Raw genomic sequence first — 57034 nt, forward strand, 5'->3', positions numbered from 1 at the left:
TCTCAACAAGGAGATCTCCCGTTATATCTCCCACCTCATCGCCATCGAGACCAACGAGCGGGGCTCCAAGGTGGTCAGCTGTCTCTTCGCCATCTCGGGCAACATCGAACGGATCGGCGATCATGCAGACAATCTGGCCGGTTACACCAAAATGCTGGTGAGTCAGGACATCGCCTTCTCCAAATCGGCCCTGGAAGAGGTGCGGCAGATGCGGGACCTCTCCCTGCGGGCGGTATCCGCTCTGTTTTCCGCCGAGGCTGGCCAGCAGGAGTGGCTGACTCAGGTGGCCCAGGTGGAGCAGAAGATCGACGATATGACCGCCAGCTTCCGCCGGGACCAGCTGGTCCGGATGCGGGACGGCACCTGCTCCGACGAGGCGTGTATCCTCTACTCCGAGCTGCTCACCGACTTCGAACGGATTGGCGACCACGTCCTCAATATCGCTCAGGAGCTGTCAAAAGCGCAAACCACCCTGTAATAGAGAAAGCCTCCGCTCTCTGTCTCGCGGCAGAAGCGGAGGCTTTGTTGTACTTTGCCCAAAATACTCTGGGTCCTGGCCGCATCTACCAAACGCCTACCAAAACCGCCCCCAATCTCCTGCGCCGCAGGAGGTTGGGGGCGGTCTGCGTTTCCGGACGTCTACCAGATATCTACCGTCCAAACTTTTTTACATCGAAACCGCTTGTTTCTTTGGATTGCCTCCTGTTTTTACAACGAAAAATCGCCTGTAAGTGGCGTGACACGGCGGTGGCCGGAGGGAAACGTCGAAAAACCTCGAAAATTTTGGGCAAAACGCAGAATATTCGGAATCTTTGCTCAGACTTACGGGGTCTACCAAGTATCCGAAGCAGGACGCGTCCAGCCCAAGATCCGGCCCCTCTCAGGCCGAACAAAATTAAAGGAGGAAATCCGAATGAGAAACCTGAAGCGGGCCCTCAGCCTGACTCTGGCCTCTGTCATGCTCCTGGGCATGATGGTGGTTGGTTCCAGCGCTGCGGGCTACCCCGATGTTGCCGAAGACGACAACGTCGAGGCCATTGAGGTTGTGCAGTCGGTCGGCGTAATGGTCGGCGACGAGAACGGCAACTTCCGTCCCGGCGACTCCGTAAGCCGCGCCGAGATGGCTGTCGTTATGGGCAAGCTGCTCAACCTGGACTACAACTACTATGAAGCGGTCTGCCCCTTCACCGACGTCGCCGGCGTCTATGACTGGGCCCGGGGCTGGGTCGGGGCTGCTGCCGCCAACGGCATCGTGTCCGGCCGCGGCGACGGCATCTACGATCCCGCCGCCACCGTCACTGCTGTTGAGGCTGCATCCATGATGATGCGCGCTCTGGGTTACTTCAAGTACCAGAACGACTACGCCGACGGCTTTGAAGTCTCCACCGTCCGTCTGGGCACCACCATCGGCATCTTTGACGGCGTCGGTTCCAGCGCCACCGAGCCCATGACCCGTAATCAGGTGGCTCAGATGGTGCTGAACGCTCTGCAGTCCGCGGTTGTGGAGCCTGACGGCAACACCATCAACCTGACCACCCCCGACGGCACTGTGTACACTGGCAAGGTCAACTACGTCAGCGTTACCAGCGCCAAGTCCTTCGCCACCGCCATCAGCCGCACTCAGGCCACCTCCGTTGGCTCTCAGAACGACGGCTGGATCGTGGAGCTGGGCGAGCGGCTGTACGACGGCAAGCTGAAGCTGGACGACAGCGCGCTGGATCCCTTTGGCCGTCCTTCCCGCAAGTGGGAGTATGACGGCAAGGCCATCGGCACCTACGCCAAGAAGGAACTCATGGTCTTCGACAACGTGGGCAAAGTGGTCGGCACCGACCTGTACAACCTGCTGGGCGCCACCACCCTGAAGGACTATGACCTGCGGGTGGCCGTGGACGGCATCGCCGACCTCGGCGTGTACAACAAGATTGCCAACTCTGTGCGCGACAACTCCAACACCGGTGTTGTGTTCAACAAGACCGACCTGAACCGCAACAACAAGGCCAAGATCGGCGCCACCGGCACCGGCGTTCTGACTCAGGTGTTTGTGGACCACGAGACCGACGACATCTATGTCGCCATCATCAACACCTACCTGGCCATCGCCGACAAGGGCTATGACGAGAAGAAGGAAGAGGCCTCCATCGAGGTCTTCGACATCGACAAGGACCTGTCTGCCGACGAGTACGCCAAGACCGCTCAGCGTCCCGATGCGGAGCAGTCTGAGAAGTTCAAGCTGGGCAACGAGGACTTCGACCTGGTGAAGGACATCGCTAAGGACGACGCCTATCTGGTCACCGTGGCCGAGGGCGAGATCCAGACCATCGTGCCCGCCGAGGTCCTGTCCGAGGTCGGCATCACCTCCTTCAAGCGGAACGACTTTGTGGTGTCCGGCGGGTCCACCTATAACTACACCACCACCGCTGGCTATAACTATAAGGACCTGGAGATCTACACCAGCGAGAACGGCTCCACCGAGAACCTGAAGGACCGTACCTACAACATCTATCTGGATGCTTACGGCAACCTGATCGGCCTGAAGGAAGTGGAGGCCACCAAGAACTACGTGTTCGTCTCCAGCATCGACCGCAACGGCAGCTACATTGCCAACAGGACCGCCAATGCCAATGTCGTCTTCCTGGATGGCACCTCTGACGTCATCAGCATTGACATGATCAAGAGCGAGTGGCGGAACAACCGCGCCAACGGCAGCAGCCTGACCAGCGCCTTTGTCAACGGCGACAACGACGACGGCGGTTCCTCTCTGCTGAACACCTGGTGTACCTACACCAAGAACGGCGACGTGTACACCGTGCGCGAGGTCTATAACGTGATCGACGCCACCACTACCGACAAGACCCGCGGCGGCCTGCCTGTGAGCAACGGCGACGCTGTTGCGGCCCGCGCCCCCGAAGGAACTACCAATGGTACCACCCTGGCTCAGTTCCACGATGTGGAGCGCACCAGCGAGATCACCCTGAAGAATGGCCTGCGCCTGAACGGCGGCTTTACCACCGGCAACGCCTACAGCAACATTTATGGCGATTCTGACTCCGTCTACCTGACCGCTGAGCTGGGCACCGTGCGCGCCACCGACGGCAACGTCTACGGCATCATCAAGGGCGCTGACACCGTCTACACCGGCATCGACGGCACCAGCATCTCCATCTGGAGCAAGCTGGCCGCTCAGAAGGAGGCCAACAAGGAGAAGAACAGCGCCAAGCTCGATCTGGACGTTGTGAATGCCAACGGCAACACCACCACTTACGGCGGCGACAACGCCTTCGGCGTGTACACCCTGTTCAACGATGAGGGCATCATCATCGCCTCCATGATCGTGGGCGAGGGCTCCTCCTCCAAGGATCTGGTCTACGTCACCTCCGGTGACGCCAAGCTGGAGACCTACAACGGCGACAGCGACGGTCTGTGGACCTGGGAGCGCGAGGTCGTCCGCAACGGCGAGAAGGTTACCCTCACTGAGGTTGGCGACAACGTGGACGCCCTGAGCAAGGACAACATGAAGAACCACCACTGGTATGAGGTGAAGACCGACGGCAAGGGCAACGTCACCAAGGCCGAGCCCGCTTATGCCGCTCTGGATACCTGGACCGGCAATCCCAACAACAGCCGCAGCGTGTTCGTTGGCGATTACAAGAACATCAACAACGCCATTGAGAACGAGGCCACCGACACTGTGCTGTTCCATCAGGACAACGGCAGCAGCGAAGAGGTCAACCGTGACGGTTACACTTACACGCACGCCGGCTTTAACGCTACTCAGGACCTGGCGATCCAGGGCAAGAACCTTCTGGCCGTGACCAACACCCAGGGTTCCGGCATCTACTTCCGCAATGACGTGCATGTCGTGCTGGAGTACTGGAACCGCAATGTTGACGGCATCGACGTGATGGTCGGCGACGGCGTGGACGACCTGAAGGATATGGTCGACTTCGTCAACGAGAACAACGACGCCGCTATCGCGCGGCAGGGCGGCCGTCTCACCAACGAGACCTACTACGTCAGCGCCCTGATCGAGGATGGCGCCGCGACCACCATCGTCATCTACGACCGCTTCAACAACTACAACCGGCCCGGCACTGGCGAGCAGACCAAGGGCAACGTCACCGCTGCCAAGGACCTGCCCATCCTGCCCAACGACGGTACCTACGGCGATATGAGCGTCAGCCGTCTGGGTAAGGTTGACCTGACTGTGACCTTCAAGGCTCCCGATTGGGCTGCTGTGAACACTGCTGATGCCGATGTGACCAGCTTCAATGTCGTCATCAGCGACGACCAGGGTACGGTTATGGCCCTGACCAAGGGCGACTTCACCTACAAGGCCGGTAGCAGCTTCACTTATACTGGCAACAACGGCCGTAACTCCTCGCTCGAGAAGCTGGAGACCGCCATTGCCGACGGTAAGATCGACGGCAGCAAGCTCAAGGCTGAGATCACTAGCATCACCTGGAAGTATGCTGGCGTGAAGTATGTCCTGACTGGCGGCGTTGCACTCACTACTGACAACGGTCTGACTGCTGGTTACACCAACAAGCTGCAGATTGGCAACGGCAGCCCTGCGGCCCTCGGGTTCACCTACACCCTGCCCAGCGGCAGTGTTGCTGCTGAGGCTGGCATTAAGTACGAGGTCAGCAATGCCAGAACTAGCGCTTCTGCAGACGCCCCGAAGGGCAACATCACCAGCGGCAGTGCTGTCAGCGTTGCTAGCGCTTACGCCGACAACAACGGTTGGGTGACTGTCACTATCAGCGGCGTTGAGAAGGATACCACCGTTGTGCCTCCCACTACGAAATACACTGTTGAGTCCAAGGCTGCTGACGCTATCGAGTTCGCTATGGTGGACGCCAAGCCCGCCGCAGCCGCCAACCTCCCCGCTGACGGTGACTGGAAGACCAAGCTGCCTGAAGCTGAGGCTGGTAAGATCATCCTGGTCCGCTCCGCCACTGGAGACGCTCTGGCTAGTACCAACGGCCTCCAGGCTTCCAATGTCTATGACATGGATAAGTTCCCGCAGGTTGCCGCTGGTGTGACTGTCGCGAACGACATTAGCGGAGCTTCTGAAGTGTACTGCTTCACTATGCCCGCCTGCAATGTTGGTATCAAGGCTGTCAAGACTACCAAGATTGTGGTTGAGCACGGTTATGTTGCCAAGGACGGTTCCGTGGTGAACCTCCAGACCGCTGAGGCCCCCACCGCCCTCGACACCAACGCCAAGAAGGTGAAGTTTGCGGCTGACTGGATCAACGCCAATGTGTCTGGTATGACTGCGAGACCTGATACCAATTTCGCCGGAAATGATATCCTGGTTCTGACTAAGGGCGGCAAGGATGTGGAAGTTGCCGCTGGTGCTGTAACTGTCAACAACAACCTGTTCTGGGTCACCGTTGACGATGATGACTATGTCGCCGCTGACGCCGCTACAGTCGGGATGGACGATGTTCTGGGTAAGCTTAAGACCAGCGATGAAGTGACCGCCCTTGGTTCCTATTACACCAAGGTCACCGCAGCTGCAGACAGCAGCGTGACCGCTGTGGCGGCAAATGACGCCAGCGACCTGACCAAGGGTGACGTGATCGACACCAATAATGGCGAGGGTTACATCAAGCTGACGAGTGCCGCCGGCAAGGTAACCGTCACGGTAGATGTCGCTGGTATTGATAGTGCCTTGACAGGAACCCCGACAGGTGAGCTGAAGGCGGTCACGAGTGCGAGTGGCTTTGTGGTCGGAACCGACACGAGTGCTGAGACCTATGTAAAGCCCGGCGCAGACCTGACTGCCACGATCAAGAACAGCAAGGACGAAAAGGTTGCGGCCGGTAAGGATGTACAGGCTAAGATTGCATTGACCACGTCTGCTGACGCGACTGTTGGCGGGGCGTATCAAGCGGCTACGACCATCTTGACTGATGAGGCCGACTTTAATCAGACCCCTGGCATCGACCTGACCTTTACCCTGACACCCACAAAGGCCGATATGAGTGCAATCAATGTCATTTTGACTGGCATTGCTACTCCGGTCACCCCCTAAGAGAAGAATTTTTTCCTGGTGAGATTGCCAGAAGGGACCCCGGGCGTTTGCCCGGGGTCTTCTATGTTTACTTCACCCCCCAAAGCACCGCCCTGTCACCGGGGATAAACCCCTTTTGATTACGCGAGACTCGGATTTGTTTGCATTGATTGAAACGATATGATCCGGCCCCGCCGGTAAAATGAGAGAGGACGTCTAGATTGTTCTGCCCAAAGGTGATAGAAAGCCCTGATTCTCTGTGGCTGCCGTCATAGAAGACGGGAATAAGGACGCTCATGTAGGCTGCGTCTCCAACATCAACAAGCGAATGATTGTAGTAGACATTTTGAGATAGTGAATGCATGTACGCACATCGTTCGCTGCTGCCCATGGAAACGCGAAAGCCGTTGTATTCTCCGGTGTCCGCAATCAGTGCCAATGCCATATACCGGCTCCAGTCCACCTGGGAGATGTCCAGTTCCAGCTGCGTGGTTTCCTCCTCCACCGTCACGGAGCAGATCAGCTCCGCCGAGGGGTGGAAGGCCAGGGCGGCATCAATTTTGGCGTTATCGGCGTTGAAGTCGTCCATCAGGACCTTGTCGGAGCGTTCCCACTGGTTCAGGCGGTAGTTGGATGTGTAGTTGGTTGGCATGTTTTGACCTCCTAGAATGTAATGAAGCCCCTGAAGCGTTGCGAGGGGAGGCTTTCAGGGCTCTATAAAACAAGGAAAAACGCCCCAAAGTGGGACGTTTACATACATTTAATGGAAAAAAGGGCGCAGTGCGCCCTTTTTTATGTTACAATTTTGAAAGGTCCATCCCAAACTTGGCGGCATGCTCCTTGATACGGGCATAGGTCTCCTCGCTCAGGTCGTGCTCCATCTTGCAGGCGTCGGCGGCGGCTGTCTCCTCGCTGACGCCCAACAGAATCAGGAACTGCGTCAGCAGCTTGTGCCGGCCGTAGATGCGCTGAGCGATCTCCTCCCCCGGCGGGAGCAGAGTGATATAGCCGTCCGCGTCCATCTCGATGTAGCCGTTCTCCCGAAACCGCTTCATGGCCACGCTGACACTGGGCTTGGTCAGCTCCAGCTGGTGGACCACGTCGATGGAGCGCACCATGCCCTGGCGCTCCCGCAGGATCAGGATGGCCTCCAGATAGTCCTCGGCGGATTCGTAAATATTCATCAGGACCCACCTCCTTTGTTTTTTCAGGTTATCACAAACAGACAAAAAAATCAAGATGATGGAAAAGGGACTTGACAGACGAGGTTAGCTATAGTAAACTATGGATCGAAGAGGGGTTAGCAGCTGCTAACCCGCAAAGGAGGTACCCTATGATGCCGCTGACAATGGCAAAGGCAGGGGAAACTGTCACCATCCGCAGGATCACTGGCAAGGACGAGGTGCGCCAGCACTTGGCCGAGCTTGGCTTTGTGGTCGACAGCGATGTAACGGTGGTCAACCAGATCGCGGGCAATCTGATCGTCCAGGTCAAGGACAGCCGGGTGGCGCTGAATCAGGGGATGGCCAACCGTATCATGGTGTAAAGGAGAGGAACGTATGAAAACGCTGAAAGACGTCAAGGTAGGCGAGACCGCCACGGTGGTCAAGCTCCACGGCGAGGGTCCGGTGAAGCGCCGCATCATGGACATGGGCATCACCAAGGGCGTGGAGATTTTTGTCCGCAAGGTGGCCCCTCTGGGCGACCCGATGGAGCTCAACGTCCGGGGCTATGAGCTGTCCGTTCGCAAGGGGGACGCCGAGATGATCGAGGTCAACTGACCTGGCTATGTTATGGCTGTGGGTTAGCCGCAGCTAATTTGAGAGGAGAGAAGCAGCATGAGCATCAAGATCGCGTTAGCGGGCAATCCCAACTGCGGGAAAACTACGCTGTTCAACGCACTGACCGGGTCCAGCCAGTATGTGGGCAACTGGCCCGGTGTTACCGTGGAAAAAAAGGAGGGCAAGCTGAAGGGCAGCAAGGATGTAGTAATCCAGGACCTGCCCGGCATCTACTCCCTGTCCCCCTACACACTGGAGGAGGTCGTCGCCCGGAACTATCTGGTGAAGGAACAGCCTGACGCCATCCTGAACATCGTGGACGGAACCAACATTGAGCGCAACCTGTACTTAACCACCCAGCTCATTGAGCTTGGCCTGCCCGTGGTGGTGGCCGTGAACATGATCGACCTGGTCCGCAAAAACGGCGACCAAATCGACCTGAAGAAGCTGGGGAACGCGCTGGGCTGTCAGGTGGTGGAGATGTCCGCCCTGAAGAACGAGGGCGGCCTGGAAGCCGCCCATGCAGCGGTGGAGCTGGCCCAGCAGCACCAGCAGAAGGAGCTGCCCCATGTCTTTACCGGCAGCGTGGAGCACGCCATCGCCCACATTGAGGAGTCCATCGAGGGCAGGGTGGACGACCGCTATCTCCGGTGGTACGCCATCAAGCTCTTTGAGCGGGATGAGAAGGTGCTGGAGGAGCTGTCGCTGGGCGAGGACCTGCAGGCCCATCTGGCCCAGCACATTGCCGACTGTGAACAGGAGCTGGATGACGACGCGGAGTCCATCATCACCAACCAGCGTTACGCCTACATCAGCAGCGCGGCTGGCAGGGCGGTGAAGAAGAAGGCCGCCAAGGGCAGTCTGTCGGTCTCCGACAAGATCGACCAGATTGTCACCAACCGGATTCTGGCCCTGCCCATCTTTGCGGTGGTTATGTTTCTGATCTATTCCATCGCCATGGGCGCCTCCCCGGCGGGCCTGTTCGAGGGCGAGGAGTGGGGCGTGGGCATTGGCACCTGGGGCACCGACTGGGCCAACGACACCCTGTTCGGCGAGCTGGTACCCGGCCTGTTCGACTCCATCCTGGGCGCTCTGGGCGTGGCCGAGGGCGGCTGGCTGTACGGCTTGATTCAGGACGGCATCGTGGCCGGCGTGGGCGCGGTGCTGGGCTTTGTGCCCCAAATGCTGGTGCTGTTCCTGCTGCTGGCCATCCTGGAGGACGTGGGCTATATGGCCCGTGTGGCTTTCATCATGGACCGCATTTTCCGCCGCTTCGGCCTGTCCGGCAAGAGCTTCATCCCCATGCTGGTGGCCACCGGCTGCGGCGTCCCCGGCATCATGGCCTCCCGGACCATCGAACAAGACCGGGACCGGAAGATGACCATCATGACCACCGGCTTCATCCCCTGCGGGGCGAAAATGCCCATCATCGGTTTGTTCGCGGGCGCAGTGTTCGGCGGTGCGGCTTGGGTGGCGACCTCTGCGTTCTTTATCGGCATCGCTGCCGTGGTCATTTCCGGCATCATGCTGAAGAAATTCAAGGCTTTCGCTGGGGAACCCGCCCCCTTCGTTATGGAGCTGCCCGCCTACCACGCCCCTTCCGCCTCTAACGTCCTGCGGGCCACCTGGGAGCGGGGCTGGTCCTTCATCAAGCGGGCGGGAACCATCATCCTGCTCAGCTCCATCGTCCTCTGGTTCCTCCAGGGCTATGGCTTTGAAAACGGCGTATTCCAGGCCGTGGAGGACAACAACAGCTCCCTTCTGGCCTCCATCGGTAGCGGTGTTGCCATCATCTTCGCACCCCTGGGTTGGGTGGGCGATATGGCCTGGAAAGCCACCGTGGCCACGGTCACCGGCCTGATTGCCAAGGAGGAAGTGGTCAACACCTTTGGTGTACTCTATCAGTACGCCGGAGAGGCAGACCTGCTGGAAGACGCCTCCGACATCTACGCCGCCGTGGGTGCGGATTTCGGCGCTATGGCCGCCTACTCCTTCATGATTTTCAACCTCCTGTGCGCCCCCTGCTTCGCCGCCATGGGCGCCATCAAGCGGGAGATGAACAACGCCAAGTGGACCCTGGGCGCCATCGGGTACATGTGCGGCTTTGCCTACGTGGTGAGCCTGATCGTGTTCCAGCTGGGTGGTCTGGCCACCGGCGAGGCCTCCTTCGGTCTGGGCACCGTCGTGGCGGTGGCCCTGCTGGCCGGGATTGTCTACCTGCTGTTCCGCAAGGGCTACCAGGGGGAGGAGCATGCCCGCAATCTGACCTCTGTGGCCGCCATCGCGGCCAAGTAAGCCTTCCGTTTGGAAAGGAGAATCTGATATGCCCCCTGGTGAGTTCGTCGTCATTCTTGTCCTGGCCTGCGTTGTGGGTCTGGCAGTCCGCTCCCTGTGGAAGAGCCGCAGGGCGGGCGGAAGTTGTAACGGTGATTGCAGTCAATGCAGCGGCTGTCATCATAAATAGGCCATAGAGGACCGGCTCCCTGATCGCGCAGGGAGCCGGTTTCCTTTTTTTGACCATTTTGGAAAAAATCCTTTCCTTATCGGAAAAAATATGCTACAATAGGTCTGGGAAATTCTTGAGAGAGCCGAGCGCATCCTGCTCAAGAAAAAATCGAAAGAAAAGAGGCACAAATATGAAAAAGGCAAGAAAGCTCCTGAGCATCCTGCTGGCCGCCGCCCTGATGTGCGGACTGACCTGCACCGCTGCCCTCGCAGACGATGCTTTGGACACCGCCGCCCCCGGAACCACCGCCGCCCCTGAGAATACTGACCCCGCCGAGGGTACCGATCCCGCCGAGGGTACCGACCCTGCCGAGGGCACCGATCCCGCCGAGGGTACCGACCCTGCTGAGGGCACCGATCCTGCCGAGGGCACCGATCCCGCCGAGGGTACCGACCCTGCTGAGGGCACCGATCCCGCCGAGGGTACCGACCCTGCTGAGGGCACTGATCCCGCCGAGGGCACCGACCCTGCTGAGGGCGCCGATCCTGTTGTGACCGTGGAGGACATCCCCGCTGAGGGCACCGCCATCGCCTCCACCCAGAACATCACCATCGACGGCACCGCCGTGGAGTTTGCCGCCTACGCCCTGAAGGACGAGAACGGCAACCTGACCAACTACGTCAAGCTGCGTGACATCGCCGTGGCCATCAACGGCACCGACGCCCAGTTTGAGGTGGGCTTCGACGGCTCCATCCTCCTCACCACCAAGACCGCTTACACTGGCGGCAGCGACATGGGCACCCCCTTCTCCGGCGACCGGGAGTACAAGGGCGGCGCTCAGACCGTGAAGGTGGACGGCACTGACGTTCCCATGACCGCCATCACCCTCACCGACGACGACGGCGGCGCTTACAATTACTTCAAGCTCCGCGACCTGGGCGCTGTTCTGGGCTTCACCGTGGGCTACAGCAACGAGACCGGCATCTCCATCACCACCACCACCGCTGAGTGATCAAAGCCGCACATCCAGCCGGCTCCCCCTTTTATGGGGAGCCGGTTTTTTATGCATAAAAACCGGTCTGCCGCGAAAAACCAGCCAGAGAAGCAGAAAAAGGGTTGACAGCGGGAATATTTTCCTATATAAACTAAAATGGGGTAATTTAGGATCATCACATACGCCCCATCAAATCACTTTTACAGAAAGGATACAACATGAACGTATTGGAATTCTTGGGCGTCTTTGGCGGGCTGGCCCTCTTCCTCCACGGGATGCAGATGATGAGCTCCGGCCTGGAGGCCGCGGCGGGCGGAAGGATGAAGGCCATCCTGGAGCGGCTGACCGCCAACCGCTTCCTGGGCGTGCTGGTGGGCGCGCTGATCACTGCCGCCGTCCAGTCCTCCTCTGCCACCACCGTGATGGTGGTGGGCTTCGTCAACGCCGGGATCATGACCCTGAACCAGGCGGTCTGGCTCATCATGGGGGCCAACGTGGGCACCACCATCACCGGCCTGCTCATCGCGCTGGACGTGGGGGCGCTGGCCCCGGTGGCCGCCTTTGCCGGTGTGTTCCTCATGGTCTTTGTGAAGGAGGCGAAGCTCCAGCACATCGGCCAGATCCTGGCCGGGCTGGGCATCCTGTTCACCGGCATGGACGCTATGAGCGCCGCCATGGCCCCGCTGCGGGAGGTTCCGGCCTTCCTGCGCCTCATGTCCACCCTGTCCAACCCCCTGCTGGGCATCCTGTTCGGCGCGGCCTTCACCGCCCTGATCCAGTCCTCTTCCGCCTCGGTGGGCATTCTGCAGAGCCTGGCCGCCGGGGGAATCGTCCCCTTCTCCGGCGCGGTGTATGTGCTCTTCGGCCAGAACATCGGTACCTGCATCACCTCCGTCCTAGCCTCCCTTGGGACCAGCCGGAGCGCCAAGCGGGCCACCTGCATCCATCTGCTCTTCAACGTCATCGGCACTGTGGTCTTCACCGTTCTGGTGATGGTCTTCCCCATCACCCAGCTCATCGAGGCCGCCGTCCCCAGCCCCAAGGCGGAGATTGCGGTCATGCATGTCATCTTCAATCTGGCCACCACCGCCATGCTCCTTCCGCTGGGGAACAACCTGGCCCGGCTGGCCACTCTCCTCCTGCCCGACCAGGAGGAGGCCCAGCCCGCCGGGGAGCTGCGCCTGGCCTACCTAACCCCCATCACCGCCGGCGGCAAGGAGGGCGGTTTGGGCGTATCCGCCATTGTGGTGGATCAGCTGCGCAACGAGCTGCACCGCATGCTGGAGATGGCGCGACAGAATGTGGACACCAGCTTCAAGGCTGTGCTGGACCGGGACGCCGCCCCCCTGGACCGGGTGGAGCAGCGGGAGGCGTATATCGACTTTTTGAACCAGGAAATTTCCCGCTATGTCTCCCGGCTGATCGCCATCGAAACCAACGAGCAGGGCTCCCAGACGGTCAGCAGCTTTTTCACCATTGCGGGCAACATTGAGCGGATCGCGGACCACGCCGACAATCTGGCAGGCTACACCCGGCTGCTGGTGGGCAAGGAGATCACCTTCTCCCCGCCGGCCCGGGAGGAGATCGGCCAGATGCGGGACGTCACCCTCCGGGCGGTGTCCGCCCTTCTGTCCGGCGAGGGCGGAACGGCGGAGTGGCTGTCCCAGGTGGCCCAGCTGGAGCAGCGCATCGACGACATGACCCGGAGCTTCCGCCGGAACCAGCTGGACCGGATGCAGGCGGGGGCTTGCTCCGCCGAGGCCTGCATCCTGTACTCCGAGCTGCTCACCGACTTCGAGCGCATTGGCGACCATGTGCTCAACATTGCCGAGGAGCTGGCCAAGGCCCGCACCACCCTATAAAACAGGACCCGGCGTCTGGAAATCCAGACGCCGGGCTTCTGTTCCATATCAGTAGGCCACGCCCCACAGGATGGAGTGCCTGGCGGGCTTGCCGCAGCAGACGCACACATCGGAGACATGCTCCTGCTCCAGGGGCATGCACCGGGAGGTGACCCCGGCCTGCTCCTTCATAGCCAGCTCGCAGTCCAGCTCGCCGCACCACATGGTCTTGGCGAAGCCGCCCTCGGTCTCCATGAACGCCTTGACCTCCTCCAGGGTCATGCAAACCCGGGTGTGGTCCTCCAGGTTCTGCTTGGCCCGGTTGTACAGGCTCTCGTGGACCTCGTCCAGCAGGCGCTTGGCGGTCTCCTCCAGCTCGCTCAGGGGGACAAAGACCTTTTCTCCGGAGTCCCGGCGGCAGATGCAGCACTGGTCCTGCTCCATGTCCTTGGGGCCGATCTCCACCCGGAGGGGCACCCCCTTCATCTCGTACTCCGCGGCCTTCCAGCCCATGGTCTGGTCGGAGGCGTCCATCTTTGCCCGGATACCGGCCTGCTTCAGCCGGTCCAGCAGGGCGGAGGCGGCGTCCAGAACACCCTCCTTGTGCTGGGCTACCGGGATGACCATGACCTGGATGGGGGCAATGCGGGGGGGCAGCACCAGGCCGTTGTTGTCGCCGTGGGTCATGATAAGCCCGCCGATGGTGCGGGTGGACAGGCCCCAGCTGGTCTGATGGGGGTAGTGGAGCTGGTTGTCCTTCCCGGTGTAGGTGATGCCGAAGGCACGGGCGAAGCCGTCGCCAAAGTAGTGGCTGGTGCCGCTCTGGAGGGCCTTCCGGTCGTGCATCATGCACTCCACGGTGTAGGTCTCCTCGGCGCCGTTGAACTTTTCCTTGTCGGTCTTCTGGCCCTTCACCACCGGCATGGCCAGCACGTTTTCCAGAAAATCAGCGTAGACGTTGAGCATCTGCTGTGTCTCCTGGACGGCCTCCTCAGCGGTGGCGTGCATGGTGTGGCCCTCCTGCCACAGGAACTCCCGGTGGCGCAGGAAGGGCCGGGAGGTCTTCTCCCAGCGCAGGACGGAGCACCACTGGTTGTACAGCTTGGGCAGGTCCCGGTGGGAGTGGATCACGTTCTTGTAGTGCTCGCAGAACAGAGTCTCGGAGGTGGGACGGATGCAGTATTTTTCCTCCAGCTTCTCGCTGCCCCCCAAGGTCACCCAGGCGCACTCGGGGGCAAAGCCCTCCACGTGGTCCTTCTCCTTCTGGAGCAGGCTCTCGGGGATGAGCATGGGCAGGTACACGTTTTCGTGACCCAGCTCCTTAAACCGTTTGTCCAGCTCATTCTGGATGTTCTCCCAGATGGCGTAGCCATAGGGGCGGTAGATGAACATGCCCTTGATGGAGGAGTAGTCAATGAGCTCCGCCTTTTTGCACACGTCGGTGTACCACTGGGCAAAGTCCACCTCCATGTCGGTGATCTGCTCCACCTGCTTCTTGTTTTCTTTGGCCATATCGTCTCAGTCCTTCATATCAAAATAGGGTTACGTCTCAATCGTTTATAAGCCTCTCTATTCTATAAATTTACAGGGCGAAAGTCAAGAGAAAACAGCGCGTCCCCGCCGTTTCCGGCGGGGACGCACCATGTCAGTCGGCATAAGCGCCGTAATAGTCGATCATGACCTCGTCGATCTTCTGCAGGCCGGTCTCCACCGGAGCGTAGTAGCCCTCATCGTCCAGCTTCATCTGGACCATGATGATCTGGTCCTTGCCGTAGGTGATGTCATCCAGCCGGTCCTCCAGCAGGTCCAGTATCAGCGGCCCGTAGATGGCGTCCACCGCAGCATACTCCTCCTCGGTCTCCGCGTCGTCGTAGCCGGCCTCTTCCAGGGCGTCAAAGTAGTCGTCATCCGTCAGAAGGTCGTACAGGCTCAGGGGGGAGACGGTCACCTCCACCACAAAGTCCCCGTCCTTGGTCTTGCTCCCGGTGCCCACTGTGTACTTGGACTTGGCGTAGATCTGCTCCATCACGTCCGCAGCCTGCTCTATGATCTCGTCCGTCGGGTAATAGATCTCCAAAAAGTCCAGCAGGTAGTATTCCGCCTCCCCGGACACATTGTCCTCATGCATCTCTCTGGCGTCGCTCTCGGTCATGTCCTCCACCAGCTCGATGTACGCCTTGTCGTAGACGCCAAGATAGGCGGCGTCCAGGTGGCCCTTGACGTAGGTCTCGGCGTCCTTTTCGGTCAGCCCCTTGCCGCAGGCGGACAGGGTGGCCAGCAGACAGGCGGCCATCGCTCCGGCAGCCAGCCCTTTCCAAACGGTTTTGTTCATCCCATCGTTCTCCTTTTCCTTAATCTGGCAGCCTCCGCACTCCGGCAGAAGGTGCTGCTATTCAAAATAATACACGATATACTGGAAAAGTCAAGCTTGCTCTAAACAATTGGTTGTGCTACACTAAGGACCAGATAGCACCACACAGCGGGGAGGGATTCGATGGACAGTGAAGCGCGCCGGAGGGCGCTGGCAGAGCGGCTGAGCGCAGCGAACGGACCGCTGAGCGCCGCCTCGCTGGCCCGGGAGCTGTCGGTGAGCCGGCAGATCATCGTGGGCGACGTGGCCCTGCTCCGGGCCGGGGGACTGGACATCACCGCCACCCCCCGGGGCTACCTCCTGCCCCGTCCCCCCGCCGGGGAGAAGTACACCTTCGCCTGCCGCCACCGGGCGGACCAGATGGCGGAGGAACTCAATGCCATGGTGGACCAGGGCTGCACTGTGCTGGACGTCATTGTGGAGCACCCCATCTACGGCCAGCTCACCGGGCCGCTGCGGCTGTCCAGCCGGTATGACGTGGCCCAGTTTGTGGCCCGCTGCGAGGAGGAGGACGCCGCACCCCTGTCCCAGCTCACCGAGGGGGTCCACCTGCACACCGTCCTCTGCCCCGACCAGCGGGCTGCAGAGCGGGTACGGGAGGCGTTAGCAAAGCTGGATCTTCTGTATCGATAAGGGAGGCCCCTGCGATGTTCGGAAAAGCAAAGACGCCCAGCGGCAAGCTGGGCATTTACATCCACATCCCCTTCTGCCGCAGCAAGTGCGACTACTGCGACTTCTACTCTCTGGCGGGGCAGGAAGCCCAAATGGCGCCCTATCAGAAGGCCCTGCTGGCCCACCTGAAGGAGAGCGCCCTGGCGGCCAAGAGCTTTTCGGTGGACACCATCTACTTTGGCGGCGGCACCCCCAGCTTTTATGGGGAAAAGCGGCTGCGGGAGCTGCTGGCGGTCATCAAAAAGCACTACAAGGTGGAAAAGCAGGCGGAAATTTCCTTCGAGGCCAACCCGGACAGCGCGGACCTCTCCACGCTGCGCGCCCTGCGCAAGGCAGGATTCAACCGGATCTCCCTGGGGCTCCAGTCCGCCTTTCCGGCGGAGCTGGCGGCGGTCCACCGCCCCCATACCGTGGAGCAGGGGGACGAGGCGGTGGCCGCCGCCCGGAAGGCCGGCTTCACCAACCTCTCCCTGGATCTGATCTACGGCCTGCCCGCCCAGACCGTCTCCACCTGGCGGAAGACGGTGGAGCACGCCCTGTCCCTGGCTCCGGAGCACCTGTCCTGCTACGGGCTGAAGGTGGAGGAGGGCACCCCTCTGGCCGCCAAGGTCGCCGCCGGAACGGAGCGGCTGCTCAGCGACGACACCCAAGCCGACCTCTACCTGTGGACGGTGGAGCGGCTGACCCAGGCGGGCTACCGCCAGTATGAGATCTCCAACTTTTCCAAGCCGGGCTTCACCTCCCGGCACAATCTGCGCTACTGGCTGACCCAGCCCTATATCGGCTTCGGCCCCGGAGCCCACTCCGACTTCGGCGGCCGGCGGTACGCCTGGCTCCGGGACCTGGAGGGCTACATCAAGGGGGTGCTGGAGGGGGGCGCGCTGCTGGACAGCGAGGACCTGATCCCCCAGGAGGAACGGGGCAGCGAATACCTGATGCTCCGTCTGCGCACCGCTCTGGGCATTGAGGAGTGGGAGTACCGGGGGACCTACTTCATGGACTTTGCCCCCATCGAGGAACGGCTGCAGCAATTCGCAGCCCAGGGCTGGGCGGAAAAGACGCCGGAGGGCCGCTGGCGTCTCACCCCCAAGGGCTTTCTGGTGTCCAACCAGCTGATCGGCGACCTGCTGGAGCGGCAGGAGCGGGCCTGTCTGTCCGACCTGCTGCCCCGGGTTCAGGCCCGGTTCCAGGGGCGGAACTGAATGACAGATTTTGACAGAAAAATTCTGAGGATCGGACAGCGGAGGGAGTATTTTCCCTCCACTGTCCGTCTTTTTTAACAATCTGTTCATACCTCCGCAATTTTTGTTGCAAGCCGGACATAATAGTGCTATAATGTATCCGGTTTGTTACGCCCTGCCGCTGGCAGCGGCAGGTTGATATTCGTTGATATTACATATGGCGCACGCGCCGTATATGCTTATAGATTCCAAGACATGGAAAAGAGGGTGCAGGTTTTTGACCAAGTATCTGATTCACGGGGGAAATCCCCTCCACGGAACCATCCACATCAGCGGAGCAAAAAACGCCGCGGTGGCCATCATTCCCGCCGCTCTGCTGGTGGATGGCGTCTGCCGCATCGAAAACGTTCCTCAGATCAGCGACGTCACGCTGATCCTTCAAATCCTTCGCGAGCTGGGCGCCGATGTGCGCATGATCAACCGCACCACCCTAGAGGTGGACTGCTCTCATATCCGCAACCGTCAGGTCCCCTATGAGCTGGCCCGGAAGATTCGCGCCAGCTACTATCTGGTGGGCGCGCTGCTCAGCCGGTTCGGCTGGGCGGAGGTCCCCCTGCCCGGCGGCTGCGACCTGGGCGGACGGCCCGTAGACCAGCATATCAAGGGCTTTGTGGCCATGGGCGCTGAGGTGGAGGTCCGCAACGGCCTGATCTACGCCCGGGTGCCCAACGGCGCCCGCCTGTCCGGGGGGCAGGTTTATCTGGATATCGTATCGGTAGGGGCCACCATGAACATCATGCTGGCCGCCACCTTGGCCCAGGGCCGGACCGTCATTGAAAACGCCGCCAAGGAGCCCCATATCGTGGATCTGGCCAACTTTTTGAACTCCATGGGGGCGGACATCCGGGGGGCCGGCACCGACGTCATCAAGATCCGGGGGGTAAACCGGCTGCAGGGCGGCTCCTACTCCATCATCCCCGACCAGATTGAGGCGGGCACCTATATGGCCGCCGTGGCTGCAGCCGGAGGAGACGTGCTCATCCAGAATGTGATTCCCAAACACCTGGACTGCATCACCGCCAAGCTGGTGGAGATGGGGGTGGACGTGGAGGAGCTGGACGACGCCGTCCGTCTGCGCCGCACCGGTCCCATGGGCCGGGTGAATGTGAAGACCATGCCCTACCCCGGCTTCCCCACCGACATGCAGCCTCAGATTGCCGCCGCCCTGTGCGTGTCTCAGGGCACCAGCGTCCTTACCGAGGGAGTGTGGGACAACCGCTACCGCTATGTGGACGAGTTCCGCCGCATGGGGGCCCGCATCCAGGTGGACGGCAAGGTGGCCGTCATCGAGGGGGTGGACCACCTGACCGGCGCGCCGGTCCACGCCTGCGACCTGCGGGCCGGGGCCGCCATGATCATTGCCGGCCTGGCCGCCCAGGGGGTCACCGAGATCGATGGCATCCACCACATTGAGCGGGGCTACGAGACCATCGTGGAAAAGCTGGCCGCCGTGGGGGCAGACATCCGGATCGTTCATGTCCCCGGCGAGGAGGGGCAGTCCCAGGTGGGATAAACCAAAGCGACAGATGGACGGGCGGCCTCTGGCCGCTCGTTTTCCGCTTGAGAGGAGAGACTGATTTGCTGACCTTTACCACCCTTGCCAGCAGCTCCACCGGCAACGCCGCTCTGGTGTCCTGCGGGGACACCCACATCCTGCTGGACGCGGGGATCTCAGCCAAGCAGATCACCGCCGGACTGAACGCGCTGGGGACGGCTCCCCACCAGCTGTCCGCCATCCTGCTCACCCACGAACACAGCGACCACGTGTCCGGCCTGCGGGTACTGTCCAAAAAGGCAGGCGTGCCCATCTACGCCACCAGCGCCACCTGCCAGGAGTGGTACCGCAGGAACCAGTGCGATCCGGTCCGGGAACAGATGCGGGAGCAGGAGGCGGGGACCGGGATGCAGATCGGCTCCCTGTGGGTGGAGTCCTTCCCCACCCCCCACGACGCGGCGGACAGCGTGGGCTACTCCATCGCCGGGGACGGCGTGCGCATGGTGCTGTGCACCGACCTGGGCCATGTCACCGAGGAGGTCCGCCGGGCGGTGGAGGGCTGCGACCTGCTGGTGTGTGAGGCCAACCACGATGAGGACTGGGTCCGCTCCGGGCCCTACCCCTACTACTTAAAGCGGCGCATTTTGGGGGACTGCGGCCATCTGTCCAACGAGGCGGGGGCGGAGCTGGCCGCCTTTGCCGTGGAGACGGGCGCCAAACAGGTGATCCTGGCCCATCTGTCCCAGACCAACAACACCCCCGTCCGGGCCTATAAGGCGGCGGCCCTGCGGCTGATGGCCATGGGCTGCGATCCGGAGCGGGACATCGCCCTGTCCACAGCCCCCGCCAGCCGCCTGGGCCCCACCGTCTCCCTGGGAAAGGCGGCGGCGGTATGCTGAGCGTCTATCTGATCTGCGTGGGCAAGCTGAAGGAACCATTCTACAAGGACGCCTGCGCCGAGTACATCAAGCGGCTGTCCGCCTACTGCAAATTGACCCTGGTCGAGATCCCGGAGGTCAAGCTGTCCAAGGACCCCACTCTGGGGGAGATCACCAACGCCCTGGCCAAGGAGGGAGACGCCATCCGGCAAAAAATTCCGCCCAGCGCCCGGGTCGCCGCCCTGTGCGTGGAGGGCCGGATGCGCTCCAGCGAGGAGATGGCCCGGATGATCCCCGCCCAGGGGAGCCAGGACAAGCACCTGGTCTTTCTCATCGGCGGCAGCTACGGCCTGCACCCCTCCATCAAGGCGGAGGCCAGCGTCCAGCTGTCCATGTCCCCCATGACGTTCCCCCACCACCTGGCCCGGGTCATGCTGCTGGAGCAGATTTACCGGGCCTTCAAAATCAACGAGGGGTCGTCCTACCACAAATAAATGTTCAGGAGGATCGCTGACGTATCGAGGCGCTGGGTGTACTGGCTCATATAAGGAAAAAGCCTGACGCGGCTGCGTCAGGCTTTTTTTATTTTGTCAGCTTCCGGTTCATGTACTTGGGATTGATAGTGACGATGTAGACAAACACTGTGACCATCATCAGTATCGCCCCGATCAGGCCAATTCCAGGATAGATAATGAGATAGGCGATGCCCAGCTGCACCAGGCAGTACAGCAATTCGATCTTCGTATTTTTCTTCCGCTGCTGCATGTCCGGTTCAAACCGATGATTGGAGGCCATCCATATGGAGCACAGAACCAGGCAGACACCGGAAAAAACGGTTGGCGCCATAATGTCCGAACGATAGAAAACCCGCCTTGCCATCCAGAGATGCCGCGCGGTAGCATACCCAAAGGCGGCATGGAGCGTGATCGCGATCCTTGTCAGGTTAGTCCGCAAAATGGGGTTGGGCTTTTTCCCCTGGGGCGCTTGGCTGGAGGCCGTCTCATTTCCGATCAGCTCGTCCAGGGAGATATGAAACAGCTTGGCCAGGGCAATGAGCTTTTCCGAGCTGGGGGCGGACTGGCCCGCCTCCCACTTCGTGACGGCCTGCCGGCTGACTCCCATCGCCTCTGCCAGCGTCTCCTGGGACAATCCATGTGCGGTCCGCTGTTCTTTGATTGTTTCGCCTAATGTCATATGAATCACCTCTGAGGTCAGTATACCGAATCTTGAGCAAAAATCTACCAACTATCCGGCAACTATTGGTTGCATCCCGACATTTTCCTCAAATTCCTGTCAGATCGAAGGGCGGGGTGTACTCCTCCTTCGCGCTGGTTCGCTCCTGGGTGAAGCCGGCCAGGCCCAGGTTCTGCATGTACTCCTGGGCGGCGCGGATCTCACCGGGACGCAGGCGGCGGTCCAGCTCCGGGAGCGCGGACAGGTCCCCCCAGGGGGTGTACTGGCTCATGAGGGAGAACAGCACCGTCCCCGGCGCAAACTCCCCGGACACCCAGTCCATCACGGCCTTAGCCTGTCCCACCTGGCCAGGGAGGATCAAATGGCGTATGATCGTCCCCTTTAATAACAGGCCGTTTTCATCCCATTGGCAGGGACCGGTCTGGCGGACCATCTCCCGGATGGCAGCCACAGCCGCCTCCGGATAGTCGGGCGCGGCGGAACAGCGCCGGGCGGCGGCGGGGTCCAGATACTTCAGGTCGGGGAGGTAGATGTCCACCTTCCCCTCCAGCCCCCGGAGGGTATCCACCCTGTCATATCCCCCGGTGTTGAATACAACGGGGACAGGGGGCCTCCACCCCTCCAGCAGGGCGGACAGCACATGGGCGTAGTGGGTGGGGTTTACGAAGTTGAGGTTATGGGCCCCCTGGGTGATCAGCTCCTCACAGATGGTGCGCAGCCGCTCCATGGAAACCGCTTTTCCAAAATCCTGATGGCTGATCCTCTCATTCTGGCAGAAGACGCAGCCCAGGGAACAGCCGGAAAAGAAGATGGTCCCCGACCCTTGGGCGCCGGAGATGGGCGGCTCCTCCCAGTGGTGCAGGGCCGCCCGGGCCAGGACGGGGACGGCAGGCATGCGGCAGTACCCATTCCCCTCGGACCCGGTGCGCAAAGCTCCGCAGCGCCGCGGGCACAGACGGCAGATCATAGCGCGCCCCCCTCAGAAGTGCCCCAGCCGGTCCGCCACCAGCCGGGCAAAGCTCTGGAAGGCATTCGGGACGGCATACACATCCCGCAGAGCGGTCCGGTCCGCCCACACCCAACCGTCGGGGAGGTCCGGGCGGTCCAGCTCCCCGGCCAGCGCAGTCATGTGCCACTCCACATGAGAAAAGATGTGCTTTCCGGTCCCCACCTTCGTCAGCGGCGGAGCAGACAGCCCCCATTGGGCCAGCCAGTCTGTGCCGCCGTCCAGCTCATTGGGGTACTCCCACAGTCCCGCCAGCAGCCCCCGGTCCGGGCGGCGGCGCAGAGCCACGCAGTCCCGGTAAAAGAGGAGGTAGACGATGCGCATCTCCACCCGCCGGGCTTTTTTGGCCGCCTTGACCGGCAGCTCCCCGGTCCGGCCCTCCTGGAAGGCGCGGCAGAACCCCGCCGCCGGACACCGCTCGCACAGGGGCGCCCCGTTGGGCAGGCAGACGGTGGCCCCCAGCTCCATCATGGCCTGGTTGAAGTCCCCCGGAGCCTCCAGCGGGATGACCTCCGCCAGGGCCTGGGTCACCTTTTTCTTCATGGCGGGGGTGGCGATGTCGCCGCTGTCGCCGGTGATCCGGGCGGTCACCCGGAGGACATTGCCGTCCACCGCCGGGACGGGCAGGCCAAAGGCGATGGAACCGACGGCTCCGGCGGTATAATCCCCCACCCCGGCCAGAGCCCGGATCTCCTCATAAGTATTTGGGAATACTCCGCCGTGATCATTCATGATCTGTTCTGCCGCTTTTTGCAGATTTCTGGCCCGGCTGTAGTAGCCCAGCCCCTGCCAGAGCTTCATCAGCTGATCCTGGGACAGGGCGGCCAGGGCGGCCACATCGGGGGCCGCCTCCAAAAAGCGGCGGTAATAGTCCAGCACCGCCGCTACCCGGGTCTGCTGGAGCATGATCTCCGATACCCACACGTGATAGGGGGTTGGGTCGCTGCGCCAGGGGAGCACTCTGGCCTTCTCCCGGTACCAGACCAGCAGCGGGATGGGGAGCTGATGCAGTTCGTCCAAAAAAACGGCTCCTTTCTCTGGGGGCTTTGATCAAATCCCACAACGGTCCAGCCCTGCGTTTCTTTGATCGGTAATCGCCCGAAAGAATAACTAAATGCTAATGTGTTATATAATGGATTTGGGGATGGCAATTCTTCAAGCAGAGTGGTAAAGTCTTGGACAGAGCAGGGGCTTAAAATCCCGCGAGACGCCGGCTGCCGCTCTTGCCGGCGGTCCCAACCAGTTTTTGGCCTTTGACTCCATCATTCCTTTTTCATCCATCCTTCCAGATCACCAAACAGGGACACCCCGCAGGGGTGTCCCTGTTTGGTGCTGCTCAGTCCAGCGCCTCCACCATCTCGAAGACCAGGCCGTCACAGTGCTCTTTTCTGGGGATGCCCGCCTCGTGGGACTTTTTCAGCAGGGCGGCGCAGTTGATCTCCCCGTGGTCGGCCAGGAACTTTTTCCGGAGGGCGTCCGCCTGCTCCGGGGGATAGTTGGTCATGCCCAATACCATCAGGGCCCCGGTGAGCGCGCCGCAGACCGCGCCGCAGCGCATCCCGGAGCCGAAGTTGGCCCCCAGGTTATACGCCTGCTCCTCGGTGAGGCCCATGTCCTCCGCGAAGGCCGCCAGAACGGACTGGCAGCAGTTGAAATGTACGTCGGTACGCGCCCGGAGCGCCCGGGCCTTTTCCATGTGATTCATGTGTGTTCTCCTCTTTAATTAAAAATGTCCGGGGTGTCGGCAAAGAGCTGCCGCACCCGCTCCCATACGGGCCGGTTTTCCGGCGAGGCGAGCTGCGGGTCCCGGTCCAGCAGGCTCTGGGCGGCCTCCTGGGCCTCGCTGAGCAGGCGCATGTCTCCGGCCAGATCGGCCAGCTTCATCTGGGGCAGGCCGTGCTGGCGGTTTCCAAAAAAGTCGCCGGGACCCCTGGCCTTCAGGTCCTCCTCCGAGATCTTGAAGCCGTCGGTGGTGGAGGCCAGGGTGCGCAGCCGCTCCATCGCCACCGGATTCCAGGTGGCTGTGATGAGGACGCAGCAGGATGGATGCTCCCCCCGGCCCACCCGGCCCCGGAGCTGGTGGAGCTGGCTGAGGCCAAAGCGGTCCGCATTCTCCACGATGATGAGGGAGGCGTTGGGGACGTCCACCCCCACCTCCACCACGGTGGTGGCCACCAGCACCTGAGTCTCCCCGGCGGCAAAGGCGGCCATGGCGGCCTCCTTCTCCTTGGGCTTCATCTTTCCATGGAGAATACCCAGCCGCAGCTCGGGAAAGACCTCCTTTTGCAGCTTACCGGCGTAGGTCTTCACCGCCTTCAGGTTCAGGGCGGGGGACTCCTCCCCAGGGAGGGCGGCGTCCGGGTTCTCCTCCACGGCGGGGCAGATGATATACACCTGCCGCCCCTCCCCCACCTGCTTGCGGACGTAGCCATACATCCGCTGCCGCTTGTCCTCATGGACCACATAGGTCTCAATAGGGGTGCGCCCCGGGGGAAGCTGGTCGATCACCGAGACGTCCAGGTCCCCGTAAATAATGAGGGCCAGCGTACGGGGGATGGGCGTGGCGGACATGACCAGCACATGGGGGGCGGTGTCCTCCCCGCTCTTGGCCGCCAAGGCGGCCCGCTGGGCCACGCCGAAACGGTGCTGCTCGTCGGCCACGATCAGGGCCAGGCGGCGGAAGGCCACCCCCTCCGAAATGAGGGCGTGGGTCCCCACCACAAAATCGATCTCTCCCTCTGCCAGGGCGGCCCGGGCCTTCTTTTTCTCCGCCGCCGTCATGGAGCCGGTGAGCAGTCCCACCCGCACCCCGGCGGGGGCCAGAAGCTGGGACAGGGACCGAAAGTGCTGCTCGGCCAGCACCTCGGTGGGCGCCATGAGCGCCGCCTGACAGCCGCCCTTGGCGCACAGCCACCCCGCGTAGGCGGCCACAGCGGTCTTGCCCGACCCCACGTCCCCCTGGACCAGCCGGTTCATGGGCCGGTTCCCGGTCATATCGACCGCCACCTCCTCCATCACCCGGCTTTGAGCGCCGGTAGGGACAAAGGGGAGCAGGGAGAGGAATTCCTCTTTGGGGCGGGCGGGGAGGGAAATGCCCTCCCCGCCCTGATCCCGGCGTTTTTTGAGAAAGCGCAGGCCCACCGCCAGATAGAACAGCTCCTCAAAGGCCAGCCGCCGCCGGGCCAGAGCCAGAGCCTCCTCATCCTCCGGGAAGTGGATGTTTTTGATGGCGAACTCCACCGCCGCCAGCCCGTGGGCCTGACGGACGGACTGGGGCAGGGTTTCGGGCAGGCTCCCGGCGCAGTCCAGGGCCTGCTGGGTCAGGGAGGCCAGCAGGTGGTTGCTGATCCCCGCCGTCAGCCGGTAGACCGGCATGATGCGGCCGGTGAAGCCCTGTTTTCCCACCCGCTCGAAGATGGGGTTGACCATAGTGCGGCGGCGGCCCTGGACCTCCACCGTCCCATAAAAGACATACTCCTCCCCCGCCCGGATCGCCCGCTCCACATAGCCCTGGTTGAAGAAGGTGAGGTGAAGGGCGGCGGTGTGGTCCACCACCTTCACCTGGACCAGCTCCAGCCCCTTCCGGACGCGGGTCAGCCGGGGGTGCTCCGCGGCCATGGCGTTCACGCATACCCGGCCCTCCAGCGGGGCGTCTCGGATGGTGTACAGCTGCCGCCTGTCCTCGTAGTCCCTGGGGTACCAGGCCAGCAGATCGCCGGCGGTGGACAGTCCCAGCTTTTCCAGCTTCTTGGCCCGGACCTCTCCCACCCCCGGAAACGTGTGCACCGGCGTGCTCCGCGTAACGGCCATAGCGGCGCCCCCCTTCCAGATCAACAGATATTTCTATTGTACCACAGCTTTTTGGGGGAGTAAAGGCGAAGAATGGTCTCTCCCTTTTCAGATTGGTGTTGCAGGAAGCCGCTTCGCCAAACCGTTCGTCAAAATATCAAAATCGGGCAGCCACCTGTTGATGGATGACTGCCCGACAAACTGGAAGTTATAAGTCTGGCGGAAAAATTTTTGTCAGTCTGGCTCTATGTCAATCCAATACCTGCGAATTGGTTCATCATCATTTTCTATATGTACAACATTTTCCATAACTCCTCCGCATTTCTCAACTGTTTTCCATGAACCAATATTACCATCATGAACACCAACCAATACCTTATATATTCCCTTTTTCTTCGCCTGCTCCAGCATCATTTTTAACATCTGAACAGCATAGCCTTTTTGGCGTTCAGTAGGACGAACACCATATCCAATATGCCCCCAAGAAAGAAATCCTTCAACTGTAAGATAATGGCGCAGACTGGTAGCACCTATTAATCTGTCGTTTTCATCCATTACAAAATATGATGATGTAGCACTAAAATTTTTATCAACAATTCCATGTTCACAATCGTCTAACATCCTAACGAACTGAGCAAACTCATCTATAGACATGATTGTACTATCCAAGAACCATGGAGCTATTTGTGTTTTGCTTGCACACCATTCGGACATCATGTCATTATATTTTTCATAATAAATCAAATCAGGCTTGACCAAATGCAGCTTCATATACACACCCCCAATACTTAAGCAAATTCCGATTTGTTGACCGGATTATAGCACAGCGTCCTTGCTATATCAATACGCTTATGTAGAAATCGCCAAAGTCATATCCCGGCAACACTTTTCTGAAAAGGGACAATGGTCTTGTCAGGGAAAAGAAAAACCGATATAATGGAGAAACAACAACTGAGAAGGAGTGCCGCCCATGTCTGAAACAATCCTGAACCTCCTCCCCCTCCATGAGGGAGAGCGGGAGGAATTTGAAGCCATCGCCCCCGACGCGGCCCATGTCTACGCCCGCAGCAGCACCGTTACCCCGGAACAGCTGGCCGCCGCAACCGTCATATTCGGCTGGCCCCGGGCCGAGTCCATGAAGCAGGCCGTCAGCCTGAAGTGGTTCCAAACCATGTGGGCCGGTACCGAGGAGTATGCCGACTTCCTTCCGGAGGGGATTCTGTTCACCTCCTCCAGCGGTTCCAACAGCCGCAGTGTGGCCGAGCACATGCTCACCGGCCTGATGGCCGTCTGCCGCCGCCTGCCCGCCTATCTGGACAGCCAGCGGGCCCATGTCTGGAAGGATGAAGGGCCCATGAAGACCGTCCTCGGCGGAACGGTCCTGGTCCTGGGGGCGGGCAACGTGGGGTCCACCTTTGCCGGGCTGTGTCAGGGGCTGGGGGCAAAAACCATCGGTCTGAAGCGCAGCGTGACCGGCCCGGTGGCCGGCTTTGACGAGGTGCGCCCCATGGACGAGCTGGACGCCCTGCTGCCCCAGGCCGATGTGGTGGCCCTGACCCTGCCCCACTCCCCCCAGACGGCCGGGCTGATGAATACGGACCGCATCGCCCGGATGAAGGACGACGCCATCCTCATCAGCGCCGGGCGGGGATCTGTGCTGGACCAGGACGCCCTAGTGCGGGCCATGACGGCCGGCAAGCTGTGGGGCGCGGCCCTGGACGTCACCGATCCGGAGCCTCTGCCGGACAACAGCCCCCTGTGGGATGTACCCAACCTGCTCCTCACCCCCCACGTGGCCGGGGGCCTGCGGCTGGAGATCACCCGCCGGAAGTGTGTGGAGATGGCCCAGGAGAACCTGCGCCGGTATTTGGCCGGGGAGCCTCTGAAAAACCTTGTCAAATAATGCGTAAGTCCTGCCGCGCCAACGGCAGGACTTATACTTGGTCCGGAATATAGAGCAGGACCTCCTCCACCCTGCAGCCTAATATTTTACAAATATCGTTTCGTGTTGCAGTCGAGATGTTTCGTCCCTGCTTCAAGGAGTCCAAGGTCCCTCTGCTGAAATTTCGGTATAATCAAAAAAAACAAGGTCCGGCGCAAATGCGCCGGACTCGGACTGTTAATCCATTGGATTTAGGTGCTCCGCCGTGCTGGGGCTCGCGCCCGGGATGCTCTGCAATTCCGGCCTCATCAAAACTCCGCGTTGCCCACAGTGCGCGGATGGGGCAGGGTATCCCGAATGTTGTTGATGCCAGTGAGGTACATCACCATCCGCTCGAAGCCCAGGCCGTAGCCGGCGTGGCGGCAGGAGCCGAAGCGCCGCAGGTCCAGATACCACCAGTAGTCGTGGGGGTCCATGCTCAGCTCCTTCATGCGGGCCTCCAGAATCTGATACCGCTCCTCACGCTGGCTGCCTCCGATGATCTCCCCGATGCCGGGGACCAGGCAGTCGGCGGCGGCCACGGTTTTGCCGTCGTCGTTCAGGCGCATATAAAAGGCTTTGATCTCCTTGGGGTAGTCGGTAACAAAGACGGGGCGCTGATACACCTGCTCGGTGAGGTAGCGCTCGTGCTCGGTCTGGAGGTCCACCCCCCACTCCACCTTGAAGTCAAACTTGTCGTTGTTCTTTTTGAGGATTTCAACCGCCTCGGTGTAGCTCACCCGGCCAAAGTCGGAGGAAGCCACATGCTCCAGCCGCTCCTTCAGTCCCTTGTCCACAAAGGAGTTGAAAAAGGCGATCTCGTCGGGGCACTTCTCCAGCACGGTCCTGATCACATGCTTGATCATGGCCTCGGCGTTGTCCATATAGTCGCTCAGGTCGGCGAAGGCCATCTCGGGCTCGATCATCCAGAACTCGGCGGCGTGGCGCTGGGTGTTGGAGTTCTCTGCCCGGAAGGTGGGGCCAAAGGTGTAAACGTTGCCAAAGGCCATGGCGAAGTTCTCGGCGTTGAGCTGGCCGGAGACGGTGAGGCTGGTCTGCTTGCCGAAGAAGTCCTTGGAGTAGTCCACCTGGCCGTCCTGCGTTCTGGGCGGGTTGTTCAGGTCCAGGGTGGTCACCTGAAACATCTCCCCGGCCCCCTCGCAGTCAGAGCCAGTGATGAGGGGGGTGTGGACATAGACGAAGCCCCGGTCCTGGAAGAAGCAGTGGACGGCGTGGGCGGCCACCGAGCGCACCCGGAAGGCGGCGGAGAACAGGTTGGTCCGGGGCCGCAGGTGCTGGATGGTGCGCAGATACTCCACGCTGTGGCGCTTCTTCTGCAGGGGGTAGTCGGGGGTGGAGGGGCCCTCCACCTCAATGGAGGCGGCCTTCACCTCCAGGGGCTGCTTGGCCTCCGGGGTGAGCACCACCTCTCCCCGGACGATGAGGGCGGCCCCCACGTTCTGGCTGGTGATCTCCTTATAATTGTCCAGCAGGCCGGCGTCCATGACCACCTGAAGGTTTTTAAAGCAGGAGCCGTCGTTCAGCTCGATAAACCCGAAGGTCTTCATATCCCGGATGGTCCGGGCCCAGCCCATTACGGTAACAGTCTGCCCGCCCAGGCTCTCTTGGCCGGCAAAAATGGCGGCGATGGTAATGCGTTCCATATTGATCCTCTCCAAATCGTGCAAAATCGTCGGTTCGCCCATAATACCGGGCAAAACATATCCTGTGACTTACCTATTATAATGCCTTTCGCACTGCTTGACAAGTGCCTGCGCAGGGGTTTATTTGAAAATTCATCCCCTGCAGATATCTTTACATTGGAGTTTTGATATGCTATAATATACTGTGACCGATTATCTGCTCTCCCTGCAAAGGACGGCTTCTTCCGCCGGCTCAGGGTTGGACTGCAAAGGAGTGTATAATATGCAGCGCAGCAAGGGCCATAGCCCCCTGATGAACTGGAGCAGCTGGAGGATCCTCTGGGTCCTGGGACTGTTTGTTGTGGTGGCGGCGGCCGGGATGCTGGTGAGCCAGCAGCTTCTGTTGGACAACGCCCGGGTTATGGGAAAAAACCTGGTGACCAGCTATTCCAACGATGAAAACAACCAGCTCAGCGAATATGACCGCATCCTCACCATGGCCATATTCTACTTAGAGGATATGGACGAGCAGGGAGTAACCCAGGCCGAGTTTGAGAACTGGCTGGTGGACTTCTTTCAAAAGAGCACGACCCTGATCAGCGCCAGCATCGGAGATATCTACGCGGTGCTGAACGGACAGATCCTCTCCGCCGACCGGACACGGAGCCGGGGTCACGACTACCAAAGCCAGCCCTGGTACCAGCAGGCCATGGCGGCGGAGGGCCAGGTGATTTACACCGACGCCTATGCCAGCGACGCTTACGGCGGCCAGATGGTGGTCACTGTCGCCGTCTCCGCCGCCGGGAGCGACAACGCAGTGGCCTTCGACGTCCCGCTGGAACACTTCCGGGCCAACCATACCTTTCAGGACCTCCCTGCGGGCGGCGCCTACTACGTGCTGGACCAACAGGGCAATCTGCTGTATTACAACATCCCCTTTGAGGCGGAGGAAGCAGATCTTCAGGTCTACACCAAAAACCTGTTTGACAAGGTCAACCGGGGGGAGCTGGACGGCAAGAACAACGAGATCGTGGGCATGCAGCAGCTGACCCGGGGCCTCTACTACCAGCACACGGACAACGGCTGGCTGTGCATCCTGACGGTGCCCTACGAGACTCTGCTCCAGGGCGTGCAGAACATTCTTCTCTATTACGGCGCAGGTCTGCTGCTGTTCCTGGCCATCGCCATAGGCATGTGGCTGCGGGACCGCAAGCTCAGCCGTACGGCCAAGCGGACCACCGAGACAGTGCAGGTCATGGGCGATATCTACTACGCCTTCTACCGGGTCAACATCATCACTGGTGTGTTCGAAATGACCAAGCCCTCCAACTATGTCCGGGAGCAGATGAGCGGCGAGACCGGCAGCTATGAAGAGCTTCTGAAGGTGATCGCCTCCGCCCTGGACGAGTGGACCTCGGAGGATTTTATCCAAAACTTCTCCCTGGAAAACATCCGCCGGCTGGTGGACCAGGACATCCGGGACTTCGGCGGCGAGTTTCTGCGAAAATTTAACGACGAGGAGCGGTGGATCAGCGTACGTATGCTTACCGATCCGGAAAAGATCCCCGACGAGGTGGTCATCTGTTTCCGGGACGTGGAAAACGAGAAGGAGGAGCAGCAGCGTCAGGTGCGGCTGCTGAAGGGAGCGCTCTCCGCCGCAGAGCAGAGCGAAAAGTCCCAGCAGCAGTTCTTCTCCGTCATGAGCCACGATATGCGCACCCCGCTGAACATCATTATCGGCATGACAGGGCTGGCCCTTCAGGACGACTGCAGCCGGGAAAAGATGGTGGGCTATCTGAACAAGATCGGCGCCGCCAGCCAGCAGCTGCTGGCCCTGATCAACGATATTTTGGAGATTTCCCGCCTGGAACAGGGGAATGTCTCCATGGAGATCAAGCCCTTCGACCTGGTCCAGACTCTGGAGACCTACCTCGCCCCCTTCCAGACCCAGGCCAGGGAGCAGAACAAAACCTTCCAGCTGTCCATCGACATCCAAAACCGGATGATTAAGGGTGACCCCGCCCGGCTGGGCCAGATTATCAACAATCTGGTGTCCAACTCCATGAAGTTCACCCAGTCGGGCGACAGCCTGACGGTCACCCTGCGCCAGATGGACGAGGGCAAGCGGAACAATTACCTCTTCCTGGTGGAGGACACCGGGTCCGGCATGTCGGCCGACTTCCTGCCCAAGCTCTTTGACCCCTACGAGCGGGAGGTCCGCTTTGGGGCCAAGGAGGTCACGGGCACCGGACTGGGTATGCCCATCGTAAAAAACCTGGTCACCCGCATGGGCGGCCAGATCGCCGTAAGCAGCACGCTGGGCAAGGGAACCACCTTCTCGGTTACCATCCCCTTTGACGCCAGCGAGACTCCTTCCCCTGAATCTGAGCACGAGCCGGCAGAGGTGACCCCGCTGAAGGACCGGCAGATCCTGCTGGCAGAGGACAATCTCCTGAACATGGAGATCGCCACCGAGCTGCTGAAAATGCGGGGAGCCGAGGTAACCCCCGCGGAAGACGGGCAGAAGGCACTGGAGGCATTTCGAGCTTCTCCGCCTTTCTTTTTCAACGCCGTCCTCATGGATATGCAGATGCCCAACATGGACGGCTGCGAAGCCACCCAGGCCATCCGGGCTCTGGACCGTCCCGACGCCAAGATGGTGCCCATTATCGCGCTGACCGCCAACGCATTTGCGGAGGATATCACCCGCACCACCCAGGCTGGCATGGACGCCCATCTGGCCAAGCCCATCAACATTGAGCAGCTATGCCTCACACTGACCAAACTGATGTCTGTGCGCGACCACGCCCAGAACAAGAAACCACCCAAAGGGGAGTGAACGCTATGGCCCCAAAGAAAGAACAGCATTATACTATCCTGATCGCTGACGACACCCAATTTAACCGCGACTTCCTCCGCGCCATACTGGAGGACACCTACGAGATCATTGAGGCGGTGGATGGCATACAGGCAGTGACCATCCTCCAGCAGAAGGATCAGGAGATCTCCCTGCTCCTGCTGGACCTCAACATGCCAAATATGGACGGCTTCGGCGTGCTGGACGCCATGAACAAGTACGGCTGGATCGACAGCGTACCCGTCATCATGATCACGGCAGAGGAGGGGCCCGGACTGCTCAAGCGGGCCTATGACCTTGGCGTTACCGATTACCTCAAGCGGGACACCGATGTGGAAACGGTGCGCCGCCGCGCCAGCAACACCATTATGCTCTACGCCAAGCAGCGCCGCCTGCAGAGCATGGTGAACGAGCAGATCTACCAGAAGGAAAAGGTCAACAACCTGATGATCTCCATCCTCAGCCACATTGTGGAGTTCCGCAATGAGGAGAGCGGCCTGCATGTCCTCCACATCCAGACCATGACGGAGATTCTGCTGAAAAGCCTGATGCGCAAAACCAACAAATACAAGCTGGATCGGGAGACCATCAACCTGATCAGCAACGCCTCCACCCTCCACGACGTGGGTAAGATCTGCATCCCCAGCGAGATCCTCAACAAGCCGGGCAAGTTCACCGACGAGGAGTTCGCCATTATGAAGCAGCACTCCCAGATGGGCGCGGACATGATGAAGGGCGTCCCCTTCCAGGACGAGCCGCTGGTAAAGTACGCCTACGAGATCTGCCGCTGGCACCACGAACGCTATGACGGCAGGGGATACCCGGACCGGCTGGTGGGAGAGGACATCCCCATCTCTGCCCAGGTGGTCTCCCTGGCCGATGTGTACGACGCTCTAACCAGCGTCCGGGTCTATAAGCCGGCCCACTCCCACGAGAAGGCCCTGTCCATGATCCTCAACGGCGAGTGCGGCTCCTTCCAGCCGCTGCTCCTGGAGTGTCTGGTGGAAAGCAGCGACATCATTCAGCGGGAGATGGCGGTGGATACCATCACCCGGGGGGACCAGCGCGTCATGGAGAATACTGCGGCGGAGCTGGTCCAGTACGAGGACTTGTCCGTCACCGACCGCACCCTGCGCATCCTGGAGCAGGAGCGGACCATCCATCACTTCTTCACCTCCATATCCCCGCATATGCTGTTTGAGTATACTTCAAATCCCTCGATGCTTACCCTCTCCCCTGTCGCAGTCAAGCGCCTGGACCTGGAGGACACCATTGTGGACCCCTATCACAGCCCACAGATCCAGGATTTGGTCAACCTGGACACGCTGGCGGAGCTGGCGCAGAAGCTGCAGGACACCACTCCCGACCAGCCCGTGGTGGAGTTTGACTGTCATGTCCGGCTGGACGGCCAAATCAAGCCCGTCCATCTGATCTGCAGAGCTCTGTGGACCTCGGAGGAGCCCCCTGAATACACCGGCGCCATCGGCAAGATGGTGGAACGCGAGGAAATAAAGGAGGAAGCGCAATGACCATGCAAGAGTGCTACGCCGCCCTGGAGGGTGATTACCAGGACGTATTGGGCCGCCTGTACAGCGAGGCGCTGGTGCAGCGGTTCGTGGGAAAGTTTCTGTCCGACCAGTCTTTTCAGCTTTTGGAGAGCTCTCTGAAGGCGGAGAACTATGAGGATGCCTTCCGGGCGGCCCACACCCTGAAGGGAGTCACCCAGAACCTCAGCTTTACCAAGCTGTACCACTCCAGCCACGCCATCACCGAGGCCCTGCGGGCAAAGGATTATGACCTGGCCAAGGAGCTGTTCACTCAGGTAGAGGCGGATTACCAGCAGACTGCGGCCGCGATCCAGCAGTATCAAGGCGCCTGAGCCTCTCAACATGATCATCCAAGGGAGCTGTCCGTCCGGGCAGCTCCCTTTTTGCGGACACCGCTGGCGTAGGGACCTCTGAGACCACCGGAGACAACGCGGCCAACACCACCACCGACACCACTTGGAGCTCAGAAACCGTGATCCCTGTCCCGAACAAGCCGGACCCCAAGGCGGGTGAGCCGGGGGCCTGTCCACCTGCACCGGGGGGCCGCGCCATCCGCTGGAGGGTCCGAGCGGCGCGGCCCGGGCAGATATCCATACAGCCTTGAGAGGACGTCCCCCCTTTTGTTTTTCTTGCATTTGGAGCGGACTTGGGATATGATGGTAGCAGAACATTTATGAACAAAGGAGGCCCGATCATGCGGGACGGTTTTATCAAAGCGGCGGCGGGAACGCCAAAGATCCGGGTGGCGGACTGTGAATACAACGCGGAGCAGATCATTGCCCTGATGAAGGAGGCGGCGGAGCAGGGGGTAAAGGTGCTGGCCCTGCCCGAGCTGTGCGTCACCGGCTACACCTGCGGCGACCTGTTTTTGCAGGACACCCTTCTTCAGGGCGCAGAGGACGCCCTGAGCCGTATTCTGGAGGAGACCTCCACCCTGGACATGCTCACCGCTGTGGGCCTGCCGGTGCGGTGCCAGAATGAGCTGTATAATTGTGCTGCGGTCATCTCAAAGGGCAGGATATTGGGGCTGGTCCCTAAAAATCACATTCCCAATTACGGAGAATTTTACGAGGCACGATGGTTCACCTCTGGAGAGGGACTGGATTCATCGGTAACGCTGTGCGGCCAATATCCAGACCTCTATTCCAGCCAGCTGTTTGTATGTGAAGAGATGCCAAATTTGACGGTAGGAGTGGAGCTTTGCGAGGATCTTTGGGCTGTAATGCCCCCATCCACCCATTTGGCGGCTCTGGGCGCAACTGTTATTTTGAATCTGTCCGCCTCCGACGAGGTAGCTGGCAAATCCGCCTACCGCCGTCAGTTGGTGGCGGGACAGTCCGCCCGTCTGGTGTGTGGCTACGTCTATGCCGACGCCGGAGAGGGAGAGTCCACCACCGATCTGGTCTTTGCCGGGCACAATATGATTGCCGAAAACGGGGCTTTGCTGGCAGAAAAGCGTTTTGACACTGGCCTGACCGTCAGCGAGATTGACGTAGACAGGCTGGCCTTTGAGCGGCGGAAAATGAACACCTATGACACTCAAAACACCAACTGGGTACGCGCCACCTTTTCCCTGCGTGCAGAGGAGACAAAGCTCACCCGGCCCATCGGAAAGAATCCCTTCGTCCCCGAGGACCACGGAGACCGCCAGGCGCGGTGCGAGGAGATTTTCACCATCGCCGCCCTGGGGCTGAAAAAGCGTCTGGAGCACACCCGGGCCTCCTGCGCGGTAGTGGGGCTGTCTGGCGGGCTGGACTCCACCCTGGCCCTGCTCATCACCGCCCGGGCCTTCGATATGCTGGGCCGTCCCCGGAGTGACGTCCTGGCCGTTACCATGCCCTGCTTCGGTACCACCAGCCGGACCAAGTCCAACGCCCAGGTGCTGGCCGAGCGCATCGGGGCGGACTTCCGCACGGTGGACATTGGCGAGGCGGTGCGGGTCCACTTCCGGGACATCGGCCAGTCCATGGACGACCTGTCCGTCACCTTCGAGAACGGCCAGGCCCGGGAGCGGACTCAGGTGCTGATGGACCTGGCCAACCAGCGGGGCGGGCTGGTCATCGGTACCGGGGATCTGTCCGAGCTGGCCCTGGGCTGGGCCACCTACAACGGCGACCACATGTCCATGTACGGGGTAAACGGCTCCATTCCCAAGACCCTGGTACGCCACCTCACCGCCTACGCGGCGGAGGAGGCCCAGGAGGCCGACCCCCAGCTGACCGCCGTCCTCCGGGACATCCTGGACACCCCCGTCTCCCCCGAGCTGCTCCCCCCCAAGGAGGGGGAGATCGCCCAGCGCACCGAGGACCTGGTGGGTCCCTACGAGCTCCACGACTTTTTCCTGTACTACGCCATCCGCTGGGGCTTCGGCCCCCGGAAGGTGTTCCGTCTGGCCCTGGCCGCCCTGGAGGAGGACTACGGCCGGGAGACCATCCTCAAGTGGCTGAAGAACTTCTACCGCCGCTTCTTTGCCCAGCAGTTCAAACGCTCCTGCCTCCCCGACGGCCCCAAGGTGGGCACCCTGGCCCTCTCTCCCCGGGGGGACTGGCGGATGCCCTCGGACGCGGTGAATACGCTGTGGATGCGGGAATTGGAAACATTATAAGGACAGCAAAAGGCCCCGCCGACTGGCGGGGCCTTCTCCTTCTATTGAGCCTCACAGCTTTTGAACGCCTAATTGTGTCAGCCAGCCCTGTAATTTTTTTGCCGGAAATCCGGTTAGCGGGTAGTTTTCTCCCTGTTTACTCTGTATGGTAACCTTTTTGATAAAAAGCATTGACCCAACTGAAAAATTCTCAACTTCGTTAATCGGAAGGTCCATAAGAACCGTTCCGGACAAGTCCATATAAAAGCAAATCCGCTTGTCTGTGACATAGATTTTCCCTTGAAATGGCTTCAGTGTCAGACCTTGCTTTTGATAAAGGGACATGGCTCCTTTTCCGATTAGTGTTTCGCCGGCCTGTAATTGAAATTTTGCCATAATCATCGTCTCCTCTCTGCTTTGCTGGGGTGTCAGCGTATCTATTATAAAGCATTTTGCTTTATATGTCAATATAACAAAATGTTTTATCTATACTTTTTGTGAAATGATAATCGTTTAAGAGGAGATGCACAAAATGTATAGACGAATACGCGATCTAAGGGAAGACAACGATCTGTTTCAAAGAGACTTGGCAAAATATTTACAGTGCAGTCAGGTGAGTTACTCGCTCTATGAACGAGGAAAACGGGATATCCCGACGGACGTGCTCATCAAACTGGCATCGTTTTATTGTACCAGTACAGATTATCTCCTTGGCCTCACCGATGAACAAAAGCCTTATCCCAAAGCAAAGTAGGAAAGGGCGCTGAAAGTTTGGCTTTCAGCGCCCTTTTGCTTATTCCGCCACAGCAGGGACTGCTTCCTCCTCAGCTGGCGGGGGAGCGGGAGGCTCCTCCTTCTTTTTCCGCCGGAAGAGGCTGCTCAGGTTGTCAATCACCGAGTAGTACACCGGGGTAAACAGCAGGGTGATGATGGTGGAAACAACCATGCCGGAGATCATGGTGATGCTCATATCGCTCATCATCTCCGCCGCCCCCTCGGCCATGCCCAGTGCCATGGGCACCAGGGCCAGAACAGTGGTCAGGGTGGTCATCAGCACAGGGCGGATGCGCAGGGGGCAGGCGTGGAGGATGGCGTCCACCCGGCTTTCCCCCTGCTCCCGGCGCTGGCGGATATAGTCCACCAGGATGATGGAGGCGTTGACCACCGTACCAGCCAGCATGATCAGGGCCACCAGGGAGATCATGGACAGGTCCCGCCCGGTGAGAGGCAGGGCAAACAGGGCTCCGGTAAAGGCCACCGGCAGGATCATCATCACAATGACCGGCATGAGGAAGGACTCAAACTGAGAGGCCAGCACGAAGTAGACCAGACCCAGGGCCACGATCAGGGCCAGCAGCAGATCGCTGAAGCTCTCCATCATGTCCTCATAAGCGCCGGAAATCTCGGCGGTGTAGCCGTCCGGGAGGGTGTAGCCCTCCAGAATCCGGTTGATTTCCCGGGTGATAGCGGTGGTATCGCCGCTGATGGTGTCGCCGGTGACCGAGATCTGCCGGGACTGGTTGACCCGGATGATGCTCTGGGGGGCCAGCTCGATGTCCACATGGGCCACAGCGGACAGGGGCACCGTCCCGCCGAAGGCGGATGGGATGGCCATGGACTTCAGGGCGTCCAGGCTGGCGGCGGAGCGGCCGTCCCCCCGGACCACCACGTCCAGCTCCTTGTTGTCAATGGTGACCGCAGTGGCGGTGGAGCCGGACAGCTCCGACCGAATGGCGGCGCCCACCGAGGCGGCGGTGAGACCGTACTGGGAGGCGGCCTCCCGGTCCATGGTGACGGTGACCTGCTCCACCTCCTTGGCCTCGGAGGTGCCCACATCCACCGCGTCGGGCAGCTGGGCAATCTGACCGGCCAGATCGCTGGCGATCATCACCAGGGTCTCATAGTCGTTCCCGGTGATGTCCACGCTGATGTCTGCGCCGCTGCCCATCATGGCGGTCATGTCGGAGGAGGAGACGGTGATCTCACACCCGGCGATATCCCGGGTCAGCTCCCGCATGACCTGGGCCACGTCGTTGCTGCTGCGGCTCCGGTCCTCCTTGTCCACCAGCACCAGTCCCACGGTAGAGGACTCGGGATTGGACAGGTGATAGACCGACTCCAGCTCCGGCACGTTCTCCATGGCGATGTCCACCACCCGGTCGGCAATGGCGGCGGTGGTCTCCACCTCGGTGCCCACCGGACTGCTGATGGAAATCTGGAGCATACCCTGGTCCATATCGGGCATCAGCACCATTTTGGTGTTCATGCAAGCGGCGATAAAGACGGCCACCAGGGCCACAGAGGCCAGCATTCCAACCCACAGGTGGCGGACAAAGTAGCCCAGCACCTTGGTGTACAGCTCATTCAGCCGCTGACCCAGGCCCGCCCTGCCCTCGGCATGCTTTCTGGCCTTTTTCTCCGCCTTTTCCAGGGCGCGCTGGTGGACCTTCTTCTCATCCAGCAGGAAGTAGCACAGCAGAGGGACCAAGGTCACCGCAATCACCAGAGAGCCCAGAATCAGGAAGGAGATCGTCAGGCAGAAATCGTCAAAGAGCATGCCCGCCATCCCCCCGGTGAGGCCCAGGGGCAGAAAGACGGCCACCGTGGTGAGGGTGGAGGCGGTGAGAGAGGTGAAAACCTCCGCCGTCCCCTCCACACAGGACTCCATCCGGCTGTGGCCCTCGGCGGAGTAGCGGTAGATATTCTCCAGCACTACGATGGAGTTGTCCACGATCATGCCCACGCCCATGGCGATGCCCCCCAGGGACATCATGTTCAGGGTGAGGTGGAACACGTTCATGAGTACGAACACCGTCAGGATACACACGGGCATGGACACGGCGATGGTAGCGGTGGCCCCCCACCGGCGCAGGAAGAGAAAGACCACCACGGCGGCCAGCACTACGCCCATTTCGATGTTCTGCACGGCGGCATTCACCGCCATGTTGATGTAGTCGGAGGCGGTGTACAGCACGGTGTAGACCACCGCGCCGTTGCGCTCCTGGAGCTTGGCCATCTCGGCCACCACTGCGTCGGCGGTGGCCACCTCGTTGGCCCCCGACTGCTTGGACACCTGGAGCACCACACAGGCGGTGCCGTCGGTCTTGGCGATGGCCTCCGGGTCGCCGGTCTCCAGAAAAACATTGGCCACCTCAGACAGGCGGACCGTCCCTCCAGTCTGGAGGGGGATGATCAGGTTGGCCACATCCTCCACAGTCTGGAACTTGGCGTCGGTGGTGACGGTGAGGGTCTGGGTACCGTTTTTCATATCGCCGCCGGGGTAGAGCAGGTTGTCCGCCGCCAGCATCTGGGCAATATAGGAGTTGGACAGCCCCAGGCCGGCCGCCCGGGTTGGGTCCACCTCCACGGCGATCTGCTGCTCCACGCCGCCGGAGACGGTCACCTGGGCCACGCCGTCAATGCGCTCCAAGGCGGGGGAGACGGTATCCTCTGCCATGGCCTGGACCGAGGCCAGGTCCTCCCCCTGGAGGGCGATCATGGCGGAGGGCATCAGGTCACCGATGTTGATGTTGACGATAATGGGGTCCACCGCCCCGTCGGGGAGGGACAGCCGGTCAAACTGCTCCCGCAGCTTGGTGGCGGCGATATCCAGATCGGTGCCCTCCACATAGGTGATCTGGAGCTGGCTCACCCCGTTGGAGGAGGTGGAGCTCACCCCGTCCACCCCGGACACCGACATGATGGCCGATTCCAGGGGCCGGGTAACCAGCTCCTCCATATCGCTGGGGGTGGCGCCGTTGTAGTAGCACAGGACCAGCGCGGCCGGGGCCTCCATATCGGGCAGGAGGGCCAGCTGCAGCTGGGTGGTAAAGACCAACCCGAAGATGGAGATCATGATGACCGCCATCAGCGTTGTGACCTTGTGCCCGATGCAGAATCTCGCGATCTTATTCACCGGCCTCAGTCCTCCCCAGTCACGATGCGCACCGCGTCGCCGTCCGACAGATAGGCCTGCCCCACCGTCACCAGCATGTCGCCGGCTCCCAGGCCGGAGGTCACCTCGGTGACGCCGCTGCCCGTCAAGCCGGTGCCGATGGCCGCATAGCGGGCGGTGCCGCGGCCCTCCACGATGCCGTCCACCACAAAGACATACTGAGCGCCGTTGCTGGTGAGGATGGCCTCCGTCGGGATGACAATGGTGTCGGCAGAGGTGTCGGTGCGGAAGGAGACGTCGGCAAACATGCCGGACATCAGGCCCTCCACATCCTCCAGGATGGAGATGGTCACATTATACAGCTTGGTCTGCATGCTGGCGGTGTTCTCAATCTTCTTGATGGACCCCACCAGCTGCTTACCCAGGGCGCTGATGGACACGTCCACCTCATCCCCCTCGGCCAGCTTGGGCACCAGGGCCTCCGAGACGGAGACCGACACCTCCAGCTGGTCCACGCCGTCAATGACCGCCACTGGCGCGGAGGGGGTGACATAGCTGCCCTCCGCCGCGTTCAGGGCGATGATGGTGCCCGAGATGGGGGCAATTACATTGCCCTGGCTGTCCACATTCTCCAGCACGGCAGACAGCTGCTCCACATTGGACTTGTAGCTCTGCATCCCCGCCTCCAGCTGGGCCAGGGTGGCGGTGCGCTGGGCCTGGGCGGACTGGAGGGACAGCTCCGCTTGGTCCACCTCCAGCTGGGAGGCAGCGCCGATCTCAAACAGGGCCTGCAGGTCGCTGACATTCTTCTCCGCCAGGGCGATCTGCTTGTCGAAGATAGCGGCTTGGTCCTGGTAGCTCTGGACGGCGGAGTTGTAGCTGATGCTGGCTGCGCTGTAGGAGGACAGGGTGCTGGCCATATCCAGCGTGCACAGGGTCTGTCCGGCGGTGACCGAATCCCCCACCTCCACAAAAAGAGCAGTACACTGGGTCTGGGCCGCCACAAAGACAGACTCCTGTCCGTCGGTGACCACCCGGCCGGACACCTTGTTCTCGGTGGAGATGGTATCCACCGTCACCTCCTGGACCTGGACCGCTACACCGGCGGCGGGACTGTCCTGGGAGCTGCTCTCCCCTCCTCCGGACTGGCAGGCGGTCAGGCTCAGGGCCAGGGCGGCGGCCAGCGCGAGGGAAAAAATTCGCTTTTGCTTCATCAGTCGGCCTCCTTTAGTTCATGATTCCGTAGTCCACGGCCCAGCGGTAGGTGTTATAGGCGGACAACAGATCGTTTTCCGCGCCTGCGACCTTCTCCTGGGCCTCCTTCAGCTTGTCCTCCGCCTCCAAGAGGCTGTTTTGGGACAGGTTCCCCTGGCTGTACTTCAGCTGGGACACGGCGTAGTTGTCCTGCTCCACGGCCAGGGCAGTCTTATAAGCGTCCAGGATCTGCCTGTAGTCCTGGACCTTCAGATACAGATTTCGCAGGTTCAGCTCAAAGCTCTGCACCGTGTTGTCATAGGTGTACTTCGCCGTGTAGTAGGTGTGCCGCGCCTGCTGATAGGAGCGTTTCTCCCCATTGTAGGTCTGAGCAAAGTCGCCGCCGTGGTCGTTGTACTCCTTCCGGGCATCCTTGTAGGTCTCGGTGGCCTGATACAGGTCCCAGCTGTTCTCCTTCGCGGTCTCCAGGTCCTGCTCCAGGTCCATGCGGTCCAGGTCCGCCTGGGTGACCTTGGGCAGGGGACCCAGGGCTATGGTCCCGGTGATATCCGCTCCCAGTAGTAGCTCCAGCTGGCCCTTATACGTGTTCAGGTTCATCCGCAGGGTGGACAGTCCGCTGTCCAGCGCCGACCGGCCCGCCTGCGCCTGCTTCAGGGTCAGAGAGGAGATATGCCCCAGCTCATAGCGCAGGTCCAGCTCGGTGAGCTGACGGTCCAGGGCAACCAGCTGGCGCTCCAGGCCGTTCTCCTGCAGCTCCATGGCGGCCAGGGCGATATAGGTCGTCTCCCCGGCCATGATGATCTGATTTTGCAGGCTCTTCAGCTGGCGGACGGTGTCGGCGTTGTCCTCCTGCATGTCCCCCTCCTTAATGGCGTCGAACTGCTTCCGGACGGCGTCGTAGGCCTGGTCCATCTGGTCGTAGGCGCTGTGGTACTCATAGTCGCTCATGTACCCGGACATCATCACCATGCTCCACTGGGCCTTGGCGATTTCGTTAAGCTGAAGGCGCAGGTCCTCCTTCAGCTTGTCATAGTCGATTTCCTCCAGCATATCGATGCTCTCCTGAAGGGCCAGCACCTGCAGATTGCCCTCGTGCATCCGGCGGTTCACGTTGGCGAAGGAGATGGACCCCACCGGGTCCGGTATGTATTCCTCCGCCGGGGGTTCCTCAGAGGCGCCCTCCTCCCCCTCCTTCGGTCCTTCGGTTTCGGCCTCCTCCGGCTCCGCGGACGGCTCCTCCTCCGGCTGGGTCTGGGACTCTTCTGCCTGCAGGGCGGGAACATCGGGCTCGGACGGGTCTTCCTCCGCCGCCAGGACCGTAACGCCCAGCAGAGACAGGGCCAGGGCCGCCGCAGCCAGCAGGGCCAGGGTCCGTTGTTTCATATGGCCACCTCCTTATAATTCTCCGCCGCCCCGCCGTAGCGGAGCAGCTCCATTCGTATCTGCAGCGTCTCCCGCATCTGAGTCAGCCGGGAGGGGTCCCACAGGGACTCCGCCACTGCAAAGGCCAGCACTGCGCAGGCCAGGTGGAAGACATGGTCGGCATATTCCCTGTCCGGCTGCCGCAGCTTATTGACGTTGATCACATCCCACAGCAGCTCCGGCAGAAAGGCGCAGGGCGTGGAACCGCCGATAAAGCTCTGTATATCAATGCCCTTGTTCATCCGCAGTATGCCGATGAACAGGGTCAGCATGGGGTCAGTCCCGCCCTGCACGCTCATAAACCGGTCATAGGCCAGCAGGGGAAAGGCAAATATGTCCCCCTCCGCCTCGATCAGGATGTCTCGCAGGAGAGCAATAAAATACTCCCGCATATCCTCCAGCAAATAGTGGATCAGATCCTCCTTGTCCTCAAAATACTGGTAGAAGCTGCCCCGGGGAATGTGGGCGGCGGCGATGATGCGGTTGATGGACACCTCGCTGAAGCGCACCTGGGACACCTCTGCCCAGCAGGCTTCGATCAGCCTGGCCCGTTTTTCCTCCGGCAATCGGAAAAAGGTACTGGTCGGCATGAGCTCCCTCCTCTATGACAGGTTGTCGCATTATGACAGGCTGTCATGCATTATACTCTGGACTGCACAGCCTGTCAAGGCGGGAATTGTGAAGCTTTTGTTAAAATGCCGCAGGCAGGAACGGGCAGTTTTTCCTCTTGACGAACCACCCGGCAAACGGTATGATTTGAGGAGAGAAATAAGGAGGGGTACCGATGACCTATCAGGAGATTTTAGAGGCCGCCCGCACCTGCAGCGGCCCATACTGCAAAGCCTGCCCGGTGTGCAACGGCCGGGCCTGCAAAAACACCATGCCCGGTCCGGGGGCCAAGGGCACCGGCACGGTGGCCGCCCGGAACTACGACGCCTGGCAGGACATATGCCTGAACATGGATACCATCTGCGAAAACGGCCCGGTGGACACCCGCTTCACCCTGTTCGGCCAGACCTACAGCCTGCCGGTCTTTGCCGGACCGGTGGGGGCGGTGAAGCTCCACTACGGCGACCGCCTCACCGACCAGGGCTACAACGAAATCCTGGTCCCCGCCTGCGTCCAGGCGGGCATCGCCGCCTTCACCGGCGACGGCGCTGACCCCACTGTCTTTGCCGCCGCCGCTAAGGCCATCGGCGCCAACGGCGGAAAGGGCATCCCCACCGTCAAGCCCTGGGATCGGGACACCCTCTTCGCCAAGCTGGACCAGGCCAAGGAGTCGGGCGCCCAGATGTTCGCCATGGATATCGACGCCGCCGGCCTGCCCTTCCTCAAGGGGCTCAATCCCCCCGCCGGGTCCAAGACGGCGGCGGAGCTGCGGGAGATCATCGAGTACGCCGGGGTGCCCTTCATCCTGAAGGGCGTCATGACCGTCAAGGGGGCCAAGAAGGCCCTGGAGGCCGGAGCGGCGGGCATTGTGGTGTCCAACCACGGCGGGCGCGTTCAGGACGGCGTCCCCGCCACCGCCGAGGTCCTGCCCGCCATCGCGGACGCTGTCAAAGGCCAGATGGTGATCATGGTGGACGGCGGCATCCGCTCCGGTGTGGACGTGTGCAAGGCCCTGGCCCTGGGGGCTGACGCCTGCATCCTGGCCCGGCCCTATGTCACCGCCGTCTACGGCGGCGGGATGGAAGGGGTCAAGGTCCTCACCGATCAGCTCAAGGCCGAGCTGGCCGACACCATGGCCATGTGCGGGGTCCACTCCCTGTCGGAGATTTCACGGGATATGATTTTTTAATGGAAGGGCCGCCTGCGGGCGGCCTTTCTTCTTTTTGACCGCAACAATTCTCCTGTTTGAAACGTCTATATAGACAAAAGGAGGTGATCCCCATGTCCCAGAGATCCAACCGGCCGGTGGATTGGGAAGCGCTTGTCACACAGAACGAGACCCGCCTGTACCGGGCGGCTCTGGCCATCCTGGGCGATCCCCAGGAGGCGGAGGACGCCGTTCAGGACGCCTTTCTCCGCTATCTGGAAAAGGCCCCGGACAATCTGGAGCACCCCGGCGCATGGCTGATGCGGGTGCTGGTCAACGGCTGCCGGAGCCGCCTGCGTCTGGCCTGGCGGCGGGTGGGCCCTCTGCCGGAAACCCTGCCCGCCCCCGGCCCGGAGGAGCGCGAGGAGCTGGAGGAGCTGTTTTCCCTGCCGCCGGAGGACCGGGCCGTCATCCACCTGCACTACTACGAGGGCTGCTCCACCGATGAGATCGCCCAAATGCTGGGCTGCCGTCCGGGGACGGTCCGCTCCCGCCTGTCCCGGGCCAGAGGCAGGCTGCGGAAGCTGATCGAAGCAAATTAGACGCGACAAAAAGGAGTTTCTTTATGAAATATTACAATTCGTATTTTGACCGGCAGGAGCTTTCTTCTGCTGCCCACGAAACGCTGCTCCATCTGGAGGCACGCAAAAAAGCCTCCAGCCCCGTGTGGATGCCTATCGGGGCCTTAGCTGCCTGCACCGCCTTGATTGTGGCGGCGGGCGTATGGAAGCTGTCCCCGGCCCCTGCTCCCGCTCCGGCACAGTCCGGCAGTCAGATCACACTGGACAACGTCCCGACCGCAGAGGACCAGCCGCTTCAGACCGATGTCAGCCAGCCGGGCGACTGGGAAACCAGCTTTGTGGTCAGCAACTCTGGAATGAAAGGAAAACTGGCCTTTCCCATGATCCCGGGCATCGAGTATCCAGACCAGACAGAAAGCCCTGACATGGCTCTCTCCCGGGCCTATATGCCGGGGGCCTTCACGGTGGACCTGGCAAAGGAGGACATCCAGACCATCTTCTGGGGGCCAGAGGGCAAGCCCCAGGCGGACCACCCCAAGACGGAGCAGGGGGACCTGCCCTGGATGCTGTTCTGGGATGGCTATACCATCCATGCCCACGCCTTGTATGACGGTCAGGGCCAGCTTGCCAAGCTGACCATTTTTGGGGAAAAGGGCCGGGCCAGCTTTGAGCTGGAGCTGTGCCCAGGAGACTTGCCCTTCACCTGCTCCGTCGACCTGAGTCGCGAGGACCAACTCAGCGAGTTCAACGGAGTGGAGGTCGCCGGCTGGAGCCAGGTCTACGACCGGGACGGCGACGGCCAGGACGACTATATCTGCGGCAGTGAGTTTATGTCCAAAAACGACATCGGTGTCCGGTTTGTTAACCGGAACAGCCTGATGAGGGCGGAATATGAGCAGGATGGAAACATGGACCTGGGCGGGGCCCAGACCTTCAACGCCCTGTTTGTCCGTCAGGCCCTGACCGACGGCGGCGGGCTGTACCTGGACCATCTGATGATCAACGAAGCGATCCCCGCCTGGCGGGAGGAGACCTTCGACACCCTGGCCCAGGCCCGGCAGGAGGCGGACTTCGCCCCCTATCTGCCCACAGCGGAACCCTCCGGCTACGGGGAATTTTATGGCCGCCTCAGCTATCAGGAGGGTGCCCAGAATATGCTCTTTGTGCGCTGGAACCAGGGGTATGACAATGTGGAGGTGGCTGTGTACCGGGGCGAAAACCACTCCTATAATCTGGCGGACCCCGCCCGGCCAGAGACCTACGATCTGAGGCTCTACCCCATCCCCTGGTGCGACAGCGTGCCCCAGGAATATTGGGACACGGTGAACGACCCCGCCTTCCGGGCGGAGGACATGTCTCTGGAGCTGGTGGAGGCCCGTGGCAGGGAGCACGACACCGGCGGGATGACCTACTCCTTCGAGGTGCTCCACCCGGACGGCACCGTGGTCTCCTACCGCTGTGACGCTCTGTCCGCCCGGCAGGTGTGGGAGCTGGTGGAGGAGACCCTGTAACGGAACCGGTACTTCTGCCCGTCCCGCCGGGCGGGCAGAAGCGTTGACATAATTCTTAATTATATCAACTATAAGCCGTTCTTGAGAAAATCACACCTCGTATTCTTAGAGCCACAAGCGTTTTAAGGTTTTTACTTTTTCTCCCAAATCCCTGTGCAACAAAAAAAGACATACAAAAAGACATACGCCCTTCAAAAAACGAGGCTGGACAGGTCAACCCTGTCCAGCCTTTTTCAGTGCTTCACGGTAAATCTGACTGGCCCGTTTCATGCTCTCCTGGTTTGCGTGGGTGTACATCTGCAAGGTGAATGCTTTGTTGCTGTGGCCAAGCTTCTCAGACACGCTAGCTACATCGGCTCCGCTGGTGATCGCTATCGAGGCAAACGTGTGGCGAAGCTTGTGGGGGTGAAAATGGGGAATGTCGTACCTGGAAGACAGCTTGTCCATGTACCAGTTAAGTTCGTTGGGCAGCAATGGGGCCGAGCTTCCCTCTTGGGTAAAGACATAGGAACTGATAACCTTGCTGGCCTGCTCAGTTCGGAGCAACTTCAGAAGGGTCAATACATCGGGGTCCACATCTATTGTCCGTGTCCTGCTGGTCTTGGGGATATCCAGGTAAACGCCCTTGTCTGGAGTATAGCAGAGATTTCCGGCTATGGTGATTGTGTTCTTTTTAAAGTCCACGTCTTTCCACTGGAGGCCCAGGCATTCTCCGCGCCTGATGCCGGTATCTATCAGCAGCATAAGCACAGCACGCCATTTTAACGGCTCCTGATCCAATGCGGAAAGTATTTTCTGTACCTCCTCGGGGGTGTACGCCTCTACGTCTGATCGCTGAACCTCTCCTTTTCGGGGCTTTGGGCGCACTACCTTATCCATGGGGTTTCGGGTTATCACATCAGCCATGTAAGCCATTTTAAACAAGGAGTTCAAAATACTATAGACCATAATACAGGTCGAGTGCGCTTTCCCCTTCGATTGCATCGACAGCAGCAGTGCGGATATATGGGCCTGGGTCACATCGGGAAGTTTCAGATCACCAATTGCGGGGTATATCCAGCGTTCCAGGTTGCCCTGATAAGTATACCGGCTGTTTTCACTCATGGTGACTGTCTTAGTGGGCATAAAGACAGCTTCTGCATACTGATGGATCGTCATAATCTTCGCCGCTTCCCGCTGCGCCTCTTGTTCTAGCTCCTTTTGCTCCGCCCGGCTGATGATCTCCCCGGCCTGGACCTTTCGCTCAAACTCCGCAGCGTACTTCTTCAGCTCCCGCTCCACATAGCGAGGACTCCATGATTCTTCCGGATACCAGCGAGTAGAAAGTGGGGCGGTCCCACGGCCCCGGCTGGCCCGGATGAGGTAAAACTCTTTACCCGCCTTTGTGGTCATTTTCTTGATGGATGGCATTCTCAAAGCCTCCTTTCAGTACCAGGTCAACTGCCCTTCGCAGAGAATCATCTATCATATATCTCTTAATGCTTATATAAAAATCACGGTCTATTGGAAAAGATTGTTCTTTCACTGCGATAGAGTTGTCTTGCGTGGCCTGGCTATATATCTCCTTCAACTGAACAATGTCATGAAGCGCAAACCAAAATAGTGAATCATCAAGAAACAAATTAAAAACCTTAATTTCATCTTTGCTCATACCGCTGTGTAATCTCCATATTGCCCTATGGGAGAGACCAGTATAATTTGAAACGGCTTGAATCTCTGTGTCTGTTGTTCTTACAAGGGTTCGCCCTAAAAGATAATCAGTGCTTACATTGTAGAAATCTGCGAGACAACGTAAATATTTTACATTCATCCCCTCATTCTTGCCATATTTCGAGTGATTACTATCTTTAACCTCATAATTTGTTAGACTTTCTCCAGAAATGTCTATACCGTATTTTTCTTTTAGGGCCGCTTTTAATCCTAAAATGGTCAAGCCCCTATCTTGTCGTAACTTTCTCAAACGTTCTGCAAGAGTAACCGCTAATTCTTCCATACTATCGCCTCCTAGAACCGGAATATTTTCCTACATCACTTCTGTTATAGGAAAATATTTTACTTTATTCCTATAGACAAGTCACACGTCGTGGATGTATAATAATCCAGTCAAGATGATTATACAGTAAAAAAATACGGCTGTCAACAAGTGACGACAGGGAAATTGAGGAGGTAAAAAAATGACACGACCAAACGCAAATGCTCCCTTCCAGAAAATAACAGACGCGGCCCGTAACACTGGACTGTCTACATATTTTTTGCGGCGGGGGGTCCGGGACGGTTCTGTGCCTCATGTTAAATCGGGCACCGTGTACTTAATCAATGTTCCAGCCCTGCTCCGCAAACTGGACGGAGAAAGTGGTGCACATACCGGTGGCCTGCTTGGGGGGCTGGATGACGAGGGGGTGAACGCGTGAGTAGGAGACTTAGCCATGCCACCCTCTCTCGGCTGGAGGAAGGGGCCTTGCGCCTTGTGGACCACATCGAGGACATCACCGCCAGGCGGGAGCTTATACGTCTTGCACAGCGGGAGGGCGCATATTTCGGCTGCTCCGGCACGCTGGATTCCGGCACGGATTTTGGTTTGTATTTCGATCCGTATGGCCTCCGGTATGGAGAGAGGGAAGCGGACGGATTTTGTCGGGTCGAGGTGTATGGTCCCGATGGAGATCACCTATATGGATTCGGCGGAGACGGGTACGACCTGGAGGGTGTGGTGTGCGGTGGTCCGAGAACGTAATGGTGTACTATGGATTTGTTGTCCATGCTGTAAGCTACCGCTCCACCAGATACGGCGGGACACGAGAGCAGAACATTTCCCGATTTTTTGTCGGAGATGTCGGCGAACGGTTGGAGAAGTAAATATCTGATCAGCATGAGCCAGAGAGCCGCTGACCTGTCCGGAGTATCCGGACGGTTGGCGGCTTTCTGCATAGGGGAGAGGTCAATGGCAAAAAGATATAAAAAGCTAGAGTGCGGAGACTACGTCCGGGAATGTCTCTACAGCTGCCCGGAGCCGCAGGACAAGCCCATAGCCAGGGCGGAGAAGTCCAAGGCAACCAGCAAGGCCCAGGAGCGGGTCAATCAGAACAATGCAAAAATCAAGCTGGCTATGCTGATTGGAGGAAACTTTGGCCCTGATGATCTGTTTATTACTCCGACATTCTCCCCAGAGAATTTACCGGCCACCTATGCGGAGCTTCAAGAGAGGGTGCGAAAATTTTATGATATGTTCCGCACAACAAGGATGAAGCAAGGCAAAGAGACGTGGTACATCTATGCTCCGCATCACACCGAAAGGGTGCGCTGGCACGTTCACAGCCTTATTAACGCAGTGGGACCGGAGGACTGGGAGACGATTAAAAGCCTGTGGCCATGGGGTGACGTGCATATCAAACGGATAAAAGACACCGAGTATTCAAGTCCGGATGCTCTGGCCGGGTATCTGATCAGCGGGTGGAAAGACCGGCCCAACAGTGCCAGAGCCTGGTGTACATCGACCAATCTCAAACGGATCGTTGTTATGACATGCCGGGAACACAGCAAGACCGCCAGACTGGAAGTGCCGGAAGGCTGTGAGCAGTGCGAAAGAGATTTTTGGGAAACAAGCTATGGGAGCTACGAGTATATATCTTATTTCCGCCATGGAGCCAGCCAAAACAGCGACCAGAAGGAGGATGATTCACAACCAGACAGCCGGGAACTGATCGACCGGGGCAAACTGTAGCCTTTACCGATGGAAAGGGAAAAATGCTCTGCCTGTGGGCAGGGTTGGGACTTGGTGGGGATATTAAGTTCTCCCTGTGGGCGATGTAGAAATTACCCCTAAGCCTTGCGGCTAATGCCCTTCCGGTTGTATACTGGGGTTGCAGCAGCGCCACCCCCCGCCTCGGAAAATGCCAAATCCCGCTTCGGCGCGTATCGGGTGGGTCCAGGACAAGGGAGAAAACCTCGTGTCCGCGCGCTGCCGTGACGCATATGTGCGTTGGAGCGGCTTTGTCATGTCCAAAAACAGGTTGCAAAACAGCCCAAAACATAGCGAAAATGTGTAGAAATGAAAGGCCAACCTGCCGGGATGCTTGGGCGCAGGGGTGTGCGAGCGTATGCGGGCCACATGCGCACGGCACGGCTCAGCTGTGCATCCCCCTCCCCCCCAGATTAGGAAAGTTTTGGGGCCTTGCCCTGATGACCGCACGTCCCCCTGCGTGGAAGATTTTTTCCCCACGGCGGCTCCGGTGGGCTGGTCCTGCTCCATCCGGGCGGGGATGCCTTCCCCTGGAGCGGGAGTCCCCTGGCGGCTTCAGGACGGCCCTGAGTGCTCCTTGCAGCGAGGGCGGGTGTCTGATTCTGCGCCTAGCCAGCAAGTCCCATGGCTGCTCCGGTGGCCGGTCCTACTCCAGCTGGGCAGGGATACCTCCCCGTGGAGCAGAAAAGCCCCAGGGCGGCCCCAGGACGGCCCTGAGTGCGCCTCGCAGCGAGGGTGAGTGTCTGATCCTGCGTCTAGCCAGCGAGCCCTACGGCGGTGGTCCCGCTCCAACTGAGCGGGGATATTCCTCCTGGAGCGGGAAAGGACCGGGACAGCCTTACAGCCATCCCGGCCCCGTTGCCGGTATCCTGATCTAGTGTGTCAGCTCTGCAAGGAGCCGTGCCGCCTCCAGCAGTTCCGCCGGTGTAGCGTCCGGGTTCTCTGTCACCCGCTGCAGGGCCAGCCGGGCGGCCCGCTTAGACGATACACGTTCCTCGCTCAGGGCCGCCTGTGCGGCTAGATTGCGCTCCCGTGTTGCCTGAGCCTTTTTGTGGGACTCATCCATTAAGCTCTTCCTCCCTTTGCTGCTCCAATAGCTCACCTACAAGGTGGCTGATTTTCTGTTTGTTTTCAGGCGTAAGCAGCGCATACATTTCTTCTGTCGTAAGGTTACCCATCAGCAACTACCCCCTCATTCAGGAAATTTGCGTTGATATAGTCGATGACCTCCTGATAAGCTGGCTTGCGCTCTGGAGATGTCGTAATGGCACGCTGGAGCGATTGGATTGCTTTCTGGTAGTCTTCAGTGGTGTACCCGTCCAATACACTGGGACAGTCATGATCCATGCTGAGAAGGACAGAGACAGCAAGAAAACTACCGTCATTCCGAGCCTGGGCCTCTCTTATAAGTTCGATAAACTCCAGCCTGGCCAGTTCCGCTTGTGCTTGTGTCAGTTCCATATGTCTGCACCTCCCCTCAGCACAGCGGCCCGACTGGGGGCCGCCTGATGTTTTGGACCGTATTCCCGGCGGCATTGGATTCCATAAACAAGCTGCTGCCGTCAGGGTATACCAGCCAGAATTTGAGCGAATCGGCGCTAATAGTGGCAAGCATGGTCCCCCCGGCCTCGCCAGGGCACTGTATCTTGCTCTCCTTGACCGGGCCGTCCTTGTGCATGCGGCACAGCTTGCGGCGGGCTGATCGCTTGTGGATCTGCGCCAGGAATGGAAGGAGACATTCCTTCCATTCATCATAGCTTGGTCTTCTGTCCATAAAAATTCCTCCTCAGTGTTGATATTTGGAGGGGGGAGGGATATAATACTCCTGTCCCCCCTGGGGGCACTGTGGGCCGTTATACAGCGTTCTTGACGGGGCAGCTGTGTAATGGCTCATTCTTTTAGGCCACGCAGAAGCGGCGGGTTGTGGTGGTCCTGATAAAGGCGGCGGCTACGTCGGGAATGGCCTTGCGCAGGGCCGCTGTGTCCAGCCTGGAGGCGGTCACGGTCTTCCAGGTGACTTTATACTCTCCGGCCCGAAGCTCCTCAGAATCGCCCATGTGGGCTTTCAGAGCGTCCTTGATGGTCTCCATCTCGGACTCGGCCTCATCCACCAGGGCTTGGAGCTGCCGCAGCTCCCGGATTTTGCTCTCGATTTCGCTGATGCTCATATCCTTTTACCTCCTAATCTGTTTGTGTGGGGCAAGCGGCCAGGGGCTGTAAGGGTTCCTTACCTTTTCTGTGTCCCTTGTGTCCTGTCTGGCTCTTACCTGGCGCTCCCTATTTGTTCTACCGCCGGGGCTTGTCCCTCCTGACATTGGTATAATATCATATTTACACCAATATGTCTATTGGCATAAAAACTATATTTGCGCCAACATGTTTGTTGAATATCACATATTTACACCAATAGACATAAGTGCTATAATAAACCTATAATGGAGGAGATGCTAACCAAACAAGTTGTCCCATAAAGGAGGCGATACAGTGCCAGCTTCAAAGGCAAATCAAAGAGCGGTCAATAAATATGTGAAAAATAATTACGACCGTGTTAATGTGACTATGCCAAAAGGCAAAAAAGATATCATCCAGGTCCACGCAACGGCCCAGGGGGAAAGCGTGAACGGCTTTATTAACCGGGCGATAGATCATGAGATGGAGAGGGACAGCCAGAAACGGCCCCTAGAGCCGGGGGACGGAGCGGACAGTATCCCTACACCCTGAGACACACAAAGCCCGCCAGAAGCCCCGCAGAGGGCTGTAGGGCGGGTATAGAGGAAAAGGAGTTGAAACTATGGCATTACCAGCAGAGGATAAGCGGTATACCTTTGCAGACGTTCTGGTTTGGGACGAGAAGGACCGGATCGAGATTATCAACGGGGAAGCGGTTATGATGGCCCCGCCGTCAGTGAATCACCAGCGGATAAGCGGAGCTTTGTTTTCACAACTGTATGATTATTTAAAAGGGAAAAAGTGTGAGGTGTTTGCAGCTCCGTTTGGTGTTCGCCTGTTTGAGGAGGAGGGCGACTATCCGGAAAATGTAGACACGATGGTTGAACCTGATCTATCTGTTGTATGCAACCCTGGCAAACTGGACGAGTACGGCTGCAAGGGGGCACCTGATTTGGTGATCGAAATATTGTCACCATCCACCCGGCGACATGACCGGATGACTAAATTTAACCTGTACCAGAGGGCTGGGGTTAAGGAGCTTTGGATTGTTGATCCGGATACCAGAGATGTACAGACATTTATATTGGAAGGTGGGCGCTACTTTGTAAAAGGATATGGAACCGCTGAGGATAAATTGAAGGTGGAGGTCCTGGAGGACTGTGTAATAGACCTGTCAACGGTCTTTCCAGAATGACGGAAAACGGGCTGGGGGAATACTCCCCCAGCCCGTTTCGCAAAAGTAAACGCCCGGCCCCGTGTACGTCCTCAGAAAAAAACATACAAAAAACATACGGGGCCAGAAAAAAGACATACATAAAGGCACGACAAGGAACTGCAAGCAGCGAAAAGAAAAGTCTTATATCCGCTGTGCCGCAAGGGATACGGAGAACAAGGCACGACAAGGGACGACAAGCCGAAAACACGCCTATAATAATTCTTAATTTTTTATGAATTGATACCGATGCCCCTTGCCGAAGGAAGTCGAACCGAGTATACTTGGGGGGAATGATTTTCGGAGGGAGGGACCTTTTTGGAGGAGCGGTACATGAACGTGCGCCGGCGGCGCTCAGACTATCGGGACGACCCCTCTCCCCGCCGCATGGAGTCCCGGCGGCGGACTCCGCCCCGCAGGCCGGCCAGACAGAAACGGAATGCGGTGACCTCAGTCGCGATGGGGTTTTATAAGGTGCTGGTCGTCCTCTCCGCCCTCATCGTTGCGGCATACGCCGGACTGTCCCTGATGCTCAAAGCTCCCGAGCAGAAGCAGCCGCCCCAGCCCAATCAGTCCGGGCCTGGGATCTCTCTGGGGCCGTCCTTCGGCTCTGGCTCCGATGCAGAGACGAAGGACCCCAGCACTCCAGCGGCCCCCGCTCTGAACCGCCGGGACGGGGTGTACACCATCCTCCTGGCTGCCACCGACAAGGAGGGCTACCGTACCGATACCATGATGGTCATGTGCTACGACACGGTGAAACAGACTGTGGGGGTGGTCTCCATCCCCCGGGACTCCCTTATTGACCGGGGGAGCGGACACCACCCCAAGCTGGTCTACGGCAAGGGGGGCGTGGAGCAGCGGGTGGAGGATATCTCCCAGATGCTGGGCATCCCCATCGACGGTTACATCAAGGTGAACATCAAGGGCTTTATCACCCTGGTGGACTACCTGGGGGGCATCGACTTCTATGTCCCCTGCAACATGGACTACGACGACCCCTTCCAGAACCTGAGCATCCACTATAAGGAGGGCCAGCGGAAGCTGAGCGGCCAGCAGGCCATGGAGGTGGCCCGGTTCCGGAAAAATAACGACAACAGCGGCTACTCCGACGTGGGCCGCACCCAGACCCAGCAGAAGCTGCTGATTGCCCTGGCCAAGAAGGTGCTGGCCTGGGACAACATTACCAAAATTAACGGCTTTGTGGAGATTTTTAACAAGAACGTATCCACCGACCTGACTCTGAACGAGATGCTCTACTTCGCCGGCCAGGCCATGGGGATGGACCCCTCCGCCGCCGTGGAGACGGCCACCCTCCCCGGCCGGGGAGACGGGGTGTTCCGGGGCTACCGCTGGTGCTTCGAGCTGGACCCCGAGGGGACGCTGGAGACGGTGAACCGTCTCATCAACCCCTACGACCGGGACCTGACTCTGGAGGACATGAACATCGCCAAGGCGGACAGCTACTACAGCTGACCGCCTGCGGACAGCAAACACCCCCTGACGCGGACCTTTCTGCGTCAGGGGGTGAATTCATGTTCAGGGGAGGGCGGCTTCTATTGCGCGGGCAGCTGGGTCAGGTCCTCCCGCGTCACCTGCCGGTAGGGCAGCCAGATGTAGTGTCCATCCTCCAGCGCCACCGCCTGGGCGGGATCCTCTCCCGTGTACAGCGCCAGGGCCAGGTCCACCATGGCCTGGGCCTGCCCTTTGGCGTCATTGAGGACGGTGCCGTACAGCTGTCCGGCGGCCAGACCCACCTGTCGGCCGGCGGACAGGTCGGCGCCGCAGGTGGGCTCATCCATGATGAACACGTCCGGGTCGTTGGCCAGCCAGCGGCTGATCAGCACCTTCTGTTGGTTGCCGCCGGACAGAGACGGCCTTGGCGCTCTCCACCAGCTGCATTTGGGATACGCTCAGGGTGTCCAGCTTGGCCTTGGGGTCGTAATTCAGGTGGACCTCCTTCAGCACCCGGGCGGCGGGTCCCACCGACGCCCCAACACGTTCTCAATCAGGAAGGGTGCGTGCGCACCTGCGCACGCACCCACCTGGATCCGAATGCTTGTGGAGAATCAGCCCGCGAAGCTGGCTGCGTTCTCGGGGGTAACCTTGTTGCAGAACACGACCTCGATCTGATTGCCGTACTGAGCCAGGTCGTTGGCGCAGATGGTCTGACCCTTCTCACGGTCCCAGTCGCCGCGCTGCAGGTCCAGACTCATAACGGCAGCCAAAGCAAGAGCAAGTGTCTTTTTCATTCTGTGTTCCTCCTAAAAATATAGTAACGATAGAAAATTCTTGGATGAACTCTGAAAAAACTTTGTTTTTCCTTCGGTCGCTCCGGAATCTCTTGTCCGGGAAAACAAGGCGTGCTATAATGGAGGGCGCCACGGACTGTTGGGGAAGCTTCCCCGATTTTTGAGAAAGAGGTGACCTTCCTTGAGCTCCTGCAAGACCCTTCTTGAAGCCCTGCGCGCCGGGGACCGCGACCAGGCGCTTGCCGCCCTGTACGCCCTGGACGGCACACAGGCCAGCCTGGACAGCGCCCGTGACCGGGCCTACCATGTGACCAAAGCCTTTATGGACCAGTTTCACCCGGAGGACAGCGCCCAGGCCGTCCTGTTCAGCGGCCCGGGCCGCACCGAGATCGGCGGCAACCACACCGACCACCAGCACGGCCGGGTGCTGTGCGGCAGCGTGGACATGGACATGCTGGCCTGCGCCGCCCCTAACGGGCTGAACCTCATCCGCATCCAGTCTGAGGGCTACCCCGCCCTGGAAATCGGCCTGGACAGCCTGTCCGTCCGGGAGGAGGAGAAAAACACCTCCGCCGCCCTGGTGCGGGGGGTGGCCGCCAGGGTGAAGGAGCTGGGCTATGCCCTGACCGGCTTTGACGCCTATGTGACCTCCACCGTGCTGTCCGGCTCCGGCCTCAGCTCCTCCGCCGCCTACGAGACGCTGGTGGGCAATATCTTCAACCGCTTCTGCTGCGGCGGGGCGCTGGACCCCGTCACCATCGCCAAAACCGGCCAGTACGCCGAAAACGTCTACTTCGGCAAGCCCTGCGGCCTGATGGACCAGATGGGCTCCTCGGTGGGGGGCGCGGTGTTTATCGACTTCAACGACCCCGCCAACCCGGTGGTGGAGCGGGTGGATTACGATTTCAGCCAATCCGGCCACGTTCTGTGTATTGTGGACACGGCCTCCAGCCACGGCGACCTGACCGATGATTACGCCGACATCACCCGGGAGATGGGAGC

The 57034-nt window shown here is 59.9% G+C and carries 55 protein-coding genes and 1 pseudogene (2 of these 56 cut by a window edge); 30 read left to right on the forward strand and 26 right to left on the reverse strand.

Annotated elements, in window-relative coordinates:
- Both VV088_RS16020 and VV088_RS16025 read left to right on the forward strand, forming a co-directional pair.
- Positions 1 to 478, forward strand: the 3' portion of a protein-coding gene (locus tag VV088_RS16020) for a Na/Pi cotransporter family protein (RefSeq protein ID WP_334601717.1). 1172 nt of this gene lie to the left of the window's left edge; 478 of the gene's 1650 nt are visible here — the last part of the coding sequence; its start codon lies off the left edge, out of view; its stop codon occupies positions 476 to 478.
- 435 nt (positions 479 to 913) lie between these two features.
- A complete protein-coding gene (locus VV088_RS16025; RefSeq protein ID WP_334601718.1) occupies positions 914 to 6040 on the forward strand; it encodes an S-layer homology domain-containing protein in 5127 nt (1708 codons plus the stop codon).
- 67 nt (positions 6041 to 6107) lie between these two features.
- On the opposite strand, the gene VV088_RS16030 is transcribed toward VV088_RS16025, so the two are convergent.
- The gene (locus VV088_RS16030; protein ID WP_334601720.1) at positions 6108 to 6671 is read right to left on the reverse strand and encodes a hypothetical protein; all 564 of its coding nucleotides are present in this window, start codon (positions 6669 to 6671) and stop codon (positions 6108 to 6110) included.
- Positions 6672 to 6816: 145 nt separating this feature from the next.
- Positions 6817 to 7203 carry a metal-dependent transcriptional regulator gene (locus tag VV088_RS16035; protein WP_334601721.1) on the reverse strand — a complete coding sequence of 129 codons (387 nt, stop codon included), beginning with the start codon at positions 7201 to 7203 and terminating at the stop codon, positions 6817 to 6819.
- 149 nt (positions 7204 to 7352) lie between these two features.
- On the opposite strand from VV088_RS16035, the gene VV088_RS16040 reads away from it, so the two are divergent.
- The 6 genes from VV088_RS16040 to VV088_RS16065 all read left to right on the forward strand — a co-directional run bounded on the left by VV088_RS16040 (position 7353) and on the right by VV088_RS16065 (position 13102).
- A complete protein-coding gene (locus tag VV088_RS16040) occupies positions 7353 to 7565 on the forward strand; it encodes a FeoA family protein (protein ID WP_334601722.1) in 213 nt (70 codons plus the stop codon).
- Between the two features lie 13 nt (positions 7566 to 7578).
- A complete protein-coding gene (locus VV088_RS16045) occupies positions 7579 to 7800 on the forward strand; it encodes a FeoA family protein (RefSeq protein WP_334601723.1) in 222 nt (73 codons plus the stop codon).
- A gap of 57 nt (positions 7801 to 7857) precedes the next feature.
- Complete coding sequence (gene feoB, locus VV088_RS16050) at positions 7858 to 10095, forward strand: ferrous iron transport protein B (RefSeq protein ID WP_334601724.1); 2238 nt, start codon at positions 7858 to 7860, stop codon at positions 10093 to 10095.
- A 28-nt stretch (positions 10096 to 10123) separates the two neighbouring features.
- Positions 10124 to 10264 carry a FeoB-associated Cys-rich membrane protein gene (locus VV088_RS16055; RefSeq protein ID WP_334601725.1) on the forward strand — a complete coding sequence of 47 codons (141 nt, stop codon included), beginning with the start codon at positions 10124 to 10126 and terminating at the stop codon, positions 10262 to 10264.
- A 172-nt stretch (positions 10265 to 10436) separates the two neighbouring features.
- Positions 10437 to 11258 carry a hypothetical protein gene (locus VV088_RS16060; protein ID WP_334601726.1) on the forward strand — a complete coding sequence of 274 codons (822 nt, stop codon included), beginning with the start codon at positions 10437 to 10439 and terminating at the stop codon, positions 11256 to 11258.
- A gap of 200 nt (positions 11259 to 11458) precedes the next feature.
- Positions 11459 to 13102, forward strand: coding sequence for a Na/Pi cotransporter family protein (locus VV088_RS16065; RefSeq protein ID WP_334601727.1), 1644 nt, complete (start codon positions 11459 to 11461; stop codon positions 13100 to 13102).
- A 48-nt stretch (positions 13103 to 13150) separates the two neighbouring features.
- Here the strand turns inward: VV088_RS16065 and proS are convergent, their stop codons facing one another.
- Positions 13151 to 14593 (reverse strand): proline--tRNA ligase, encoded by a 1443-nt coding sequence (gene proS / locus VV088_RS16070; protein WP_334601728.1) that lies wholly within the window; start codon positions 14591 to 14593, stop codon positions 13151 to 13153.
- Between the two features lie 133 nt (positions 14594 to 14726).
- Entirely contained in the window at positions 14727 to 15413 is a 687-nt protein-coding gene (locus VV088_RS16075) for a hypothetical protein (RefSeq protein ID WP_334601729.1), read from the reverse strand.
- Positions 15414 to 15575: 162 nt separating this feature from the next.
- On the opposite strand from VV088_RS16075, the gene VV088_RS16080 reads away from it, so the two are divergent.
- The 5 genes from VV088_RS16080 to VV088_RS16100 all read left to right on the forward strand — a co-directional run bounded on the left by VV088_RS16080 (position 15576) and on the right by VV088_RS16100 (position 20232).
- Complete coding sequence (locus VV088_RS16080) at positions 15576 to 16085, forward strand: transcription repressor NadR (RefSeq protein ID WP_334601730.1); 510 nt, start codon at positions 15576 to 15578, stop codon at positions 16083 to 16085.
- Between the two features lie 14 nt (positions 16086 to 16099).
- On the forward strand, positions 16100 to 17326 hold the full coding sequence (gene hemW / locus VV088_RS16085) for a radical SAM family heme chaperone HemW (protein WP_334601731.1): 1227 nt from the start codon (positions 16100 to 16102) through the stop codon (positions 17324 to 17326).
- A gap of 256 nt (positions 17327 to 17582) precedes the next feature.
- The gene (locus VV088_RS16090) at positions 17583 to 18878 is read left to right on the forward strand and encodes a UDP-N-acetylglucosamine 1-carboxyvinyltransferase (protein WP_334601732.1); all 1296 of its coding nucleotides are present in this window, start codon (positions 17583 to 17585) and stop codon (positions 18876 to 18878) included.
- Positions 18879 to 18943: 65 nt separating this feature from the next.
- Entirely contained in the window at positions 18944 to 19759 is an 816-nt protein-coding gene (locus VV088_RS16095; RefSeq protein ID WP_334601733.1) for an MBL fold metallo-hydrolase, read from the forward strand.
- A complete protein-coding gene (locus VV088_RS16100; RefSeq protein WP_334601734.1) occupies positions 19753 to 20232 on the forward strand; it encodes a 23S rRNA (pseudouridine(1915)-N(3))-methyltransferase RlmH in 480 nt (159 codons plus the stop codon). Before VV088_RS16095 ends, VV088_RS16100 begins: the two co-directional genes overlap by 7 nt.
- 88 nt (positions 20233 to 20320) lie before the next feature.
- On the opposite strand, the gene VV088_RS16105 is transcribed toward VV088_RS16100, so the two are convergent.
- From VV088_RS16105 to VV088_RS16130, 6 genes are all read right to left on the reverse strand, one after another.
- Positions 20321 to 20932: a helix-turn-helix domain-containing protein gene (locus VV088_RS16105; protein ID WP_334601735.1), complete on the reverse strand. Its 612-nt coding sequence runs from the start codon at positions 20930 to 20932 to the stop codon at positions 20321 to 20323.
- 88 nt (positions 20933 to 21020) lie between these two features.
- The gene (locus VV088_RS16110; RefSeq protein WP_334601736.1) at positions 21021 to 21899 is read right to left on the reverse strand and encodes a 4Fe-4S cluster-binding domain-containing protein; all 879 of its coding nucleotides are present in this window, start codon (positions 21897 to 21899) and stop codon (positions 21021 to 21023) included.
- Positions 21900 to 21911: 12 nt separating this feature from the next.
- A complete protein-coding gene (gene mutY / locus VV088_RS16115) occupies positions 21912 to 22958 on the reverse strand; it encodes an A/G-specific adenine glycosylase (RefSeq protein ID WP_334601737.1) in 1047 nt (348 codons plus the stop codon).
- Positions 22959 to 23274: 316 nt separating this feature from the next.
- Complete coding sequence (locus VV088_RS16120) at positions 23275 to 23643, reverse strand: C-GCAxxG-C-C family protein (RefSeq protein WP_334601738.1); 369 nt, start codon at positions 23641 to 23643, stop codon at positions 23275 to 23277.
- Between the two features lie 14 nt (positions 23644 to 23657).
- Entirely contained in the window at positions 23658 to 25748 is a 2091-nt protein-coding gene (recG, locus tag VV088_RS16125) for an ATP-dependent DNA helicase RecG (RefSeq protein WP_334601739.1), read from the reverse strand.
- A 213-nt stretch (positions 25749 to 25961) separates the two neighbouring features.
- On the reverse strand, positions 25962 to 26498 hold the full coding sequence (locus VV088_RS16130; RefSeq protein ID WP_334601740.1) for a GNAT family N-acetyltransferase: 537 nt from the start codon (positions 26496 to 26498) through the stop codon (positions 25962 to 25964).
- Positions 26499 to 26697: 199 nt separating this feature from the next.
- On the opposite strand from VV088_RS16130, the gene VV088_RS16135 reads away from it, so the two are divergent.
- Positions 26698 to 27630, forward strand: a complete 933-nt coding sequence (locus VV088_RS16135) for a D-2-hydroxyacid dehydrogenase (RefSeq protein ID WP_334601742.1) — start codon at positions 26698 to 26700, stop codon at positions 27628 to 27630.
- 31 nt (positions 27631 to 27661) lie between these two features.
- On the opposite strand, the pseudogene VV088_RS22830 reads toward VV088_RS16135, so the two are convergent.
- Both VV088_RS22830 and asnS read right to left on the reverse strand, forming a co-directional pair.
- A pseudogene (locus VV088_RS22830) lies at positions 27662 to 27781 on the reverse strand (helix-turn-helix domain-containing protein); the annotation flags it as partial.
- Positions 27782 to 27917: 136 nt separating this feature from the next.
- The gene (asnS, locus tag VV088_RS16140; RefSeq protein ID WP_334601743.1) at positions 27918 to 29312 is read right to left on the reverse strand and encodes an asparagine--tRNA ligase; all 1395 of its coding nucleotides are present in this window, start codon (positions 29310 to 29312) and stop codon (positions 27918 to 27920) included.
- Positions 29313 to 29574: 262 nt separating this feature from the next.
- On the opposite strand from asnS, the gene VV088_RS16145 reads away from it, so the two are divergent.
- The 4 genes from VV088_RS16145 (at position 29575) to VV088_RS16160 (ending at position 36300) form a co-directional block, all read left to right on the forward strand.
- Positions 29575 to 32130, forward strand: coding sequence for a hybrid sensor histidine kinase/response regulator (locus VV088_RS16145; protein ID WP_334601744.1), 2556 nt, complete (start codon positions 29575 to 29577; stop codon positions 32128 to 32130).
- A 5-nt stretch (positions 32131 to 32135) separates the two neighbouring features.
- Positions 32136 to 33677 (forward strand): HD-GYP domain-containing protein, encoded by a 1542-nt coding sequence (locus VV088_RS16150; protein WP_334601745.1) that lies wholly within the window; start codon positions 32136 to 32138, stop codon positions 33675 to 33677.
- Positions 33674 to 34027, forward strand: coding sequence for an Hpt domain-containing protein (locus tag VV088_RS16155; RefSeq protein WP_334601746.1), 354 nt, complete (start codon positions 33674 to 33676; stop codon positions 34025 to 34027). Before VV088_RS16150 ends, VV088_RS16155 begins: the two co-directional genes overlap by 4 nt.
- A gap of 362 nt (positions 34028 to 34389) precedes the next feature.
- Complete coding sequence (locus tag VV088_RS16160; protein WP_334601747.1) at positions 34390 to 36300, forward strand: NAD(+) synthase; 1911 nt, start codon at positions 34390 to 34392, stop codon at positions 36298 to 36300.
- Between the two features lie 51 nt (positions 36301 to 36351).
- Here VV088_RS16160 and VV088_RS16165 read toward each other — a convergent pair whose 3' ends face one another.
- Positions 36352 to 36675 carry a GRAM domain-containing protein gene (locus VV088_RS16165; RefSeq protein WP_334601748.1) on the reverse strand — a complete coding sequence of 108 codons (324 nt, stop codon included), beginning with the start codon at positions 36673 to 36675 and terminating at the stop codon, positions 36352 to 36354.
- Positions 36676 to 36811: 136 nt separating this feature from the next.
- Between VV088_RS16165 and VV088_RS16170 the strand changes: the two genes are divergently transcribed.
- A complete protein-coding gene (locus VV088_RS16170; protein ID WP_334601749.1) occupies positions 36812 to 37033 on the forward strand; it encodes a helix-turn-helix domain-containing protein in 222 nt (73 codons plus the stop codon).
- A 39-nt stretch (positions 37034 to 37072) separates the two neighbouring features.
- Here the strand turns inward: VV088_RS16170 and VV088_RS16175 are convergent, their stop codons facing one another.
- From VV088_RS16175 to VV088_RS16190, 4 genes are read right to left on the reverse strand one after another with little or no spacing between them, the layout of a single operon-like run.
- Entirely contained in the window at positions 37073 to 40195 is a 3123-nt protein-coding gene (locus tag VV088_RS16175) for an efflux RND transporter permease subunit (RefSeq protein ID WP_334601750.1), read from the reverse strand.
- Positions 40196 to 40200: 5 nt separating this feature from the next.
- Positions 40201 to 41388: an efflux RND transporter periplasmic adaptor subunit gene (locus VV088_RS16180; protein WP_334601751.1), complete on the reverse strand. Its 1188-nt coding sequence runs from the start codon at positions 41386 to 41388 to the stop codon at positions 40201 to 40203.
- A gap of 13 nt (positions 41389 to 41401) precedes the next feature.
- Positions 41402 to 42772: a TolC family protein gene (locus VV088_RS16185; RefSeq protein WP_334601752.1), complete on the reverse strand. Its 1371-nt coding sequence runs from the start codon at positions 42770 to 42772 to the stop codon at positions 41402 to 41404.
- Positions 42769 to 43401 (reverse strand): TetR/AcrR family transcriptional regulator, encoded by a 633-nt coding sequence (locus VV088_RS16190; RefSeq protein WP_334601753.1) that lies wholly within the window; start codon positions 43399 to 43401, stop codon positions 42769 to 42771. The genes VV088_RS16185 and VV088_RS16190 overlap by 4 nt, the downstream gene beginning before the upstream one ends.
- 194 nt (positions 43402 to 43595) lie before the next feature.
- Here VV088_RS16190 and VV088_RS16195 point away from each other — a divergent pair, with 194 nt between their 5' ends.
- From VV088_RS16195 to VV088_RS16205, 3 genes are all read left to right on the forward strand, one after another.
- A complete protein-coding gene (locus VV088_RS16195; protein ID WP_334601754.1) occupies positions 43596 to 44609 on the forward strand; it encodes an alpha-hydroxy-acid oxidizing protein in 1014 nt (337 codons plus the stop codon).
- 92 nt (positions 44610 to 44701) lie between these two features.
- Positions 44702 to 45169, forward strand: coding sequence for an RNA polymerase sigma factor (locus VV088_RS16200; RefSeq protein WP_334601755.1), 468 nt, complete (start codon positions 44702 to 44704; stop codon positions 45167 to 45169).
- 23 nt (positions 45170 to 45192) lie between these two features.
- Positions 45193 to 46659: a hypothetical protein gene (locus tag VV088_RS16205; protein WP_334601756.1), complete on the forward strand. Its 1467-nt coding sequence runs from the start codon at positions 45193 to 45195 to the stop codon at positions 46657 to 46659.
- A gap of 213 nt (positions 46660 to 46872) precedes the next feature.
- Here the strand turns inward: VV088_RS16205 and VV088_RS16210 are convergent, their stop codons facing one another.
- Both VV088_RS16210 and VV088_RS16215 read right to left on the reverse strand, forming a co-directional pair.
- Positions 46873 to 48069 (reverse strand): tyrosine-type recombinase/integrase, encoded by a 1197-nt coding sequence (locus VV088_RS16210; protein ID WP_334601757.1) that lies wholly within the window; start codon positions 48067 to 48069, stop codon positions 46873 to 46875.
- On the reverse strand, positions 48032 to 48652 hold the full coding sequence (locus tag VV088_RS16215; protein ID WP_334601758.1) for a helix-turn-helix domain-containing protein: 621 nt from the start codon (positions 48650 to 48652) through the stop codon (positions 48032 to 48034). Before VV088_RS16215 ends, VV088_RS16210 begins: the two co-directional genes overlap by 38 nt.
- A 181-nt stretch (positions 48653 to 48833) precedes the next feature.
- Between VV088_RS16215 and VV088_RS16220 the strand changes: the two genes are divergently transcribed.
- From VV088_RS16220 to VV088_RS16230, 4 genes are all read left to right on the forward strand, one after another.
- Positions 48834 to 49070, forward strand: coding sequence for a hypothetical protein (locus VV088_RS16220; protein ID WP_334601759.1), 237 nt, complete (start codon positions 48834 to 48836; stop codon positions 49068 to 49070).
- On the forward strand, positions 49067 to 49393 hold the full coding sequence (locus VV088_RS16225; protein WP_334601760.1) for a hypothetical protein: 327 nt from the start codon (positions 49067 to 49069) through the stop codon (positions 49391 to 49393). Before VV088_RS16220 ends, VV088_RS16225 begins: the two co-directional genes overlap by 4 nt.
- The gene (locus tag VV088_RS22835; protein ID WP_442913180.1) at positions 49332 to 49523 is read left to right on the forward strand and encodes a cysteine-rich KTR domain-containing protein; all 192 of its coding nucleotides are present in this window, start codon (positions 49332 to 49334) and stop codon (positions 49521 to 49523) included. The genes VV088_RS16225 and VV088_RS22835 overlap by 62 nt, the downstream gene beginning before the upstream one ends.
- A gap of 77 nt (positions 49524 to 49600) precedes the next feature.
- Positions 49601 to 50380: a rolling circle replication-associated protein gene (locus VV088_RS16230; protein ID WP_334601761.1), complete on the forward strand. Its 780-nt coding sequence runs from the start codon at positions 49601 to 49603 to the stop codon at positions 50378 to 50380.
- A gap of 892 nt (positions 50381 to 51272) precedes the next feature.
- On the opposite strand, the gene VV088_RS16235 is transcribed toward VV088_RS16230, so the two are convergent.
- The 4 genes from VV088_RS16235 to VV088_RS16250 form a co-directional block, all read right to left on the reverse strand.
- Entirely contained in the window at positions 51273 to 51464 is a 192-nt protein-coding gene (locus tag VV088_RS16235) for a hypothetical protein (RefSeq protein WP_334600881.1), read from the reverse strand.
- 104 nt (positions 51465 to 51568) lie between these two features.
- A complete protein-coding gene (locus VV088_RS16240; protein ID WP_334601762.1) occupies positions 51569 to 51859 on the reverse strand; it encodes a hypothetical protein in 291 nt (96 codons plus the stop codon).
- Positions 51860 to 51875: 16 nt separating this feature from the next.
- Positions 51876 to 52172 (reverse strand): hypothetical protein, encoded by a 297-nt coding sequence (locus tag VV088_RS16245; RefSeq protein WP_334600879.1) that lies wholly within the window; start codon positions 52170 to 52172, stop codon positions 51876 to 51878.
- A gap of 124 nt (positions 52173 to 52296) precedes the next feature.
- On the reverse strand, positions 52297 to 52566 hold the full coding sequence (locus tag VV088_RS16250; protein ID WP_334601763.1) for a hypothetical protein: 270 nt from the start codon (positions 52564 to 52566) through the stop codon (positions 52297 to 52299).
- A 316-nt stretch (positions 52567 to 52882) separates the two neighbouring features.
- Here VV088_RS16250 and VV088_RS16255 point away from each other — a divergent pair, with 316 nt between their 5' ends.
- The 3 genes from VV088_RS16255 to VV088_RS16265 all read left to right on the forward strand — a co-directional run bounded on the left by VV088_RS16255 (position 52883) and on the right by VV088_RS16265 (position 55256).
- On the forward strand, positions 52883 to 53119 hold the full coding sequence (locus tag VV088_RS16255; protein ID WP_334601764.1) for an ABC transporter ATP-binding protein: 237 nt from the start codon (positions 52883 to 52885) through the stop codon (positions 53117 to 53119).
- A 70-nt stretch (positions 53120 to 53189) separates the two neighbouring features.
- On the forward strand, positions 53190 to 53762 hold the full coding sequence (locus VV088_RS16260; RefSeq protein ID WP_334601765.1) for a Uma2 family endonuclease: 573 nt from the start codon (positions 53190 to 53192) through the stop codon (positions 53760 to 53762).
- A gap of 336 nt (positions 53763 to 54098) precedes the next feature.
- Positions 54099 to 55256, forward strand: a complete 1158-nt coding sequence (locus VV088_RS16265) for an LCP family protein (RefSeq protein ID WP_334601766.1) — start codon at positions 54099 to 54101, stop codon at positions 55254 to 55256.
- Positions 55257 to 55336: 80 nt separating this feature from the next.
- Here VV088_RS16265 and VV088_RS22840 read toward each other — a convergent pair whose 3' ends face one another.
- The 3 genes from VV088_RS22840 to VV088_RS16275 form a co-directional block, all read right to left on the reverse strand.
- Positions 55337 to 55627 (reverse strand): hypothetical protein, encoded by a 291-nt coding sequence (locus VV088_RS22840; RefSeq protein ID WP_442913165.1) that lies wholly within the window; start codon positions 55625 to 55627, stop codon positions 55337 to 55339.
- On the reverse strand, positions 55575 to 55766 hold the full coding sequence (locus tag VV088_RS22845; RefSeq protein ID WP_442913166.1) for a hypothetical protein: 192 nt from the start codon (positions 55764 to 55766) through the stop codon (positions 55575 to 55577). Before VV088_RS22845 ends, VV088_RS22840 begins: the two co-directional genes overlap by 53 nt.
- An 83-nt stretch (positions 55767 to 55849) precedes the next feature.
- Positions 55850 to 56032 (reverse strand): hypothetical protein, encoded by a 183-nt coding sequence (locus VV088_RS16275; RefSeq protein WP_334601767.1) that lies wholly within the window; start codon positions 56030 to 56032, stop codon positions 55850 to 55852.
- A 181-nt stretch (positions 56033 to 56213) separates the two neighbouring features.
- On the opposite strand from VV088_RS16275, the gene VV088_RS16280 reads away from it, so the two are divergent.
- Positions 56214 to 57034: the 5' portion of a galactokinase gene (locus VV088_RS16280; protein ID WP_334601768.1), read on the forward strand. The gene runs 481 nt beyond the window's last position; 821 of the gene's 1302 nt are visible here — the first part of the coding sequence; its start codon is at positions 56214 to 56216; the stop codon falls past the right edge of the window.

It is taken from the genome of Lawsonibacter sp. JLR.KK007, from assembly GCF_036941135.1.
Taxonomy (GTDB): Bacteria; Bacillota; Clostridia; order Oscillospirales; family Oscillospiraceae; genus Lawsonibacter.

Bases quoted from the DNA above. Each gene is read 5' to 3' on its own strand.
- VV088_RS16025 (WP_334601718.1), top strand. From the start codon at position 914: ATGAGAAACCTGAAGCGGGCCCTCAGCCTGACTCTGGCCTCTGTCATG.
- VV088_RS16030 (WP_334601720.1), bottom strand. From the start codon at position 6,671: ATGCCAACCAACTACACATCCAACTACCGCCTGAACCAGTGGGAACGC.
- VV088_RS16035 (WP_334601721.1), bottom strand. From the start codon at position 7,203: ATGAATATTTACGAATCCGCCGAGGACTATCTGGAGGCCATCCTGATC.
- VV088_RS16040 (WP_334601722.1), top strand. From the start codon at position 7,353: ATGATGCCGCTGACAATGGCAAAGGCAGGGGAAACTGTCACCATCCGC.
- VV088_RS16045 (WP_334601723.1), top strand. From the start codon at position 7,579: ATGAAAACGCTGAAAGACGTCAAGGTAGGCGAGACCGCCACGGTGGTC.
- feoB (WP_334601724.1), top strand. From the start codon at position 7,858: ATGAGCATCAAGATCGCGTTAGCGGGCAATCCCAACTGCGGGAAAACT.
- VV088_RS16055 (WP_334601725.1), top strand. From the start codon at position 10,124: ATGCCCCCTGGTGAGTTCGTCGTCATTCTTGTCCTGGCCTGCGTTGTG.
- VV088_RS16060 (WP_334601726.1), top strand. From the start codon at position 10,437: ATGAAAAAGGCAAGAAAGCTCCTGAGCATCCTGCTGGCCGCCGCCCTG.
- VV088_RS16065 (WP_334601727.1), top strand. From the start codon at position 11,459: ATGAACGTATTGGAATTCTTGGGCGTCTTTGGCGGGCTGGCCCTCTTC.
- proS (WP_334601728.1), bottom strand. From the start codon at position 14,593: ATGGCCAAAGAAAACAAGAAGCAGGTGGAGCAGATCACCGACATGGAG.
- VV088_RS16075 (WP_334601729.1), bottom strand. From the start codon at position 15,413: ATGAACAAAACCGTTTGGAAAGGGCTGGCTGCCGGAGCGATGGCCGCC.
- VV088_RS16080 (WP_334601730.1), top strand. From the start codon at position 15,576: ATGGACAGTGAAGCGCGCCGGAGGGCGCTGGCAGAGCGGCTGAGCGCA.
- hemW (WP_334601731.1), top strand. From the start codon at position 16,100: ATGTTCGGAAAAGCAAAGACGCCCAGCGGCAAGCTGGGCATTTACATC.
- VV088_RS16100 (WP_334601734.1), top strand. From the start codon at position 19,753: ATGCTGAGCGTCTATCTGATCTGCGTGGGCAAGCTGAAGGAACCATTC.
- VV088_RS16105 (WP_334601735.1), bottom strand. From the start codon at position 20,932: ATGACATTAGGCGAAACAATCAAAGAACAGCGGACCGCACATGGATTG.
- VV088_RS16110 (WP_334601736.1), bottom strand. From the start codon at position 21,899: ATGATCTGCCGTCTGTGCCCGCGGCGCTGCGGAGCTTTGCGCACCGGG.
- VV088_RS16120 (WP_334601738.1), bottom strand. From the start codon at position 23,643: ATGAATCACATGGAAAAGGCCCGGGCGCTCCGGGCGCGTACCGACGTA.
- recG (WP_334601739.1), bottom strand. From the start codon at position 25,748: ATGGCCGTTACGCGGAGCACGCCGGTGCACACGTTTCCGGGGGTGGGA.
- VV088_RS16130 (WP_334601740.1), bottom strand. From the start codon at position 26,498: ATGAAGCTGCATTTGGTCAAGCCTGATTTGATTTATTATGAAAAATAT.
- VV088_RS16135 (WP_334601742.1), top strand. From the start codon at position 26,698: ATGTCTGAAACAATCCTGAACCTCCTCCCCCTCCATGAGGGAGAGCGG.
- asnS (WP_334601743.1), bottom strand. From the start codon at position 29,312: ATGGAACGCATTACCATCGCCGCCATTTTTGCCGGCCAAGAGAGCCTG.
- VV088_RS16145 (WP_334601744.1), top strand. From the start codon at position 29,575: ATGCAGCGCAGCAAGGGCCATAGCCCCCTGATGAACTGGAGCAGCTGG.
- VV088_RS16150 (WP_334601745.1), top strand. From the start codon at position 32,136: ATGGCCCCAAAGAAAGAACAGCATTATACTATCCTGATCGCTGACGAC.
- VV088_RS16155 (WP_334601746.1), top strand. From the start codon at position 33,674: ATGACCATGCAAGAGTGCTACGCCGCCCTGGAGGGTGATTACCAGGAC.
- VV088_RS16160 (WP_334601747.1), top strand. From the start codon at position 34,390: ATGCGGGACGGTTTTATCAAAGCGGCGGCGGGAACGCCAAAGATCCGG.
- VV088_RS16165 (WP_334601748.1), bottom strand. From the start codon at position 36,675: ATGGCAAAATTTCAATTACAGGCCGGCGAAACACTAATCGGAAAAGGA.
- VV088_RS16170 (WP_334601749.1), top strand. From the start codon at position 36,812: ATGTATAGACGAATACGCGATCTAAGGGAAGACAACGATCTGTTTCAA.
- VV088_RS16180 (WP_334601751.1), bottom strand. From the start codon at position 41,388: ATGAAGCAAAAGCGAATTTTTTCCCTCGCGCTGGCCGCCGCCCTGGCC.
- VV088_RS16185 (WP_334601752.1), bottom strand. From the start codon at position 42,772: ATGAAACAACGGACCCTGGCCCTGCTGGCTGCGGCGGCCCTGGCCCTG.
- VV088_RS16190 (WP_334601753.1), bottom strand. From the start codon at position 43,401: ATGCCGACCAGTACCTTTTTCCGATTGCCGGAGGAAAAACGGGCCAGG.
- VV088_RS16195 (WP_334601754.1), top strand. From the start codon at position 43,596: ATGACCTATCAGGAGATTTTAGAGGCCGCCCGCACCTGCAGCGGCCCA.
- VV088_RS16200 (WP_334601755.1), top strand. From the start codon at position 44,702: ATGTCCCAGAGATCCAACCGGCCGGTGGATTGGGAAGCGCTTGTCACA.
- VV088_RS16205 (WP_334601756.1), top strand. From the start codon at position 45,193: ATGAAATATTACAATTCGTATTTTGACCGGCAGGAGCTTTCTTCTGCT.
- VV088_RS16210 (WP_334601757.1), bottom strand. From the start codon at position 48,069: ATGCCATCCATCAAGAAAATGACCACAAAGGCGGGTAAAGAGTTTTAC.
- VV088_RS16215 (WP_334601758.1), bottom strand. From the start codon at position 48,652: ATGGAAGAATTAGCGGTTACTCTTGCAGAACGTTTGAGAAAGTTACGA.
- VV088_RS16220 (WP_334601759.1), top strand. From the start codon at position 48,834: ATGACACGACCAAACGCAAATGCTCCCTTCCAGAAAATAACAGACGCG.
- VV088_RS22835 (WP_442913180.1), top strand. From the start codon at position 49,332: ATGGATTCGGCGGAGACGGGTACGACCTGGAGGGTGTGGTGTGCGGTG.
- VV088_RS16230 (WP_334601761.1), top strand. From the start codon at position 49,601: ATGGCAAAAAGATATAAAAAGCTAGAGTGCGGAGACTACGTCCGGGAA.
- VV088_RS16235 (WP_334600881.1), bottom strand. From the start codon at position 51,464: ATGGATGAGTCCCACAAAAAGGCTCAGGCAACACGGGAGCGCAATCTA.
- VV088_RS16240 (WP_334601762.1), bottom strand. From the start codon at position 51,859: ATGGAACTGACACAAGCACAAGCGGAACTGGCCAGGCTGGAGTTTATC.
- VV088_RS16245 (WP_334600879.1), bottom strand. From the start codon at position 52,172: ATGGACAGAAGACCAAGCTATGATGAATGGAAGGAATGTCTCCTTCCA.
- VV088_RS16250 (WP_334601763.1), bottom strand. From the start codon at position 52,566: ATGAGCATCAGCGAAATCGAGAGCAAAATCCGGGAGCTGCGGCAGCTC.
- VV088_RS16260 (WP_334601765.1), top strand. From the start codon at position 53,190: ATGGCATTACCAGCAGAGGATAAGCGGTATACCTTTGCAGACGTTCTG.
- VV088_RS16275 (WP_334601767.1), bottom strand. From the start codon at position 56,032: ATGAAAAAGACACTTGCTCTTGCTTTGGCTGCCGTTATGAGTCTGGAC.